The organism is Arthrobacter sp. P1_D12, assembly GCF_056406175.1.
On the sequence record NZ_JBFUAR010000026.1, the window covers coordinates 1 to 56,101 of the forward strand.

The window sequence follows — 56,101 nt, forward strand, 5'->3', positions numbered from 1 at the left end:
CCCTCGCACGCTCCGCCGCCGCTTCTTCAGCCTCCCTCGCACGCTCCGCCGCCGCTTCTTCAGCCTCCCTCGCACGCTCCGCCGCCGCTTCTTCAGCCTCCCTCGCACGCTCCGCCGCCGCCTCGGCTTCTTCTCGGGCCCGTCTTTCGACGTTCGCAGGAACTGAATCGATAAGGATCCGGGAGTGGCCGTTCCGCGGCTTGACGTCCCCGTAAATGGTGTACGTAAAAAGCGCCACGCCAGCAGCCTGCGCGAAGGCGACCGCCTGCTGCGTGAAACCGGAAAGCGCGAAGAAGAGAACGGCATCGTGGCTGTGTCCGGCACCCTTGAGTTGCTGAATCTCCGGGGCGCCAACGGGACCCGAATAGTGCTTGACCTGAGCGACAGCGTCACGGGATACGACGTCAATACCACCGTCAGTTCCACTGCCCGTAAGCCTGACCTCAGCGAGCTGAAGGATCTCACGCATGTACCAGGCCGCCAACTCCTCGGCATCCCGCCAGTCAGCGAGCAGGACCTCGCGGCCATGGCGCGACGGTTTGAATGGGACAAGCATGGGCACTACATTACTGACGATCTCGGGCTCTCCAGCGTAGCCGAACTGCTAGAGCTCGACGCTATCCAAACGTGGGCCAAACGCAGCAAGGCAGACTGGACGCTCAACGCAGTGCCGGGCGGGTGGAAAAAAGACCCGGACGCGGTCGTCTGCGGGCATTAGGTTCTCGTGGCGGAAAGCAACATCGACAATTGGGTACACGCTTTTCCGAACATGTCCCATCGTGCGCGGAGTTGGCGTGGACGGTGCACATACCGGGAAGCCCGGAATTCAAGGCGATGAGCATGTCCAGGCTCTCGGCCTCCCTGACCTCACCGACCACCAGCCGGTCCGGTTGCTCCGCAGAGCCTCCTTCACGAGCCGCTGCAACGGAATCTCCCCGGCCCCTCCAGATTCGGCCGCCGGCACTGCAGCCCCACGACGTCCAGGAGCGGAAACTGCAGTCCGAAGAACTCCTCCACCGTGATGACCTGGCGCTCGGCACCGGCCGGCCGTCTCCTCGGTTCCCTTGCCGCGATGCTGGCTCCCGGTGGAGAACATGCCTCGGACCTGGACATCCTGCATCCTGACCGGAGGCCTTCGGCACGGTGCCCTCGAACGCGACGGCGTCCCGGTTCTTCGAAGGCACCGTGACCAACCCGGAACTGTTCGGCTACGGACTTGAAACCCTCCTCCGGTCCCTGCGGTCTCGGGCACGGCCCGCCGCCGGGGACCGGAACGCGGCCCTGACCGCGACAGCCGCGGACACGCTCATCATCGACATCGACGCGTCCCTGGTGACCTCGCACTCGGACGTGGTCTTCACGGTCCTTGGGTTGTAGGCAGGTGTTCCAGCTATCTTCGACTACCACCTGCCGCGGGTAACCGTCTCCGTCGTGCCCGAAACACGTCCTCGCCCTTAGTCCTCTGGGGAAGTCTGCTTCTGATGCTCCTCCCGGGCTCAACCGTTCAAACCGTGGCCCGGACGGGAAACGTTACTCATACTCAGTTCACCGTGGCCAATCTGACCTTCGAGCGGGTACCAATGAGGCGCTCCTTTGCCGCGGGCCGACTGCCGGAGAGCGAGGAACCAGTGCTGCCGGGAAGGATCTCACTCAACTTCGCGATTTCCAGGATGTGCTCAGAAGTGAAAATGATCTTTCCCTTTCCCCAACACACATGCGGGAAGCGTCCGCTGGCCGCGCCATCGCGCAGCCATGACTCTGTGCAGTGCATCAGCGCGGCAGCTTCAGCGGGCTCAAAAAATTCGATCTCCACGGGAACTCCAAAGGGAAGGCGTTGCTTTCCACCTTCATGGCCCCGTGGAGACAAGCCGACATGACGGGGAGCGCGGGACAGTCACAGGCTCCCCGAGGCCCACATCCGCACGCCGCCACGCAGGGCAGCATAGCCATCACCGCAGAAAGGCTGTCACAGAGCGCTCAGTAGCGTCAGCACCGGCTTGCAGCGCCTCGGGCATCAAGTGCCCGTAGACCTGCTCGGTAGTCCGTGTAGAGGCGTGCCCCAGCCGGCGCGAGATGGTGAACAAGGGCACGCCGTCCTGGATCAACCAGGATGCGTGAGTATGGCGAAGGTCATGGATCCGTGGGTTCTTGGTAAGGCCGATAGCCTGGGCCGTGTGAACCGCAGGAACCCAGTAGTGCTGCCAGTAGAGCTTGTGAATGATTCGCCCGCCCCTGGGCGTCGTGAACACAAGTTCTTTTCCCGGCCTGCTGGCAACCAGCGGGATCAACAATTCAACAAGCGCCGGGTTCAGGCCGATAGTCCGTTTGCCCGCACCGGTCTTTGTGGCCCCGACATAAAACTTCGACTGTCCGTCGCGTTTCCAGGCTTTGTTAATCCGGGCTGTGGGCGGTTTGGAGAGCAGATCCACATCCGCCACAGTCAGTGCGGTTGCTTCCCCGAATCGGGTGCCGGTCATGACCAGGAAGTTAGTGAAGGCCTTGTAGCGCTCCCCCATCCCCTCCATGATGAGGCTGAACTCAGCATGGGTGAGGAACATGGCCTCGTCCTCAGCCTTCTCAATGGGCGGCAACTGCACGCCCCGGCAAGGGTTCCGCGGAATGTACCCCAGCATCTCTGCAGTATTCATTGCGGCGGAGATGAGGCCATGAACGTTATGGACTGTCTTGGGCGCAAGCCCCTTTGCCATCATCGATTTCACCCAGTGCGCGAGCAACCGATAGTCGAGCTTGTCCGCCGGAACATGACCGATGACATTGCGGACATGGAGATCCAACATGGTTTGGTACGTCTTGATGGTTCCGCTCGATGGCCGAATCAAGAGATCAATGTGCTCTTGGATGACTTCAGCGATGGTGGGTGTGCGTTTGGCGTTGGAAAGGATGGCGTGCTGCGCAATCTCGAAGGATTGTCCGTTGGCGTCCAGAAGCCTTTTCAGGGTCTCAGCTTCGACGTGAGTGGCGACGGTCAGGCCCTGCTGCTCGCGGCTCTTCGGGTCCCGCCACAACACCATATAGGACGATGTGCCGTCCTTTTTGGCGCGTTTTCGAATGCTTGCCACACAAAAAACGGTACGCCGCTGTCAACACTTTGGGCGGTTTTGTCAACACCCAAAGAGGAAACAGGCCGCTGACCTGCGGAAACACTGTGCCCGAGGTGGGACTCGAACCCACACACCTTTCGATACCGCATTTTGAGTGCGGCGCGTCTGCCAATTCCGCCACTCGGGCGCGGAGTACACCGGTGTAACAATCAGCCTGCCACAGTGCTGTGAGCAACGCGATCGCTTCCAGTGCGCGAAATTACTCTACATGCAGATAGGCTGAATTCCAGAATCGCGCCAGTGACGCCGCATCGAACCAAACCGGTCCAAGTACATCGGCGGACAAAACCTATGATGGTTGAGTTCCCGCCGTACCTTTCCAAGGAGTTCCCGTGTCAGAACAGACGGAGTCAACCCCCACTTCCCAGCCGGCGCGCCGCGTTGTCGTCGCCGAGGATGAGACCCTCATCCGCCTGGACATCATCGAGATCCTGCGGGGCGAAGGCTACGACGTCGTCGGCGAGGCGGACAACGGCGAAAAGGCCGTCCAGCTTGCCGAGGAGCTCAAGCCCGACCTGGTCCTGATGGACGTCAAGATGCCGGTCATGGACGGCATCTCGGCCGCGGAGAAGATCGTCAAGGCCCGGATCGCCCCCGTGGTCCTGCTCACCGCGTTCAGCCAGAAAGAGCTCGTGGAGCGCGCCCGCGACGCCGGCGCCATGGCGTACGTGGTCAAGCCGTTCACCCCGGCGGACCTCATCCCGGCTTTGGAGATCGCGCTGTCCCGCCACGAGGAAATCAAGGCCCTCGAGAGCGAGGTCACCGACCTGCAGGAGCAGTTCGCCACCCGCAAGCTCGTGGAGCGCGCCAAGAGCCTCCTGACCACCAAGATGGGCCTGACGGAACCGGAAGCCTTCCGCTGGATCCAGAAGACCTCGATGGACCGCCGCCTCAGCATGCGCGAGGTCGCCGAAACCATCATCAACCAGGTCAACTAGCGGCAAACGGCGCCGGCCACGCTCCGCGGCCGGAACCCGCGCACGCAAAGCACCAAGCACCAAAGCCCCAAGCACCAAAGCCCCAAGCACCAAGCACCAAAAAGGGAGGATCCCCGCCAGCCGGCGGGGATCCTCCCTTTTGCGTTCAAGCTATCAGAACTAGGCCTGGACCCGGTTCTTCTTCTTCTTTTCCGGCCACGGGCCAAGCTTGTCCTTGGCCACGGCGGCTTCGCCCTGGCCGCCGAAGTCGGCGAGGTCGCCCACCTTGTGGACCTTCAGCAGGTTCGTCGAACCGGCCTTTCCGGGAGGTGAACCGGCGGCGATGACCACCAGGTCACCGTCCTCGACGACGTCGAGCTCCAGCAGGCTGCGGTCAACCTGGGCCGTCATCTCGTCGGTGTGGCCCACCATCGGGACCAGGACCGGCTGGATGCCCCACGTCAGGGCGAGCTGGTTCCAGACGTGCTCCACCGGGGTGAAGGCGAAGACCGGCCTGATGGGGCGCAGACGCGACAGGCGGCGTGCCGAGTCACCGGACTGCGTGAAGGTGCAGATGTACTTCGCTTCCAGCTGATCGGCGATCTCGACGGCGGCGCGGGTGATGGCGCCGCCGCGGGTCTTGGGCTTGGTGCCCAGCGGGGGAACGCGCTCCAGGCCGTGCTCTTCGGTGGACTCGATGATCCGGGCCATGGTCTTGACCGTCTCGATCGGGTACTTGCCCACGCTGGTCTCGCCGGAGAGCATGACCGCGTCGGCACCGTCCAGCACCGCGTTGGCGCAGTCGGAGGCCTCGGCGCGCGTCGGGCGCGGGTTCTCGATCATGGACTCGAGGACCTGGGTGGCCACGATGACCGGCTTGGCCCAGCGGCGTGCCAGTTCGATGGCGCGCTTCTGCACGATCGGCACTTCCTCGAGGGGAAGTTCCACACCGAGGTCGCCACGAGCCACCATGATGGCGTCGAAGGCGTCGATGATCTCGTGCAGCTGCTCCACGGCCTGCGGCTTCTCGATCTTGGCGATGACCGGCACACGCCGGCCTTCCTCGTCCATGATCTCGTGCACGCGGACGATGTCCGAAGCATCCCGGACGAAGGACAGGGCAACCATGTCCACGCCGCGGCGCATGGCCCAGCGCAGATCGTCCTCGTCCTTTTCGCTCAGCGCCGGCACGTTGACGGCAACGCCGGGCAGGTTGATGCCCTTGTTGTTGGAAACCCAGCCGCCGACAATCACTTGGGCGACCACCTTGACGTCGTCGACGTCAATCGCGCGGAGGGCGACCTTGCCGTCGTCGATCAGCAGGGCATCGCCCGGGTTGACGTCCTCTGTCAGGCTCTTGAGGGTCGTGGAGCAGATGTCCTTGGTGCCCGGAACGTCCTCGGTGGTGATCGTGAACGTGTCACCGACCTCCAGGAGGTGGGGACCGTCGACGAAGCGTCCGAGGCGGATCTTCGGGCCCTGCAGGTCGGCCATGATGGCCACGGCCTTGCCGAGCTGTCCCGCAGCCTTGCGGACGTTCTCGTAGGTGTTGTCGTGCACGGAGTAATCGCCGTGGCTCATGTTCATGCGTGCCACGTCAACGCCGGCTTCCAGCACGGCCAGCGTGTTGTCAAAGCTTGCGATTGCCGGTCCGAAAGTGGCCACGATTTTAGCGCGTCTCATATACCTACCCTACTGGTGTGTTGCATGGATTAAGTTGAAGTGCGGATGAATCCCGGAGGTCCTGTGGGACTACAGAACAGCCATCGCACGGTCGGTCGGCGCCACGGGTGCCGGCAGAATGGTGCTGCCCATCAGGAACTTGTCCACCGCGGCCGCGCAGGCCCGCCCTTCGGCGATGGCCCAAACGATGAGCGACTGGCCGCGGCCGGCGTCGCCCGCGACGAAGATGCCTTCAGTGTTGGTCATGTAGTAGCCGTCGCGTGCCACGTTGCCGCGGCCGTCAAAGTCGGCCTGGACCTGGTCGGTGATCCCGGCCGGCTCGGCGCCGGTGAAGCCCAGGGACAAGAAGACGAGGTCCGCCGGAATGATCCGCTCGGTGCCGGCCTTCGGCAGGCGTTTGCCGTCGACGAATTCCGTCTCCGCAACCTTGACGCCCCTGAGTTTGCCGTTTTCCCCGACGAACTCCACGGTGGAGGCGAGGTAGGTGCGTTCGCCGCCTTCCTCGTGCGCGCTGGCGACCTCGAACAAGGTGGGGAACGTCGGCCAGGGCTGGTGGCCGGCCCGCTCGACGGGCGGCTGCTTGCCGATCGCCAGTGTGGTCACGGACGCGGCCTGGTGACGGTGCGCGGTGCCGAGGCAGTCGGCGCCGGTGTCGCCGCCGCCGAGGATGACCACGTGCTTGCCCGCGGCATTGATCTGGTTCTCCACGGTCTCCCCCGCCACCACCCGGTTGGCCGGCACGAGGTAATCCATGGCGTAGTGGACGCCGTCGAGGTCGCGGCCCGGGATCGGCAGGTCACGCGGGACGGTGGCCCCGGTGGCGATGACGACGGCGTCGTACCGGCGGCGCAGCTGCTCCCACGTCACGTCGGTGCCGACGGCCACCCCGGTGCGGAACCGGGTGCCTTCGGCCTTCATCTGCTCCAGCCGGCGGTCCACCTGCTCTTTTTCCATCTTGAAGTCGGGGATCCCGTAGCGCAGGAGGCCGCCGATCTTGTCGTCGCGCTCGTACACGGCCACAGTGTGGCCCACCCGGGTCAGCTGCTGGGCGACGGCGAGCCCGGCGGGGCCGGACCCGACGACGGCGACCGTCTTGCCGGTCAGTCGCGCGGGCGGCAGTGGGTTGACCCAGCCGTTCTCGAAGGCCTGGTCCACGATGGACACCTCGACCTGCTTGATGGTCACCGCGGGCTGGTTGATGCCGAGTACGCAGGACGCCTCGCAGGGGGCAGGGCACAGCCGGCCCGTGAATTCGGGGAAGTTGTTGGTGGCGTGCAGCCGCTCCATCGCTTCCTCGCCCTTGTCCCGCCAGACGAGGTCGTTCCATTCCGGAATGAGGTTGCCCAGCGGGCAGCCCTGGTGGCAGAACGGGACGCCGCAGTCCATGCAGCGGCCCGCCTGGCTCTTCAGGACACCCTTTTCCTGGGCCTCATAGACCTCTTTCCAGTCCATGATGCGGACCGGGACGGGACGGCGCGGCTGGGTTTCACGCTGACGTACTTTCAGAAATCCGCGTGGATCAGCCACCGGTCACCTCCAGGATTCGAGACCAAACTTCTTCGCCGTCGGGGTCCAGGCCCTCTTCGATGGCGTCAAGACGGGTTTGCAGGACGGCCGCGTAGTCGCGCGGCAGCACCTTGGTTATGCGGGCTGCGGTGTCATCGAAGTTCTCGAGGAGCCGTGCCGCGAGCAGCGACTCGGTTTCCTCGAGGTGCTTGACGAGCAGCCCGTGGACGATGTCACGGTCCTCGGCGTCGAGCTCGCGCAGCTGCAGCTCGCCTGACTCGAGGGCCTGCTTGTTGACGCGCTCGGTCTGCAGGTCCAGCACGTAGGCCGTGCCCCCGGACATGCCGGCGCCGAAGTTGCGTCCAGTGCGGCCGATGATGAGCGTCTGGCCGCCGGTCATGTACTCGCAGCCGTGGTCGCCGATGCCTTCGACCACAGCGGTGGCGCCGGAGTTGCGGACCAGGAAGCGTTCGCCCACCTGGCCACGCAGGAACAGCTCACCGCTTGTGGCGCCGTAACCGATCACGTTGCCGGCGATCACGTTGCGCTCGGCCGGGAACACGTTGGTGCGGTCCGGCCGGACAATGATGCGGCCGCCGGAGAGTCCCTTGCCGACGTAGTCGTTGGAGTCGCCGAACATGCGCAGCGTGATGCCGGCCGGCAGGAATGCTCCGAGCGACTGCCCCGCGGTGCCATTGAGCGTGATGTCAATGGTGTCCGTGGCCAGGACGTCGGTGCTGAAGGTCTTGGTCACGACGTGGCCGAGCATGGTGCCGACGGAGCGGTCCGTGTTGATGACGTTCACGGAGATCTTCACCGGCGTGCGGTCGCTCAGCGCTTCGGCCGCCATGGCGATCAGGCGCTGGTCGAAGTGCTTGTCGAGTTCGTGGTTCTGGCCGGTGAGGTTGCGCAGCGGCGCGTCGTTGTCGAACTCGAGCCCGTGCAGGATCGGATCCAGGTCCAGCCCTTCGGCCTTCCAGTGGTTGATCGCGTCGCGGGAGTCGAGCATCTCGGCATGGCCGATCGCCTCCTCGATGCTGCGGAAACCGAGCTCGGCGAGGATTTCGCGGACTTCCTCGGCAAGGAATTCGAAGAAGTTCACCACGAACTCGGGCTTGCCGTTGAACCGGGAGCGCAGCTCGGGGTTCTGGGTTGCGACGCCCACCGGGCACGTGTCCAGGTGGCAGACGCGCATCATGATGCAGCCGGAGACCACCAGCGGGGCGGTGGCGAAACCAAACTCCTCGCCGCCGAGCAGCGCGGCGATCACGACGTCGCGGCCGGTCTTGAGCTGGCCATCGACCTGAACCACCACACGGTCGCGCAGGCCGTTGAGCATGAGCGTCTGCTGGGTCTCGGCGAGGCCGAGTTCCCACGGGACACCGGCGTGCTTGAGCGAGTTCAGCGGCGAGGCGCCGGTACCGCCGTCGTGCCCGGAGACCAGCACGACGTCGGCCTTCGCCTTGGTGACGCCAGCCGCCACGGTGCCGATCCCGACCTCGGAGACGAGCTTGACGTGCACCCGGGCCGAGGGGTTGGCGCGCTTGGCGTCATAGATCAGCTGCGCGAGGTCCTCGATCGAGTAGATGTCGTGGTGCGGGGGCGGCGAAATGAGGCCGACGCCGGGCGTCGAGTGCCGCGTGCGGGCCACCCAGGGGTAGACCTTCTGCGCCATCAGCTGGCCGCCTTCGCCGGGCTTGGCACCCTGGGCCATCTTGATCTGGATGTCGTCCGCGTTGGACAGGTACAGGCTGGTGACGCCGAAGCGGCCGGAGGCGATCTGCTTGACCGCGGAACGGCGGATGGGATCGAGCAGCCGGTCCACATCCTCGCCGCCTTCACCGGTGTTGGACTTGCCGCCCAGCCGGTTCATGGCGATCGCGAGGGTCTCGTGGGCTTCCTTGGAGATGGAGCCGTAGCTCATGGCGCCGGTGGAGAACCGCTTGACGATGCTGGAAACCGGTTCCACTTCCTCAAGCGGCACCGCGGGACGCGAACCGGCCTTGAACTTCAGCAGACCGCGCAGGGTCATGAGGTTCTCGGACTGGTCGTCAACGCCGCGGGTGTAGGCCTTGAAGATGTCGTAGCGGCGTTCACGCGTGGCGTGCTGGAGCCGGAAGACGGTCTCGGGGTTGAACAGGTGGGGTTCGCCGTCGCGGCGCCACTGGTATTCGCCGCCGCCGAGCAGGGGCTGGTGCGGCAGTTCGATGCCGTTCTCGGGGTAGGCCATGCGGTGCCGGGCCAGGACTTCGGCGGCAATGACGTCGAGGCCGACGCCGCCGAGCTGGGAATGCGTGCCGGAGAAGTACTCGTCCACGAGGTCCTGGCCGAGGCCGAGGGCTTCGAAGGTCTGTGCACCGGTGTAGGAGGCCACGGTGGAGATGCCCATCTTGGACATGATCTTCAGGACGCCCTTGCCCAGGCCCTTGATCAGGTTGTAGACGCCGTCCTGCGGGGTGACCCCCACGACGTCGCCGGAGGCGATGAGCTGCTCCACGGATTCCATGGCCAGGTACGGGTTCACGGCGGAGGCGCCGTAGCCGATGAGCACGGCGACGTGGTGGGTCTCGCGGACGTCGCCGGCTTCCACCACGAGCGCGGTCTTGGTGCGGTTGGCGCTGCGCAGCAGGTGGTGGTGCACGGCGCTGACCAGCAGCAGGGACGGGATCGGGGCCCACTGGGCGTTCGAGTCTCGGTCTGAAAGCACCACATACTGGACGCCGCGGTTGATGGCGCCGGAGACCTGCTCACAGATTTCGGTGAGCCGGGCCCGGAGGGAGTTCTCGCCGCCTTCGGGGCGGTAGAGTCCGCGGACCTTCATGGCGACCTTGCCGCCGTCGGCGCTCTCGATGTTCGCGATCTTGGCGAGCTGGTCGTTGTTGATCACGGGGAACGGCAGCGAGACCTGCGGCTGCCGGACCTGTTTGGTGTCCAGCAGGTTGCCGTTCGGGCCGATTGCGCACGTCAGGGACGTGACGAGCTCTTCACGGATGGCGTCCAGCGGCGGGTTGGTGACCTGCGCGAAGGACTGCACAAAGTAGTCGAAGAGCAGCCGCGGGCGCTTGGACAGCACGGCCACCGGGGTGTCCGAGCCCATGGCACCGAGCGGTTCGGCGCCGGTGCGGGCCATCGGGCCCAGCAGGATCTTCAGTTCCTCGGTGGTGTAGCCGAACGTGCGCTGGCGGATGTTGACCGAGGCGGCCGTGTGCACGACGTGCTCGCGTTCGGGCAGGTTCTTGAGGTCGATCAGGTTGTCCTTGACCCATTCGGCCCAGGGGTTCGCTGCGGCAACCTCGGCCTTGACCTCGGCGTCGTCGATGATCCGTCCGGCCCCGGTGTCCACCAGGAACATCTTGCCCGGCGAGACGCGGCCCTTCTTGACCACCTTGGAGGGTTCGACGTCGATCACGCCGACTTCGGAGGCGAAGACGATCAGGCCGTCCTCGGTGATCCAGTACCGGCCCGGGCGCAGGCCGTTGCGGTCCAGCGTGGCGCCGACCAGGTTGCCGTCCGTGAAGGAGACGGCCGCAGGGCCGTCCCACGGCTCCATGAGCATCGAGTGGTATTCGTAGAAGGCGCGGCGGGCCGGATCCATGGTGGCGTGGTTTTCCCACGCCTCCGGGATCATCATCATGATCGAGTGCGTGATGGGCCGGCCGGAGAGCCAGAGCAGTTCGGCGACCTCGTCGAAGGAGGCCGAGTCCGAGGCGCCCGGGGTGCAGATCGGGAACAGTTCTTCGGGTGAGTCCCCCAGCAGCGGGCTGGCGAGCTGCGACTGCCGGGCCCGCATCCAGTTGCGGTTGCCCTTGACGGTGTTGATCTCCCCGTTGTGCGCGATGGTGCGGAACGGCTGGGCCAGCGGCCAGGACGGGAACGTGTTGGTGGAGAAGCGCGAGTGGACAATCGCGAGCTTGGTCTTGAAGCGCTTGTCCGACAGGTCCGGGTAGAACGGCTCGAGCTGCGCGGTGGTGAGCATGCCCTTGTAGACGATGGTCCGGGAGGAGAGCGACGGGAAGTACACGCCGAACTTGTTCTGGGCGCGCTTGCGGATCCGCCAGGCGCGGGAATCGAGCTCATTGCGTTCGAGGGTTTCCCCGGTGCTGGAGGCGAAGAACGGCTGCGAGAAGTACGGCATGCAGGCCCGGGCCATGGCCCCGACCAGGTCGGCCACGATCGGGACTTCACGCCAGCCCAGGACGGTCAGGCCCTCGTCCGCGGCGAGGCCTTCGATGCCGGCGCGGGCGGCGTCGGATTCGCGCTGCTCGGCGGGCAGGAACGCGGTTCCCACGATGTACTGGCCGGGGGCCGGAAGTTCGAAGTCCGTGACTGCGCGGAAGAATTCGTCCGGCACCTGCATCAGGAGGCCGGCGCCGTCGCCGGTACCTTCATCGGCGCCCACGGCACCGCGGTGCTCGAGGTTGCGCAGGGCGGTCAGGGCGGCGTCGACGATGTCGTAGCCAGGCTCACCGCGGAGCGTGGCGATGATGGCCAGGCCGCAGGCGTCCTTCTCGTTCTCCGGATTGTAGAGTCCGGCAGCGGCCGGAATCGCCGCGAAGCGGCTGAAGGGTGACGCGGCAGCCGAGGGCTGGTCCGGATCGGACCAGCTGGGGCTGTGAAGAGTTTGGGTCATTGGAGACGTCCTTCCTCCTGATCGTGCGTATGGGAGGGACAACATTGGCCCCACTCGGCACGCCGGTGTGTGACGGGCGCAACAGAGTGTTTTTCTAACTGGAATTGTAGGCCAGCCCGGCCTCCTGTACTAACAGTTACGCAGGTGCTGGCCCGGGCTTGCATGGACAGCTTCGATCTGCTGTCCACACCAAGCCCCCTTGCCACGACGCTGTGGAGTCGGGTCCGGTGAGCGGTGGCTCCGGTCAACCCGAGGTGCCGGCGCTGAGCTACTTGGTGCCCTCAGCCTCCGGCGCGGTTCCAGTTCCCTGGCGGCCGGAAACTCCGGCTGCCGGAGCCCCATTGGCGGGCGCGGTGCCGCCCGTGGAGTCCCTGTCCGCATCCTCGGATGCGCGAACTGGTCCGCTTTGGTTATTCCGGAGATTAGCACGGGATTCACTATCTGAGACAGCGGCGTCCGAATGGCGGATGGTTGCCGCGTCTGCGGGAACGGTAGCGTGGGCGGCGCTGTCGGCGCCGCTGGCGCGGTCAGCGCTGTCGGCGTCGGTCGCGTCAGCGTCCGGCTTTGACTCTGCCGACTTTTCCTCAGCCGGCACAGTCTCCGCCGGCTTTGTCTCTGCCGGCGCGCGGCTGGGGAGGAACGGGGTGTCCGGCTCGGAGCGCTTGCGCAGTCCGAGGAGGATGAAGGCGAGCAGGGCTCCGGCGAAGACGATGATGCTGGTCCAGACATTGAGCCTGGTGGTGAGCCCGAAGAGGGTGATCTGTTCGGCGTCGTCGATCCGCATGGCCTCGATCCAGACGCGGCCCAGGGTGTAGTACATGGCGTAGACGCAGAAGAGGCGGCCGCGGCGGAAGCTGAATTTGCGGTCCAGGGCCAGCAGGATCAGCACGCCGGCCAGGTTCCACAGCGACTCGTAGAGGAACGTCGGGTGGAAGAGCGTGTCCGTCGGCATGCCGGCGGGGAAGTTCGGGTTGTTGGGGTCGATCTGCAGCCCCCACGGAAGCGTGGTGGGGCCGCCGAAGAGTTCCTGGTTGAAGTAGTTGCCCCAACGGCCAATGGCCTGGGCCAGCAGCAGCCCGGGGGCCGCGGCGTCCATAAAGGCGCTCAGCTTCACCCCGGCACGCCGGCACCCGATCCAGGCGCCCACGGCGCCGAGCACGACGGCGCCCCAGATGCCCAGGCCGCCGCGCTGGATCTGCGGGATCAGGGACAGGTCCCCTGTGCCGTCGAATCCCGGGCCGAAGTAGGCGTCCGGAGAGGAGAACACGTGGTACAGCCGTCCGCCGATAATGCCGAACGGGATGGCCCAGATGGCGATGTCCCAGACGCTGCCCTCGGGGGCGCCGCGGCGTGCCCAGCGGACCGAGGTCAGCCACAGGCCGGCAATAATGCCGGCGAGGATGCACAGGGCGTAGGCGTGGATGCGCAGGGACCCCCACGGCAGCGGGATGTCGAATCCGGACCAGCTGGGGCTCGGAATGCTCGCGGGAATCATCGCCGCCGCGTGGAGGACTGACTGCATTGCTTAGGCTTCTTCCTTGGTAAGGCCGGTGCTGAGGTCTTTCGTCAAGGAGGCTACCGCATCCACGCCGCCGTCCCGGATGGCCGCGACGAGGGCGGTGCCGACAATCACGCCGTCGGCGTACTCGGCGATCTCGCGGACATGGCTGGCGGTGGAGACGCCGAGGCCCACGCAGACGCGCTCGGCGCCCGCGGCGTGCGCTGCGGCGACGACGTCCCTGGCCGCGGAGCTGACCGAGGTCCGGGCGCCGGTGACGCCCATGATGGAGACGGCGTAGACGAAGCCGCGGCTCGCGTCCACCGTGCGTTTCATGCGTTCGGGCGAGGACGAGGGAGCCACGAGGAACACCCGGTCCAGGCCGTACTTGTCCGAGGCCGCCATCCATTCGGCGGCCTCGTCCGGAATGAGGTCGGGCGTGATGAGCCCGGCTCCCCCGGCCTCGGCCAGACGGCGGGAGAACTCGTCCACGCCCATCCGGACCACGGGGTTCCAGTACGTCATGACCAGCACGGCGGCGTCGGTCTTGCTCGTAATGCCGCGGACGACGTCGAAGACCTCCCGGACGTGGAAGCCCTTCGCGAGGGCCTCCGTCGTGGCAGCCTGGATGACCTGGCCGTCCATGACCGGGTCCGAGTACGGGATGCCGATCTCGATGAGGTCGGCGCCGTTCTCGGCCAGGGCGATGCCGGCGGCAATGGTGTCTTTAACGCTCGGGTAGCCGGCGGGCAGGTAGCCGATCAGAGCCGCCCGGCCCTGGGCGCGGGCGCGGTCAATGGCCGCGGCCGACTTGCTGGCGTGCTGGGTGCCGTCCTGGCTGATGCTCACAGCTGTTCCCCCTCTTTGGCGATTTCGGCTTCAGGTGAGTCCTTGTCCAGCAGGTCGAACCATTCCGCGGCCGTGGCCACGTCCTTGTCGCCGCGGCCGGAGAGGTTCACGATCACGATTTTCTCTGAGGCGTCTGTTGCCTTGCCTGCCGCCGCGTCTGCGGCGAGCCGCTGGCCCACCTTGATGGCGCCGGCGAGGGCGTGGGCGGACTCGATGGCGGGGATGATGCCCTCGGTGCGGCACAGGAGGCGGAAGGCCTCCATGGCTTCGCTGTCCGTGATGGGCTCGTAGCTGACCCGGCCAATGTCGGCCAGGTAGGAGTGCTCGGGGCCGACGCCGGGGTAGTCCAGGCCGGCGGAGATCGAGTGCGACTCGATGGTCTGGCCGTCGTCGTCCTGCATGAGGTACGAGCGGGCGCCGTGCAGTACGCCGGGTTTGCCGAGGGTGATGGTGGCTGCGTGGCGTCCGGTTTCGACGCCCTCGCCGCCGGCTTCGAAGCCGTAGATCTTGACCGAAGGGTCATCGAGGAAGCCGTGGAAGATGCCGATTGCGTTGGAGCCGCCGCCGATGCAGGCACAGACGGCATCCGGCAGCCGGCCGGTCTGGTCCAGGATCTGGCCGCGGGCTTCCTCACCGATGACCTCGTGGAAGTAGCGGACCATCGCCGGGAACGGGTGTGCTCCGGCGGCGGTGCCCAGCAGGTAGTGCGTGTTGCCCACGTTGGCCACCCAGTCGCGCAGGGCCTCGTTGATGGCGTCCTTGAGCGTCTGGGATCCGTTGGTGACCGGGATGACCGTGGCGCCGAGGAGTTCCATGCGGGCCACGTTGAGGGACTGCCTGCGGCAGTCCTCGGCGCCCATGTAGACCACGCATTCCAGGCCCAGCAGGGCTGCGGCCGTGGCGCTGGCCACGCCGTGCTGGCCGGCGCCGGTTTCGGCGATGACGCGGGTTTTGCCCATTCGCTTGGCGAGCAGCGCCTGCCCCAGGACGTTGTTGATCTTGTGCGAGCCGGTGTGGTTGAGGTCTTCGCGCTTGAGGAAGATCCGCACCCCGCCGGCGTGCTCGGCGAAGCGCTTGGCCTCGGTCAGCAGCGATGGCCGGCCCGAGTAGTTCTTGTTCAGGTCGGCGATCTGGGCCGTGAACTCCGGATCGGCCTTGGCCTTCTCGAAGGTGTCCTCGAGCTCGTCCAGGGCCGCGATGAGCGACTCTGGCATCCACCGGCCGCCGTAGTTCCCGAAGTAGGGCCCCGGGGCGTGGCGCAGGGACGGTTCGCCCTGCGCGGGATGCTCCGCGGGGCGGCCGCCCTGCAGGAACGCGTCCACGGCACTTTCGTCAGAGCCGGCTGCTGGTGCATCGACCATCAGTCTCACCATCCTGTTCCACTGCTAGCTTTGGGGATCTGCTGATGAGATCCGCTCATTGGTCCGGGCAAAATCGCGGGCCCGGCACCGCTCACGGTCCGGACGGAGGCGCCAGGACCGGCCCGCCTCAGGCGCGCGCGGCGATTGCCGTCGCGCCGGCAGCCATGAATTCGGCGATCCGCTCGCGGGGCGTCGCGTCACTGACCAGCGCCTCGCCGACCAGGACCGCGTTGGCTCCGCGGGCCGCGTAGTGCTTGACGTCCTCGACGTCGCGCACACCGGATTCGGCGACCACGAGCGCACCGGCGGGAATGCCGCCGGTCAGCGCCGCGAAGACGGAACGGTCGACGTCGAGCGTCTTGAGGTTGCGTACGTTGACGCCGATGATCCGGGCTTCCGCGGCGACTGCGCGCTCGATTTCCTCCGCCGTATGGGTCTCGACCAGCACGTTCATGCCGAGCTCGCGGCTGAGGGCCGTGAACTCACGCAGCTGGGCGTCCGAGAGCGAGGCCACGATCAGCAGGATCAGGTCGGCGCCGTGCGCCCGGGCCTCCCAGATCTGGTACTCGTCAACCATGAAGTCCTTGCGCAGCAGCGGAATGTCCACGGCGGCCCGGACGGCGTCGAGATCGGCCAGGGAGCCGCCGAAGCGGCGCTCCTCGGTCAGGACGCTGATCACGGCGGCCCCGCCGTCGGCGTACTGTGCGGCGAGGGACGCGGGATCGGCGATGTCCGCGAGCTGGCCCTTGGACGGGCTGCGGCGCTTGACCTCGGCAATCACCTTGAGCTGTTCCCGGGTGCTTGAGGTCCCGCCGAGGGCGGCCCAGGCGTCACGGGCGGGCGCCGCCGCGGCGGCACGCTCCTTCAGCTCCGCGAGCGTAACCAGACGCTGGCGCGCCTGCATATCCTCCCTGACACCGGCATTGATGTCGTCGAGAACGCTCACGCTCAGTGGCCGGAGTTCTTCAGCTTGCTGCCGCCGACGCCGTAGCCGGCCTTGCGCATGGCCCAGCCGGCGAGCAGGCCAATCACCATAACTGCGGCACCTGCAACGAAGATCGGGGTGTTGGCGATGACGAAGGCGATGGACGCAATGAGGGCGCCGATCAGCATCACGATCACGCAGGTCCACGCGGCCGGGCTGTTGCCGTGGCCCGGCGCTTCGCTGTGATCGACGTCGTCGTAGACGCCCTTCGGCGCAGCGGACGTGGATGCGGAAACAGTGGCTTTGCTCATTGAAATCTCCTCAGGATGAATACTGCTTACATTCTGCCATTTTTTGACCGTATTTTTGGCCGCGTTGCTTTGGCAGCGTTACTGGCCGCGTTGCCGGTCGCGCCCGCGGCATCGGTTCAGGTGGGGTCGTCACCGCGGGACAACCGGTCCCAGCTGTCAATCTCGTCCGCGGGGGCGGCCGGCGCATGACCGCCAGCTGCAGTTCCGCCGGCGGGCCCGGCGGCGGCCGCGTCATATTTGGTGCGGGTCTTCCAGTAGCGGCCAGCCGGCACGATCGCCAGGGCGCTGAGGCCCAGCAGGGCTCCGGCGACGACGGCGAGGACTGGGAACACTGTTACGTCCACCTGCACGCTGCTGCCGCTGATTCCGGTGGCGGCCGCGATCGATCCCTGCGCCGCGGCCAGCGGGTCCGCCAGCACGACGGCCGCCGCGGCGACGATGCCCGCGGCCGCGAGGAGGATGATCGCCGTGATGACCCAGCGGGCCACGCGGCCGGCGATGGAGGCCGCGAGGCCGCCGGCGAGGGCCACAAGCGCCAGGGCCGTCACGGTGGTGGCAGCCTTGCTGCCCTGGACCTGCAGGCCGTCCTGGCTTGCCACGGCCGCGCCGAGCTGCGTGGGATCGAGGTGCACGGTGAGCCAGGTCTGGGTGGTGGTCCCGAACACGGCAAGGGCCAGGGCAGCGATCACCAGGACCAGGGTGGACTTGCGGGCCCAGCCCGGAACGGCGGCCCGCCCGGTGCTCTTCACAGTGCTCTTCACAGTGTTCTTGGCGGTGTTCTTGGCGGTGGCTTCCGGCTCCCCCATCAGGACTCGGCTCCTGCGTCGGGTGCTGCGTCAGTGATTGCGTCAACGGTGATGTTGTGCAGCGACCTGGCCGTGTGCACGGCGCGCAGCGGGGCGGCGGCCTTGTTCACGGTTTCCTGGGCCTCGGTCGGGTTCACCGAATCTGCGACGATTCCGCCGCCGGCCTGGACGTACGCGCGTCCTTCCCGGAGCAGGGCCGACCGGATGGCGATCGCCATGTCCATGTCCCCGGCGAAGTCCAGGTACCCCACCACGCCGCCATAGATGCCGCGCCGGTGCGGTTCAAGTTCGTCCAGCAGGCGCAGGGCCCGCGGCTTCGGGGCGCCGGAGAGGGTGCCGGCCGGGAACGTGGCCTTGAGCACGTCGTAGGCCTTGGCGGCCGGGGCGAGCTCTCCGACCACGGTGGACACCAGGTGCATGATGTGGCTGAAGCGCTCGACTTCCATGAATTGCGTGACGTCGACGGATCCAGCCACGCAGACCTTCGAGAGGTCGTTGCGGGACAGGTCGACCAGCATCAGGTGCTCGGCGCGTTCTTTCTCGTCCGCCAGCAGTTCCTCGGCCAGGGCCTTGTCCGCCTCGACCGTCTTGCCGCGCGGGCGTGAGCCGGCGATGGGGTGGGTGATGACTTCGTCCCCGGTCACGGTGACGAGGGCCTCCGGCGAGGAGCCGACGATCGTGTATTCGCGGCCGGCGGCGTCCTCGAAGCTGAAGAGGTACATGTAGGGGCTGGGGTTGGTGTTCCGCAGGACCCGGTAGACGTCGAGGGGGTCGGCGCCGCACTCCATTTCGAAGCGGCGGGAGATCACCACCTGGAAGACCTCACCGTCCACGATCGCCTCCTTGCCGCGGTCCAGGGCGGCCAGGTACTCGGTTTCGTCCCAGCGCTCCTGCACACTGGACGCGAAATCCAGGGCGGCCGTCTCCAGCACGGAGACCGGCTGCTCCACGGGGCGGCTGATCTTTTCGAGCAGGGCTTTGACGCGGGCGACGGCGTCATGCCAGGCGTCGTCGACCCGTTCGGTGCTGTTGTCGAAGTTGATGGCGTTGGCGATCAGCAGGACGGTGCCGTCCATGTTGTCGTGGACCGCCATGTCGGTGACCAGGTTGAGGGCCATTTCCGGCAGTTGGAGGTCGTCCTCCGGCGGGCTGGTCAGTTTCTCCCAGTGCCGGACGGTTTCCCAGCCCAGGAACCCGACCAGGCCCGAGGTGAACGGCGGGAGGCCGTCGAAGCGCTCGGTGCGCAGCGCGGCGACGGTGTCGCGGATGGCGTCCACGGGGTTGCCGTCCAGGGGCACACCGACCGGGGGCTCGCCCAGCCAGTGCGCGCTGCCGTCCTTGGTGGTCAGGGTGGCCCGGGAGCGGGAGCCGATGAAGGAATAGCGCGACCAGGCGCCGCCGACCGCCGCCGATTCCATCAGGAACGTTCCGGGCTGGCCATGGGCGAGCTTGCGGTAGAGCCCGATCGGGGTTTCGGCGTCAGCCAGCACCTTGAGCCGGACGGGGATGACGCGGCTGTGGCCTGCGAGTTCGCGGAACTCTTCGAGGCCGGGGCTGATGATTCCTAGGTCCTGCATGGCTGTGCTTTCCGCCTGTTCTTTAGGTGGACCTGCGACCGGATCCGGTCATGGGATCCTGCCTGGGGTCCGGTTCGTGAAGCTGTGGAAGCGCCGGGGCGCTCTGCCGGTGTGCCGGGCACCTAGCCTCCGTGGCCAACGACGGCGTCGAGCTCGCGGCCGTCGAAGCACGTCCGGGTTCCGGTGTGGCAGGCCGCGCCGACCTGGTCGACCCGCACCAGCAGCGCATCGCCGTCGCAGTCCATGGCGAGCGACTTGACCCACTGCACGTGCCCGGAGGTGTCTCCCTTGCGCCAGTACTCCTGGCGGGAGCGCGAAAAGAACGTCACGCGCCCGCTGGTCAGGGTGCGGTGCAGCGCTTCGTCGTCCATCCAGCCCAGCATCAGCACCTCGTGGGTGTCGAATTGCTGGACGATGGCGGCCACCAGCCCGGCGCTGTCGCGCTTGAGCGCGTCCGCCAGTCCGGCCGGAAGGGGGCTGCCGCTGACGGAACTGCGATCGACGGCGCTGCCGTTAATGGCGCTGCCGTTGATGGGGCTGGGGGCGGAGGCGGGCTGCTCAGACATCAGATCAAGTCTAGTGCCTCCGGGCCGGTCGCCGGCCTGCGGACAGGTCCCGCCGCTTAACACTGGCGCGCCAACCGGCCCGGCGCCGCGGTCCGGCCCTGCATCATGCGGCCGGCCGCGGTTGCGGCGGCGATTCCTGTGCCCACGCACGGCCGTCTCGTGCTAGTTTCACAAGTGATGCATTTCGTCGAACCGTCCCGAGAAGTCCTGGCCGAAACCCTGCTGGCGGCCGGCCCTGATGCCGCCACGCTCTGCACAGGTTGGCTCACCCGCGATCTTGCCGCGCACCTGTACCTGCGCGAGCGGAAAATCGCCGTCGGACTGGGCCTGCTCATCAAGCGCCTGTCCAAGGCCTCGGACCAGGCGACGGCCGAACTGGCGGGCACCCTGAAGACCACCGAGGACTACGCCAAGCTGGTCAACGACTTCCGGGCCGGTCCCCCGGCGCTGTCCCCGCTGCGGATCAAGGCGCTGGACGAAAGCTCCAACCTGATCGAGTACTTTGTGCACACCGAGGACGTCCGCCGCGCCGTCGACCGCTGGGCCCCGCGCGCCCTGGACCAGGCCTACTCGGACGCGCTGTGGGATGAGCTCGTCAAGCGGGCCGCGATCCTGTACCGCGGCGTGGATCTGGGCATCGTGCTGGTGAGCCCCTCGGGTCCGCGGCATGTCGCCAAACGCGCCCCCGTATCCGTGGCCATCGTCGGCGAACCGGGCGAGCTGCTCATGCACGCCCACGGCCGCACCCGCCACGCCCTCGTGACCTTTGAAGGCCAGCCGGACGCCGTCGCGCTCCTGCAGTCCGCCGAAGTCGGCCTCTAATCCCCACCCGGCGGGTGGGGACTAGCGGACTTCGAAGCCTGCGTCGCGGATCGCGGCCTTGACCTGCGCAATCATGTCCAGCGGGCCGAAGTGGAAGACCGAGGCCGCCAGGACGGCGTCGGCGCCCGCTGCCACGGCCGGCGGGAAGTGCTCCGGCTTGCCGGCGCCGCCGGAGGCGATGAGCGGGACCTTGACCCCCGCCCGCGCCAGGCGGATCAGTTCCAGATCGAAGCCGTCCTTGGTGCCGTCGGCGTCGATCGAGTTCAGCAGGATTTCACCCACCCCGCGGTCGGCCGCTTCCCGCGCCCAGGCGATCGCGTCGATGCCTGTCCCCTGCCGTCCGCCGTGCGTGGTGACCTCGAAGCCGGACGGGGTGGGCTGCGAGCCCGGACGGGTCCGGCGCGCGTCGAGGGAGAGCACCAGGACCTGGGAGCCGAAGTGCCGGGTGATCTCGTCGATCACGTCCGGCCGGGCCACGGCTGCGGTGTTGATGGCGGCCTTGTCCGCGCCGCAGCGCAGGAGTTTGTCCACCTCGGCCACGCCACGGACCCCGCCGCCGACCGTCAGCGGGATGAAGACTTCCTCGGCGGTGCGGCGGACGACGTCGAACGTGGTCTCCCGGTTGCCGGAGGACGCTGTGACGTCAAGGAAGGTCAGCTCGTCGGCGCCGCTGTTGTCGTAGCGATGCGCCAGTTCCACCGGGTCCCCGGCGTCGCGGAGGCCCTCAAAGTTGATGCCCTTGACCACGCGGCCGGCGTCGACGTCGAGGCACGGGATGACGCGCACGGCAACAGTCATGGCTTCTCCTGGTACTTGCAGGCGGGTAATTGCTGCAGGGTGGTTGCTGAAGGTTTTCCTGGCGGGACCCGGCGGGGCGGGGAGCCTAGATGCGGCAGGCGTGGATGCTGCTGACCAGGATGGCGCGGGCGCCGAGGTCGTAGAGCTCGTCCATGATCCGGTTGGTTTCCCGCTTGGGCACCATCGAGCGGACGGCCACCCAGTCCGAATCGCGCAGCGGCGACACGGTGGGCGACTCCAGGCCGGGGGTGAGCCCGGCGGCCTGCTCGACGAGTTCCTTGCGGATGTCGTAGTCCATCAGCACGTACTGCCGGGCCACGAGGACGCCCTGGAGCCGGCGGATCAGGACCTCCGTGGCAGGGTTCTGCTCGCCCTTGCGGCCAATCAGCACGGACTCCGAATTCAGGATCGGCTCGCCGAAGATCTCCATGCCGGCAGCCTTGAGCGTGGTGCCGGTCTCGACGACGTCGGCAATCGCGTCGGCGACGCCGAGTCGGACGGAGGATTCCACGGCGCCGTCAAGGCGGACCACCTTGGCGTTGATGCCGCGTGCGGCCAGGTAGCCGCGCAGCAGTCCGTCGTAGCTCGTGGCCAGGCGCTTGCCCTCGAGCTCGGCGACCGTGGTGAAGTCGCCGACCGGGCCGGCGAAGCGGAACGTGGAAGCGGCGAAGCCCAGCGGCAGCAGCTCCTCAGCCTCGACCTCCGCGTCGAGCAGCAGGTCGCGGCCGGTGATGCCGACGTCGAGCGTTCCCTGGCCCACGTACACAGCAATGTCACGCGGGCGGAGGAAGAAAAACTCAATGTCGTTGTCCGGGTCCACCATGACAAGCTCGCGGGTATCGCGGCGCTGGCGGTAGCCTGCCTCGGCCAGCATGGCCGCGGCAGCTTCGGACAGGGATCCCTTGTTCGGGACGGCAACTCTAAGCATGGGAAAAGTCTCTCTTGGGTGTGGAAGTCTCTGTTGGGGCACATCGGCCACGCGGTGCACGGGATCCGCCAGCGAAGTCATGGCGGTGTCCGGTGCGGGCGCGGCTACAGATGCTTGTAGACGTCTTCCAGGGTGAGTCCTTTGGCGAGCATCAGAACCTGCAGGTGGTAGAGCAGCTGGGAAATTTCCTCGGCGGCGGCCTCATCGGATTCATACTCCGCAGCCATCCAAACCTCGGCTGCTTCCTCCACGACCTTCTTGCCGATGCCATGGACTCCGGAATCCAGTTCGGCGACGGTGCGGGAGCCCTCCGGGCGGACGGCTGCCTTTTCACTCAGTTCTGCGAACAGCGACTCGAAATTCTTCACGCCCCCAAGCCTACTTGCTCCCGGCGCGGGAACGCCCGCCGGGGCGTTGCATGACGGCGGAGATGTGAGGCACTACATATCCAGCACGGCCGGCGCGGCCGGCACACTCAGCCGGCGCGGGCGGCCAGGGAGGCGCCCGCACCGGCAAAAAGCTGCAGCTTGGCGGCTCAGCCGAACTGCTTGAGCGTCACTGCCGTGGCCAGGGCAGCGGTAACGGCCTCGTGACCCTTGTCCTCGGTGGATCCGGGCAGGCCTGCCCGGTCGAGCCCCTGCTGCTCGGTATCGCACGTCAGCACGCCAAAGCCCACGGGAACCCCGGTGCGGACGCTGACCTCGGTCAGGCCCAGGGTGGCCGCCTCGCAGACATATTCGAAGTGCGGGGTGCCGCCCCGGATGACGACGCCGAGCGCCACGACGGCGTCGAAGTGCGGTGCCAGCCGGGCCGCCGCGACCGGAAGCTCAAACGTGCCGGGCACGCGCAGGACCGTCGGCTCACTGATCCCGGCGTCCTTCGCGGCGCGCAGGGCGCCGTCGAGCAGTCCGTCCATGATCTGGGTGTGCCAGCTCGCGGCCACAATGGCGAGCTTGAGCCGTGAGGTTTCTTCGGGCTTGAAGGTGCTGAGGTCGATCTGGGGGGCGCCGTGGCCGCTCATAGGGTATTCCTTGCTGTTGAGTCTGGTGGTCGTGTTGCTGCCGGGTCAGTCCTGGTCGTGCTCGAATCCGGACAGGCCGGCGGCCGGAGCCGGTTCAACGTCCAGGACCAGGCGGTGGTCCATCCGGTCCTTCTTCGTCTGCAGGTAGCGGATGTTCTGCTCCCGGGAGGGGACCTCCGTGGGGACCATCTCCACCACCTTGACGCCTGCCTGCGCGAGCCGGTCCTGCTTGTCCGGGTTGTTGCTCAGCAGCCGGATCTCGTGAAGACCCATCTCCGCGAGGATCTGGGCCGCGGCCTTGTAGCAGCGCGCGTCGACCGGCAGCCCGAGCTGTTCGTTGGCCTCCACGGTGTCAAAACCGGCCTCCTGCAGGGCGTAGGCCTTCATCTTGTTCGCCAGGCCGATTCCCCGTCCCTCCTGGCCGCGCAGGTACAGCAGGGTGCCGCCGAGTTCGTTGATCAGCTCGAGGGCATAGGCCAACTGCTCGCCGCAGTCGCAGCGGTAGGAGCCAAACACATCGCCGGTGAGGCACTCCGAATGGAGGCGGACCAGCGGTGGCTGGCCGTCAACCGGCGCCATCGGTGAACTGACGGCCAGGTGCTCCGCGCCGGTGGCGAGGTCGGTCCAGGCCTGTGCCACGAAGTCACCGAAAGCGGTGGGCAACTGGACGATGGGTCCTGCGCTGACCGGATGCGGTTGACGGGCCATGGCCGTCTCTTCTCGGGTCTCCGAAGTCGTCACTATTTCTCCTCCATCAGACAGGGTCCGCTGCGTGGCTGCCGTGCTGTTCCGCTTCAAGATACGCCACCAGATCCGCAATCGAAATCAGGGGGCAGCCATGCTCGATGGCGAAACCGCGCAATCCGTCCAGCCGCATCATTTCTCCGTTGTCGTACACAAGCTCTGCTATCACGCCCACGGGCTCCAAGCCCGCGAGCCGGCACAGGTCCACGGCCGCTTCGGTGTGGCCGGGACGTTCCCGCACTCCCCCCTTAACGGCGCGGAGGGGAAAAACATGCCCGGGACGGGTCAAGGAATTTGGCCGGCTTTGCGGGTCGGCCAGGATCCGGGCCGTCAGGGCGCGGTCCGTGGCGGAAATTCCGGTGCTGACACCCACGGCGGCGTCGCAGGACACGGTGTAGGCGGTGCCCTTGGCGTCTTCGTTGATTGCCACCATTGGCGGCAGCCCGAGGGCGTCTGCCCGGTCGGCGGCGAGCGGTACGCAGATCACTCCGGAGCTGTAGCGGACTGTCCAGCCCATCAGCGCGGGGGTGGCGTGCTCGGCGGCGAAAATGATGTCGCCTTCGTTCTCGCGGTCCTCGTTGTCCACCACCAGGACGGGGCGCCCGGCTGCCATGGCGCTGGTGGCGTCCTCGATCGGATCGAGGCCTGCACGCCCGGTGCCGGCAGCGGTGGCGCGGAGCACCCCGGCCACGTCATGGCCGGGCTGGTCCGTGACCCGGCTCATTTCGCGGCCCCGTCCGTGAGGGCGGCTTCTCCGGCGGAACCTTCGGCTGCCCTGTGCGCGGCGGGCGATGAACCGCCGGCAAAGGACAGCAGGCGTTCTGTGTACTTCGCCAGGACATCGACTTCGAGGTTTACATGGCCGCCGGGTGTCTTCTGGCCCAGGCCGGTCTCGGCCAGGGTGGTCGGGATGAGCCCTACTTCAAACCAGGGCGCCGGATCGTTGGCCGGACTGACTGCCGTGACGGTGAGGGAGACGCCGTCGACGGCGATTGATCCCTTTTCGGCGATGTACCGGGCCAGCCCGGCCGGCACCGCGAACCGCAGCCGGTCCCAGTTGCCAAGCCCCTCGCGCTCCACGAGCTGGCCGACGCCGTCGACGTGGCCCTGGACCACGTGGCCGTCCAACCGTCCCCCGGCGGGGACGCAGCGTTCCAGGTTGACGGGATCGCCCGCAGTGAGTTCTCCGATCGTGCTGCGGACCAAGGTCTCGCCCATAACGTCAACGCTGAAGTCCCTGCCGTCGATCTGCGTGGCGGTGAGGCAGACGCCGTTGACCGCTATGGAACCGCCCAGGGCGAGCCCGTCCGTGGTGCCGGGCGCATGGAGCCGTACGGTGGCGCTGCTGTCCCCGTTGCGCTCAACGGAGAGCACCTTTCCCTGCTCGGCGATAATTCCGGTAAACATCAATTGCCTCCTGCGGCGGTGTCCGCGCCGGTGCGGTGCGGGGTGGTATCGGATGAAGTAGGGGTGGCGGCCGGGCGGGCCGGGTCAGCATCATCGGCGGTGGCGGCCGGGCGAAGATGGAGCCGGAGGTCGCGGCCGAGGACCTGGACGGCGCCGCCGGATGCCCGGTCCCATTCCCACCGCTGGGCATCGGCCAGGGTGGTGATGCCGAGGTCGTCCAGGGCGGCGGTGCCGGAGCCAAGCAGTGTGGGCGCCAGGTAGACGATGAGTTCGTCGACCAGGCCGGCGGCCAGGAACGCGCTCAGGATCCGGGAGCCGCCCTCCACCATGAGGTGCCGGACGCCGTGTGCGAACAGCTGGTCCAGGGCCTCGCGCGGGTCGCGGGTGGCCAGGTGCAGGACGTTGCCGTCGGCTCCGTGGATGGCGGCGTCGTCGGGAATGCCCCGGTACCCCATCACGGCGCGCAACGGCTGTTTGCCCTCTGCTTCGCCGCCGGCGTTCCGGGCGGTAAGCCGGGGGTTGTCGATCAGGACCGTCTGGGTGCCCACCAGGATGGCGTCTATCCGGCCGCGCAGGGCGTGGTTGTCGGCGAGCGATTCCGGGCTGGAGATCCACTGGCTGGTGCCGTCGCTGGCGGCGATGCGGCTGTCGAGGGTCTGGGCGATATGCAGGGTGACGAAGGGCCGTTTGGCGGAGACGGCGTCGAACCAGCGCCGGTTCAAATCCAGCGCCGCCTCGGCCGCCAGCCCGGAGCGGACGCGGACGCCCGCGGCCCGGAGCGTCACGGCGCCGCCGGCGGCCGGGTCGTGGGGATCGTCGACGGCGTAGATGACGTCGGTGATGCCGGCGTCGATGATCGCCTGCGCGCAGGGCCCGGTGCGTCCACAGTGGTTGCAGGGCTCCAGCGTCACCACGATCGCCGCGCCGCGGAGGTCCCGGCCCGCCGCCTTCGCCTGGCCGATGGCGTCGGCTTCGGCGTGGGCAGTCCCGGCTCCGCGGTGGTAACCGGTGGCGAGGTGCGTCCCGTCGGCCCCGACGACGACGGCGCCGACGAGCGGGTTGGCGCCCCGCGGGCCCTGCGCCGCGGCGGCCAGGGCAGCCTGCATCGCAGCATTCTCGGCAGCGTTAAACGCGGCAGTGCCGGACGGGGCAGTGCCGGACGGGGCGGCGCTGAATCCGGCGCTCACGCCGGCGGTGTTGAGGGCACTCACTTGGCCACCACGGGGTCGGGGAAGACGGTTTCGACCGTGACCGGCCGGTTCGCCAGCCTGGAGGCACGCCACCAGACAAAGAACCCGGCCAGGGTGAAGAAGCCGTAGAAGAGGTACATGACGGCGCTGGCGTAGTAGCCGGCGCTGAACAGCAGTGGCACACCGACGATGTCCACCGCCACCCAGATGAGCCAGAACTCCGTCCAGCCCCGCGCCATGCCGTATGTCGCGAGCAGCGAGCCCATGAACGTCCACGCGTCGGCCCAGACCGGCGGGTAGGAGCCGAGGGAGTCGAAGACCGGGGTAAGCGCCATGGTGCCGGCCACGAGGCTGAGGGCAAGAATCACCCGGGTCTGGTTGCCGGCCCAGCGCGGCGCGACGGCAGTGCCGCCGCTGCCGGACTTCCTGCCCTGCTGCCAGCGGTACCAGCCGTAGAGGGCTACGCCGATGAACATGACTTGGCGTCCGGCCTGGCCCCACAGCGTGGCCGGCGTGGCGGAACCGAAGACGTTGCCCAGGAAGACCGTCAGGAGCAGCAAGTTGCCGGCGATGCCGACGGGCCATGCCCAGACCCGGCGGCGCATGCCACCGACGGCGCTGGCGAGGCCAAAGATGTTGCCTAGCACTTCACGAAGAATCAGGACAGATCCGCCTACGGGGATCTGCGCTTCGAAGAGCCATCGCAAGGGGTCCATGTGTGTGTCGTTCCTTCCCTCAAGAACCGCGATGGCTCCGGGGTATACGACAGCGCAATTATGCGGCGCCGTTGGGGCGCCGCAGTAACAGCTGTACGTGCTTCTCTCATCCAGACTTTAACTGTCGGTACCGGAATTTCACCGGTTCAACCGTTTGCCGGCTTCCTTCCCGAGGGAGGGCGCTGGCGCGCGGGTCGCGGACTGTCACCGCCGGTTCGGACTTACACCGACCCCGGAGCACGTATGTGTGTTGTTATTCTGACACAACTGCGGCCCTGCCCGGGGTATTCCCCGGATGCCGATGTTACGCCCGGCGTCATCTTCGCAGCAGTTCCCTGCCGGGACCGCGCGTCAGCGGGACCCCGCCGCCCGGAGCCTTTCGACAGCCGCCGCCGGATCCGCGGCGCCGTAGACGGCTGACCCCGCAACAAAGACGTTCGCCCCCGCCTCTGCCGCGCGCACGATCGTCTCCTCGGTGATGCCGCCATCCACCTGCAGTGCCACCGCGACCCCGGAGCCGTCAATGGCAGCGCGGGCCCGCCGGATCTTGGGCAGCGTCAGGTCCAGGAAAGACTGCCCGCCGAAGCCTGGCTCCACCGTCATGATCAACAGCAGGTCCAGTTCCGGGAGCATGTCCAGATAGGGCTCCACGGGGGTGCCCGGACGCAGCGCCATGCCGGCTTTGGCCCCGCGGGCGCGCAGTTCCCGCGCGAGTTTGATCGGCGCGATCGAGGCTTCGGCGTGGAACGTCACCGAGGCAATCCCGGCGTCGGCGAAGCCCGGCGCCCAGCGGTCCGCGTCGGCGATCATCAGGTGGGCGTCCAGCGGCACCGGGCTGACGGCCTGGATGCGCTGCACCACAGGCAGCCCGATGGTCAGGTTGGGCACGAAATGATTGTCCATGACGTCCACATGCACCGCATCGGCATTGCTGATACGGCGCAGTTCGGCCTCAAGGTTGACGAAGTCAGCCGAAAGGATGCTCGGGTTGATGCAGCACTGGGCCATGGATTTCCTTCACGTTCGTACTTTGCTGGTTCGTTCTTGGTGGCAGTGCCCCAGTATCAGCGAAACTCAGGCCAACTTGCGAATCAGCGCCAGGAACATGGCGTCCGTCTGGTGCACGTGCGGCCAGAGCTGGGCGGTGAGCTCGTGCCCGGCCTCGAGGTGGCCGGTGAGGCTGACGCCGTCCAGCACGGCGCCGGCGTCGAGGAGCTCGAGGTCCTCGCGCTTGCGCAGGGCATCACTGACGACGGCGGTGGTCTCTGCCGGGTGCGGCGAACATGTCACGTACGCCACCACGCCGCCGGGCTTGACCGCGTCGATCGCGGAGTTGAGCAGCTGGCGCTGCAGCGGGCCAAGGTCCACGAGGTCCTTGGGCGTGCGCCGCCAGCGCGACTCCGGACGCCGGCGCAGGGCGCCCAGGCCGGTGCACGGGACATCCACCAGGACGCGGTCGAACGACTCCGGCTGCTCGGCGCCAATGTCGCGGCCGTCCCCGGTCCTTACCTCCCAGGCCTCCCGCGGGACCGCGGACAGGGCCTGCCGCACGAGTTTGGCACGGTGCGGGGCGGACTCGTTGGCCAGCAGGTGGGCGCCCCGCTGCCGGGCGAGGGCTCCGAGCAAGGCGGCTTTGCCGCCGGGACCGGCACAGAGATCCAGCCAGCGCTCCCCCGCGCCCCCGCTGTCCGTCTCCGCTTCGCCGCCAGAATTTGTGCCGGGGTCTGCGCTGATGTTGTTTTCGGGCCGGGCGCCGGGGGTTGTGCCGAGATCGACGGCGGCCATGGCGCGGGCCACGAGCTGCGAACCGACGTCCTGGACACGGGTGCTTCCGTCACGGACCGAGGCGAGCCGGCCGAGGTCCCCGCCGCTGGAGAGCGCGGATCCCTCGACGAGCTCGCCCGGGGTGGCCCCGCCTTCCAGGGCCTCGTCGAGGCTGCCGACGCCGGGCAGCGCCACAAGGTTCACCACGGGTGCGGCGTTGTCGGCTTCGAGGAGCGCGTCAATCTCAGAAACCGCCCGGCCGTGGGCCACGAGCGACTGGCGGAGCGCGCGGACGATCCATTCCGGGTGGGCGTAGCGGATGGACGCGATCGTGGTGGCATCGGTCTCGGTGCTGAGCAGCAGGTCGAGCCACTCGTCGAGGGTGCGGGCGGAGACTTTGCGCAGGACGGCGTTGATCAGTGCGGAGGGCCCGGCCCCGATCACGGCGCGGGCCAGCCCCACCGTCTGGTCCAAGGCGGCGTGAGCGGGCACGCGCATGGCGAGCAGCTGGTGCACCCCGATCCGCAGGGCATCCAGGATCGCGGGATCCAGCTCCTCAAGCGGACGGTCCACGCACCGGGCCAGGATGGCGTCGTACGTGCCCTGGCCGCGGAGGGCGCCATAGCTGAGCTCGGTGGCGAAACCGGCGTCGCGCTTGTCCAGCCCGTGGTGCCGGATCCGGGCCGGGAGCACCAGGTTCGCGTAGGCGTCCTCGGCGGCCACGGCGCGGAGCACTTCAAAGGCAACCAGCCGGGCCGGATCGGCACGGCGGGTCCGCTGGGACGGGGCGCTCTCGGTGAAGCCGCGCTGCGGGCCGCGGTTGCGTTCCCGGCCCTGGGCGTTCCGCCTGCTGCCGCCCCCGGCGCCCTGGCCACTGCCTCGGCTGTTGCCGCTGGTCCCGGAACCGCTCATTCGAATACCACGCTTTCAAGTGTTGCCTGCCCACGCGCCCAATCAGCGGCGGCCATCATTTTCTTGCCCGCGGGTTGCACCCGCGTCAATTCCACCGGGTGCGATCCCGTACCGACGAGAACCCGTTTCCCGTCCATGGCCAGCTGTCCGGGCCGAAGCGCCGCCGAGTCCGCTGCCGGCAGCACTGGCTCCAGTTTGATCCGCTGGCCCTCCAGAAGTGTCCAGGCGCCCGGCTCCGGCGTGACGCCGCGGGCACGGCGGCCGATCGCCAGGGCGGGCTGCTGCCAGTCGAGCCGGCCGTCTTCGAGACTGAGTTTGGGTGCCAGGCTGACGTCGCCCTGCTGCGGGAGCGCGACGGCCTTGCCGGCGTCGATGGCGGACAGCGTTTGGGCCAGCAGGACCGCGCCGCTGTGGGAGAGGCGTTCGAGCAGGGCCCCGGCGGTATCGGCGGCGTGCACGGTCTCCGTGAGGGTCCCGAAGACCGGACCGGTGTCCAGCCCCTCCTCCAGGCGGAAGGTGACGGCACCTGTGACGTCGTCGCCGGCGATGACGGCGCGCTGCACGGGGGCTGCGCCGCGCCAGGCCGGCAGTAAGGAGAAGTGCAGGTTTACCCAGCCGTGGCGGGGGACAGCGAGGGCCGCGGGGGGAATCAGCCCGCCATAGGCCACGATCGCCGCAACGTCCGGTGCTGCGGCGGCAATGCGGGCGGTGACCCCGGCATCGACTTTGGCGGCGTGGATGATCTCAATGCCGAGCTCGGCGGCCCTGGCGGCCACGGGCGACGGCGTCAGGACGCGTTTGCGTCCCAGCGGTGCGTCCGGGCGGGTGAGGACAGCGACGACGTCGAACCCGGCGTCGACAAGGGCGTCGAGCGACGGCACGGCGACAGCGGGGGTTCCGGCGAAGAGAACCCTCACGGGGTGATTCCGAAGCTGGACCCGCCAAAGCTCGTCCCGACGCTCTTCGCGCGCTTGGTGGTTGTCTGTTCCGTGATGGCGTCGTAGTTGGCATTGCGGATGGCGCGCAGGGCGGCCTTACGGTCTTCGCCCTCGAGCCGGTCGGTGTAGAGAATGCCGTCCAGGTGGTCGGTCTCGTGCTGGAAGCAGCGCGCCAGCATGTCCTCGCCCTCCACGGTGACGGGGTTGCCGTGCAGGTCCACGCCGGTCACCCGGGTGTGGCGGTACCGGCGGACGCGGAAGCCCAGACCCGGGATGGACAGGCATCCCTCAACCTGGTCCGGCTGGAAGTCCTCGCTGCTTTCCAGCACGGGGTTGACGATGTGACCCTCGACGCCGCCGATCCGGTAGGTGAAGACGCGCAGGCTCACACCGACCTGGGGCGCGGCCAGGCCGGCGCCCTCGACATCCTCCATGGTTTCGGTCATGTCGGCGACGAGCTTTGCCAGTTCAGGCCCGAATTCCGTCACGGGATCGGCGACTGTGCGCAGCACAGGATCTCCGATGATGCGGATATTCAAAATGGCCATGTGCAGTCTGTCCTCACGGTGGGCGGCTAGGGGTCCAGTCCAGTTTAGTTGCAGCTGCCCGTGCTTCTGTTGGTTGCTTCTGGTCAGCGCTTCACGGGCGGCGCCAGCGGGAGCAGTGCTGCTCCGGCGGTTGCCGTGTCGGCGGACATCTCCCACACGCGGCGCAGCGCACAGAATTTCCACCAGTGATGCTTCAGGACCTCGGGGTTGGCCCGCTGCGGACGGACCTCGGTCTCGCCGACCGCCACGGCCAGGAGGATCGGGGACTCGCCGTGCTGCCAGGCCTCCCACTCCCCCGCGACGGGATCCACGAGGCTTTCCTCAGCCTTCATGCCCGCCACGAGCTGCATGACCACCTTGTCATCAAGCGGTTTGACGGTACCGTCCCGGCTGGTGCCCTTGGTCTTGTAGTCGATAAGACAGGTCCGGCCATTGATCCGTGCCACGAGGTCCAGGGTGCCGGCATAGCCGACCGTCTTGTTCCACACCGTAATTTCCGGAGCGATGGGTTCAACCTGGAAGAGCTCCCACCATTCGTCGAAGCGTGCCGCGAAGGCTTCCTCGCCGTTGGCGGCCAGCGCCTCCCGTGTTTCCTTCATCTGGTGCGGCCGGCCGAGCGCACGAAGCGCAACCTGCTCGCAATAGTTGTGGACCCGGTCGCCGCGTTTGGCGGCATCGTCCCGGTACGACTCCGCCGCCTTGGCGGCCCGGCTGACCGCCTGCCGCAGTTTGGCCGGGCTCCCCAGGATGCCGGGGAGCTCGGGATCCTGGGCCAGGCTGTTGGCGCCCATGTACCCGAACCAGCCATCCAGGCCGTGCGGCTGCTGGCCGATCACCGTGGTGATGGAAGGGACGGAGAACTGTGCCGACGTGGAGCGGGCGTACATGCGGCCATAGTCCGTGGCGTGGGCGAGGAGTGGAGCGGTCATATGAAGACTCTTTCACGGGGGTCAGACAACGATGAAAAGCAAAATGGCCCGCCCCGCTGAGTCAGCGGAACAGACCATTTCGTTAGTGGGCGATACTGGGTTCGAACCAGTGACCTCTTCGGTGTGAACGAAGCGCGCTACCACTGCGCCAATCGCCCTAACGACATTGAATGCTAGCCCACCCGGGCGGATTTTAGAAATCGGCCCGGGGGAACCTGGCCGCGGCGGGAATGCGGGCCCAATACTCCCCCGCAACGGGCTTGTGCACGGGCAGTGTCCACCAGCCCCCCGACCCGTTCCAGTCGTGCCACTCAGAAGGCCCGGTCAGTAGTCCCGGCGCCCCTTAGGACCACGGCTGGACACCGACGCTAATTACAGCGCTGTAATTAGCAAAATCCCCTAGAACTCGGGGAAGTAAGGCCATGGAACGCGGGCCAATGGGTCTCGATTTGTAGATTCCCAGAACCTCCTATAGAGTTCTTACTCGTTGGAACGCGAGGAAATGCCGAATGCGGCAAGGAAATGCACACCAACAATGCGGACGTAGCTCAGCTGGTAGAGCACCACCTTGCCAAGGTGGATGTCGCGAGTTCGAATCTCGTCGTCCGCTCGCAGGACACTGTCACGGCAAAGGTTCTTCGGAATCCTGTCTACACGGTGGGTTGGCCGAGAGGCGAGGCAGCGGCCTGCAAAGCCGTATACACGGGTTCGAATCCCGTACCCACCTCGGTGAAAACCCTGGTTTCCGGTTTCGATCGGATGCAAGGGGCGATTGGCGCAGCGGTAGCGCGCTTCCCTGACACGGAAGAGGTCACTGGTTCGATCCCAGTATCGCCCACCAGAGCAAGGCAACTTGCTTGATGCAGTACCACCGGCCCAGCCGGCATGGACTAAATGCGGACGTAGCTCAGCTGGTAGAGCACCACCTTGCCAAGGTGGATGTCGCGAGTTCGAATCTCGTCGTCCGCTCTCTTCATTACAACTCCACTCCGGATCCTTCCGGTTGCGGGCGATTGGCGCAGCGGTAGCGCGCTTCCCTGACACGGAAGAGGTCACTGGTTCGATCCCAGTATCGCCCACCACAAGAGCAGCTCCCCCGGAGCTGCTCTTTTTTGTGTGCGCCGTTTGTGAACTGCGGGTTTGTGCACTCCGGGCCCTTCTACCCTGTGCACCTGGCCTTCCATCTTTTATCCTCTGGGCGGACACCCTTGGCACCCCCGCCACCTCCCGCTAGGGTAGAAAACGCAAGGAGCGATCTGGCTCCGCGACCGAAGGGAGGTGCCCGTGGGTTTACTTGACGATCTAAAGGGCAAGGCTCAGCAAGTTATTGGTGGCAACGAAGAAGCCATCAAGGACGGCATCGAAAAGGCAGGCGACTTCGTCGACTCCAAGACCGGCGGTAAGCACGCCGGCACGATCGATGCCGTGCAGCGTGGCGCTTCCGACTTCGTGGACAAGGCGAACGACCGGCCGAATTCGGCCCCGGTCGCCGATCAGACTCCCGCAGCCGGTGAGCCCCCCGTAACCGGGGAACCCCGCCAGCCAGGCCTCTGACCCAGATCCGTCAGCGAGGCGCCGGTCCCGCCGAGAGGCGGCGCCGGCACCTCCGGCATTTAACGGCGACTTCAACCAGGCAACGCGGGGTCACTTCGCGCCCATCCGGTGCATCCGGATGGGCCGTAACTGAGCCCGCGTTGGATTTGGCGTTGTACTTGGTGGGAACCGGCGCTAGGACGGTTCGTGGTTTTGGCCCTCGCGGGCCAGCGCGGTCAGCCTGGAGACGGCGCGGAAGTACTTCTTCATGTACCCGCCGGTCATCATTTCCTCGGTGAAGAGCTGGTCGAACGGCACACCACTGGCAAGGATGGGCACGTCCTTGTCGTACAGCCGGTCAGCCAGCACCACGAAGCGCAGCGCAACGGCCTGCTCGGTAATCGTGTGCACGTTCTTCCAGACCACGCCCTCGATCCCCTCCAGCAGCTGGCGGTAACGGCTCGGGTGCACGCCGGCCAGGTGGTTGATCAAGGTGCTGAACTCATCGCGGGCCACGGTCTTGCCGTCGAACTCGGCATGCATGTGGTGGGTCAGGTCATCATTGCGCAGCGGCGACGGCGCGGCCGGCAGGCCACGGTGGCGGAAGTCCTCGCCGTCGATCCGCACGACGTCGAACTGGTCCGCCAGCACCTGGATTTCCCGGGCGAAGTCGACGGCGGCGAAGCGCCCGTCCCCGAGGGACCCCGGCAGCGTGTTCGATGTGGCGGCAAGCTTCACGCCGGCGTCGGCGAGTTCGCGCATGAGCCGGGACATGAGCACAGTGTCGCCCGGATCATCGAGCTCAAATTCATCGATGCAGACCAGCTTGTAGTGGCTCAGGGCCTCAACGGTCTTGCGGAAGGACAGCGCACCGACGAGGTTGGTGTATTCGACGAACGTGCCGAAGGCCTTGGGCCCGGGGGCGGCGTGCCACAGCGATGCCAGCAGGTGGGTTTTGCCCACACCGAATCCGCCGTCGAGGTAGATCCCGGCCCGGGAAGTGTCCTTCTTGCCGAAGAGCCGCTTGAACAGCCCGTCGCCGTCGCGTGCGCCCACGCCGGCCGCAAAATGCTGCAGGGCATGGACCGCATGGGCCTGGCTGGGCTGGGCGGGATCGGGCCGGTAGCTGGAAAACGACACCTCACCGAACCGCGGCGATGGATAGAACCCATTGAGGAGTTCATCCACGGAAACTGCCGGTGTGCGGGCGGCGAGCTGTTCGATCTGTACCAAGGTGGTCCGTTCTGCTGGTCTCTTGTCCCCAGCAAGAATACCGGCAAAGCCTGGCCGGCCCGCGTGCGCGGCTGTGGACCCGCGGCCGGCGTGAGGAAGACCACATTTCCCCGTGTGAACCCGGTGGAGCATTCCCACCGGCCCGTGACTAGTGTTGTAACAGGCCTGGCGCGGCGCACGCTTTCCGCGCCCGGCCTCCTGACCGTTCAAGTGAAAGGCCATCGCAATGACCTACCCCGTTGAGCAGAACGAGAAATTCGCCGCCTACGCCCACCCTGACCGCCTGGTGTCCACGGAATGGCTGGCCACCGCGATCGAGGAGGGGGCCCTCGACGGCGGCAATCTCGTGGTGGTCGAATCCGACGAAGACGTCCTGCTGTACGAGACCGGACACATCCCCGGCGCGGTGAAAATCGACTGGCACACGGACCTGAACGACGAGGTGACCCGCGACTACGTCGACGGCGAAGCCTTCGCCGCGCTGGTCGCGTCCAAGGGCATTTCCCGGGACAGCACGGTGGTCATTTACGGCGACAAGTCGAACTGGTGGGCCGCGTACGCCCTGTGGGTGTTCACGCTCTTCGGCCACGAGGACGTCCGGCTCCTGGACGGCGGCCGGGACAAGTGGATCGCGGAAGGCCGGGCGCTCTCCACCGTCACGACCGTCGCCACCCCCGCCGACTACCCCGTCGTGGAGCGGGACGACGCCCCGATCCGCGCCTTCAAGGATGACGTCCTGGCGCACTTCGGCAAGCCGCTGATCGACGTCCGCTCGACCGAGGAGTACACCGGCCAGCGCACCCACATGCCCGCCTACCCGGAAGAGGGCGCGCTGCGCGGCGGCCACATCCCCACGGCGGCCTCCATCCCCTGGGCCCGTGCGGCGGCCGGCGACGGCACGTACCGGAACCGCGGCGAGCTCGAGGCCCTCTACCTCGGCGAGGCCGGGTTGAACGAAGGCGACGACGTCGTGGCGTACTGCCGGATCGGCGAGCGGTCCAGCCACACCTGGTTTGCGCTGAAGTACCTGCTGGGCTTTGAGACCGTGCGGAACTACGACGGCTCCTGGACCGAATGGGGCAACGCCGTGCGCGTCCCGATCGTCAAGGGTGCCGAACGCGGCGCGGTTCCGGCCGGCCGTTAGCCGCGGTGACCGTGGAGCGGGACCGGTCCCGACAGGGACACAATCGGCGCGCCTGCGTAAGCTGGGAGTGATGAATACTTCAGCCCTCCCCGCCGCACTGGCGGACATTGTCGACGATTTCCAGGCCCTGACCGAAGCAGAGCGGCTGCAGCTGCTCCTTGAGTTCTCGCAGGGGCTTCCGGAACTTCCGGAGCGGCTCCGGGACCATCCGGAGCTGCTCGAGCAGGTAGTGGAGTGCCAGACGCCGCTGTTCCTCACCGTCGAGACGGAACAGGCCGACGGCGACGCGCCTGAGCGCGTCCGGCTCTACTTCAAGGCACCCAAGGAGGCCCCGACCACCCGCGGGTTTGCCGGAGTCCTCCACGAAGGACTCGACGGGCTCAGCGCCGCGGAAATCCTGGCCGTCCCGGACGACATGCCCGAACTGTTGGGCCTCACCCGGGCCATCACTCCCCTGCGCATGCGCGGAATGACCGCCATGCTGGGCCGGATCAAGCGCAAGGTCGTCGCGTCCGGAGACCGCCAGCCGTCGGCGCAGTCCTGACCCTCAGCGCCCGGACAGCCAAAGAACATGGCCCGCAAGCACGCGTCGCAGGGAACTCCGGCCACCGCGGCACTCGCGGCCGCCGGGGTTCCTTTTGTGGCCCACCCCTACACGCATGACCCCGCGGCGGCCAGTTATGGCCTGGAAGCGGCGGAAGTGCTCGGCGTCGACCCTGACCGGGTGTTCAAGACCCTGATGGTCGACGTCGACGGCCGGCTCGCCGTCGGCGTCGTGCCGGTCAGCGGCAGCCTGGACCTCAAGGCGATGGCCGCGGCTTTAGGCGGCAAGAAAGCAGAGATGGCCGATCCGGCCGCGGCGCAGCGGCGGACCGGATACGTTCTCGGCGGCATCTCACCGCTCGGCCAGCGCCAGTCCTCCCCCACGGTGGTGGATGAGAGCGCACTGGCGCTGGAGACCATCCTCGTTTCGGGCGGACGGCGCGGCCTGGACATCGAGCTGGATCCGGCCGAGCTCATTCGGCTCACGGCTGCCCGCACCGCCAGGATCGGGACCCGGCGCGGCTGACCCGGCCCCAGATGTCGAGACGGCGGATCACGGCAATGGTCGCGCACAACACTGCCGTGATCTGTCAGCGAACCGTCAATGATCTGTCAGTGATCTGTCAGCGAACTGTCAATTGAATGCGGCATTGCCGGCCGGAGGCTCCTGGTCGCCGGGGTTGGCGCGGGGCGCCAGCTGCTGCCGGAGCCAGGCCGAGACCTGCCGCTCCCAGCGTTCCGGGTCCACGTTCCATTCCTTGGTATGCAGGGCCTTGTCGAAGGGCTCGAAGGTGACTATCTCGGGGTTTTTCTCGGCCAGCGCCGCGGAGGGCCCGTAAGGTACGTACTCGTCGTCCACGCTGTGCACAATGAGGGTCGGCGTCCTCAGCTCCACGGCCCGCGAGACCCAGTCCATTGCTTTGAGGTCGACGGGCGCGGCGAGCCCGGTCAGCCGCCGGCCCAGGCGGTGGCTGAGCATCAGTTGTCCGTAGCGGCCCACGGACGACGGAATCCGGTTCAGTTCCGCGTGGTGGGCCAGCACGTTGACCCAGTTGATCACCGGCGCATCCAGGACCATGGCCCGGATCAGGTTGCGGTGCCGGGAAAGGTCAGCGGTCTGGAGGCAGATCGCGCCGCCCATCGACCAGCCGAACAAAACCACCTCGCGGGCGCCCTGCTGCACGGCGTAGCCGATGGCGGCCTCGACGTCGCGCCATTCGGTGGAGCCCAGGCCATACCGCCCGTCGCTGGCTGACGGGGCCAGGCCGTCGTTCCGGTAGGAGATCAGCAGGCTGGACATGCCCAGTTCCCTGGCGGTCCGGACAGCCCGCAACCCTTCCTGCCGGGTGGCCCCGCGTCCGTGCACCATGATCGCCCACACGTCGGGGGCTACATCCTCCGCCACGGCCGGCGCGGCGCGGACGAGCCAGGCCGGCGCGGTCCCGGCGTCGACGTCGATCAGCACGTCCTCCACCGGAAACCCCAGGGCGGCCGGATCCGGATAGGCCGCACCGCTCCACCAGCCGCGCCGGGCCTTGGCCATGTCCCCGCTGTAGACGTGCTCGACCTCGCGCAGCACGGTGCGTTCGGCCGGGGAGTAGGACAGGATCCGGCCGATCCGCGCATGCCCGCGGCCGCCGTCGAAGAAGAATCCGTACACCCCGTCCACCGTGGCGTCGGGGGTGGCGGCGAAAATGACCCGCAGCGCCCGTCCCTCGCGGATGACGGCCAGCACTTCCTGGTCCTCTGCCCGGAACCGGGCCGGGGTGATGACGCGGCGGGCGAAGTAGAGGGCGAGGGCCGAGGAGCCGGCGGCGAGCACGCCGGCAGCGGCGCTGCCGCCGATGATGCCCCCCACCGCCCACTTGGCGCTCCCGGACGTCACGCCGCCGGGGGCTGGCGCGACGGGGAGTGCTGTTCTGCGGGCAGCGGCCTTGCGGGCAGCGGCCTGGCGGGCAGCGGCCTGGCGGGCAGCGGCCTGGCGGAGGTCCGGGCGGAGGCGCAGGGAGGATGCCATGGCACCATTCTTACTGAAGCGCAGCCCAACCACGGCATCGGCGGGGTTTCAGGCGCACGGACGGGCCGGTACAGACACGCCAGGGTCCCCCGGGACACAACGATGCAGGTCAACACGAGCGCGACTAGGCTGGGGTCATGAGTGATCCAATCGTCATTTTGACAGAAGAGCCCCTCGGTGCGGATGACCGCGTCAATATTGAAACCCTGATTGCCGGCGGTGATGCGCCCCTGCTGATCCTGGTGCCGGCCAACACCGAGCGGCACCTGGTGGTGGATTTCCTGGAAAACCTTTCCATGCTTGAAATCGCCAAGGCCTTCCGTGAACTGACAGCACACTCGGATCCCGCCGGGGAGCGGGCCGAAGCAGCCGACACCCTGGCCGCCTCACTGGCCGCGCTGGCCGGTCTGGGCGGCGGCGTCTCGGGCGAAGTCGTCGAGGGCAAGGCCGTTGACGGCCTGGTTGCCAAGGTCAAGGAACTCAGCGCCGGACAGGCGGTGGTCATCACCCGCCCGCACGCCGTGGCCGACACGTTCCACACCGACTGGGCCACCAAGGCACAGGACAAGCTGGGGCTGCCCGTCCTGCATCTGTACGCCGGTTCGGGATTTATCGGGGACTCCTGAGCGTTATTGAGGCTATGAGTATCTTTAACAGGCCTAAATCCATGCCCTCGGCAGTGCCCGCCACCGAGCCCGCGACCGAACCAGCAGCCGACCCCGCCGCCACGGCCTTTGACCAGACTCCGGCCGGAACGCCCGTCGAAAAGACGGACGCCCAGTGGCGCGAGGAACTGACGCCTGAGGAGTACCGCGTGCTCCGCCAGGCAGGCACCGAGCGGCCGTACACCGGCGAATACTGGGACACCCACACCCGGGGTGTCTACAAGTGCCGGGCCTGCGGCACCGAACTCTTCACCAGCAACGAAAAGTTCGACTCGCACTGCGGCTGGCCGTCCTTCTGGGCGCCGCTCGCCGAGGGCACCGTCCGCTACATCCATGACCGCACCATGGGCATGGACCGGGTGGAAGTCCGCTGCAGCACATGTGATTCCCACCTGGGGCACGTGTTCGACGGCGAGGGCTACGGCACCCCCACGGACCGGCGCTTTTGCATCAACTCGGTTTCCCTGAAGCTGGTTCCCGCGGACGACGCCGGGCAGTAGCCCTCAGCCCTGCCTCTCCTTCCGCTGGAACGGCTTTTCAGAATCACTTGCCACAGACTTTCTTATGCTCGAGGCAATTTTGCATTAGAGTCTCTGCTTGCTTGCTACGCTCGATTTCAGATCCAGCGACACGCTCCACAGCAAACAGAAAGGCGACCGTCGACGATGACCACGACCGCTCTTACCGCCCCCGCCCCGATCACCGCCGGCAACCAGGAATGGCTGCGGCTCAAGGCTGCCGCCACCGCCCTGCGCGCTCTCCAGGTCCAGGACGGCTCCGTGCCGGATGCCGAAGCCCACGAGGCCGCGGCCGGCCACGTCGCAACCATCACCACGGCGGTCGCGGCCCTGGCCCCGTCCTTCCCGCACGACGCGAACTACCTGGAACTGCTGGTCACCGACTTTGACCGCTGGGCCGATGGCGGCTTTGGGGTCCCGGACTTCCTGGACTCCCTGCAGGCGTTCCAGCCGCAGCAGCACCGGGTCAACGGACTCCAGCACCTGGTCGTGTTCCCGATGTACACCCAGAACGGCAGCAGCAGCCGCCTCGTCGAGGCCGTGCTGATCGAGGTCATCTGGCCGGAATTCATCGGCGGCCTGGAAACCGGCGAATACTCCAACAAGCTCTTCGTCCCGATCCGGTTCCTCGACTTCACCGCAGGCTACGACACCAACTCCGCAGTCCTGTTCCCCGAGACCGTCGCGGTCCGCGAGACCCCGACGTTTACGTGGGGCGCGATCTTCGCCGACCGCGAGGCCGCACGCTTCCGCCGCGTCCTGCGCGCCGCCGCCGAGATCACCTCCCTGCAGCTGCCCGAGGACGCCGCCGGGCTCCTGGAGGACCAGCAGCTGACGCAGGAAACCTTTGTCATGTGGGACCTGATCCACGACCGCACCCACATGCGCGGCGACCTGCCCTTCGACCCGTTCATGATCAAGCAGCGCATGCCGTTCTTCCTCTATTCACTGGAGGAGCTGCGCTGCGACCTCACCGCCTTCCGCGAATCCGTGAAGATCGAGAAGGACGAGGACGCTGACCCGGAGGCCCGCCGGCACGCCAAGCTGGTCCAGTACGCCGTGATCTTCGACCGCATCTTCCGCTTCGCCATTACCGGCACTCGCGTGCGGAACTACGACGGCCTTGGCGGCCAGCTGCTCTTCGCCTGGATGCACCAGCACCACGTCCTGCACTGGACCGACAGCAAACTCAGCATCGACTGGGACGAGGCTGCCGACGTCGTGGTTGAACTCGGCGCGAAGATCGAGGAACTTTACTGGCGCTCGATCGACCGCCCCAAGATGGCCCACTGGCTCGCCGCCTACGAGCTCATCTCCGGCACGGTCACGCCCAACCCGGCCTCGGTCTGGGCCAAGGGTCCGGACGCCCTCCCCCTGGACGGTCCGCCCCGCGGCCTCACGGACCAGGTCCTCGACGACGAGTTCCCGCTCTCCATGTTCTACGAGGCGCTGGAGAAGAAGATGCGTCCCGTCATCGAATCCACTGCCGGCATCACAGGGTCCTCAGACACGGGATCAAAGTCCGGCGACACCCAGGCCCTGAACGCCGGATGAGCGCCGGACGCACTTTGAACGTGCTGGTCACGGGGGGCAGCGGGCCGTCGGGAATCGCGACGGCCCGCGCCCTGCGCGGCGCCGGCCACAGGGTCTTCACGGTCGGATCGGATGCCGCGCGCATCGAGGCAGCCGCCGCCGAGGCCGGCGACGGCGTCACGCCGCTCGCCTGCGACCTCGCCAGCCTGGCCGACGTCCGCGCCCTGCGGGAAAGCATTGCAGGCATGGCCGGACGCGTCGACGGCGTTATCCACCTGGTGGGCGGCTGGCGCGGCGCGAAAGGCATCACGGACCAGAGCGACGACGACTGGGACTTCCTGGAACGCAACGCCGTCACGACCCTGCGGAACGTCACACGCGTCTTCTTCGACGACCTCGCTGCCTCGGAGGCCGGACGATTCGCCATGGTGTCCTCGACAGCGGTAAGCGCCCCGACGGCGGCGGGGGCGAGCTACGCCGCGGCCAAGGCGGCCGCCGAGGCCTGGACGCTGGCGGTCGCTGACGGCTTCCGCCGGGCCCACGCCGCGGGCAACGCCACCGGCACTCCCGGGCAGGACAGCTCGCAACAGGACAACGCCGGGCAGGACAGCGCCGCGTTGCGCAGCGCCGCCGTCATTTTCGTGGTGAAAGCCCTCGTTGACGCGCAAATGCGGGCCAAGGCCCCGGACCGCAAATTCCCGGGCTTCACGGACGTGGCTGACCTGGCGGCTGCCGCAGCGGGACTCTTCAACGCTCCTGCCGGCGACCTGAACGGCCAGCGGCTGCTGCTCAGCCGCTGAAACATCCCTGATTCCGCGGCACGGATCCACAGCCCCAGCGTCTGTGGCACAGGGTCTGGGGCCCCGATCCAGGGCCCCGGGCTTAGCCCGGGCGGCCCGACCTCTTAGACTGAAAGCGTGAGCAAAACGATGACCAGCACAGTTGACACTGTCCCTGCCGGCACTGCGGTGCGGCTCCACGATCCCTCCGTCCGCGGCTTCGCCTCGGACAACTATTCCGGCGTGCACCCGGAAGTTCTCGCGGCTCTGGCCGCCGCCAACGAAGGCCACCAGGTCTCCTACGGTGAGGACGATTACACCGCGCGCCTGCAGCAGCTGATGGAAGAGCACTTCGGCGAAGGCATCGAGTGCTTCCCGGTGTTCAACGGCACCGGAGCCAACGTCCTGTCCCTGCAGTCGCTCCTCCCGCGCTGGGGTGCGGTCATTTGCGCTTCCACCGCCCACATCAACATGGACGAAAACGGTGCACCGGAGCGGATCGGCGGCATCAAGCTGCTGCAGGTCCCCACCACCGACGGCAAGCTCACCCCCGCACTGATCGACCAGGAAGCCTGGGGCTGGGGCGACGAGCACCGCGCCCAGCCGCTGGCCGTGTCCATCACCCAGACCACCGAGCTCGGCACCTGCTACACCCCGGACGAGGTCCGGGCCATCGCTGAGCATGTCCACGCAAAGGGCATGAAGCTGCACATGGACGGAGCCCGGCTGGCCAACGCCGCCGCCCACCTGGGGGTCCCGCTGCGGGCCTTTACCCGTGACGCCGGCGTGGACATCCTCTCCTTCGGCGGCACGAAGAACGGCCTGCTGTTCGGCGAGGTTGTGGTCGCCCTGAACCCGGAGGCCGCACACGGCCTGGTCTACCTGCGCAAGATGAACATGCAGCTGGCCTCCAAGATGCGGTTCATGTCCGCCCAGTTCATTGCCCTCCTCGAGGGTGAGCTGTGGTTGCGCTCGGCCTCGCACGCCAATGCCATGGCCTCCCGGCTGCGCGCCGGCGTCGAGGCGATCCCCGGCGTCGAACTGACCCAGAAGACCGAGTCCAACGGCGTCTTCGCCGTCCTGCCTGCCGGTGTCGCGGACCGGCTGCGCAAGTCCTTCCGCTTCTACGACTGGAACGAGGCGGCCCGCGAGGTCCGCTGGATGTGCTCCTTCGACACCACCGAGGATGACGTTGATTCCTTCATTGCGGCCATCAAGCGCGAGCTCGCCGCTGCCTGAACCGTGCACCGCTTCCCCTGCCCGGCGGCGAGCCTGCCGGGCAGGGCTCCGGCCGTTGCATAACCTTCCAAGGTGAGCTCCCTCGATCAGGTTCCGGCAGATTTCCTCTTCGCCTTGGGGACCCTTCGGCAGGCACGGTGCCGCAGCGAGCTGCACCTGGACGAAATTCCGGCCCCGTCCCGTCTGGCGCCGTTCGCGGTGGCCCTGGGCGCGGAAGTGATCGGCCCGGGCGACTCCCCCGCCGGCGGACCGGTCCACGGCCCGGCCGCCGCTGCCCTGGCACGGGCGTCCGGCAGCGACGACGTCGAGCTGGCCACTGGCCGCTTCATTCTGCTCCACGATCCCGACGGCTCTGCCGTGTGGGACGGGGAATTCCGGATCGTCACCTACATCCGCGCCCAGCTGGAACCCGAGATGGGCAACGACGAACTCCTGGGGTCCGTGGCGTGGACCTGGCTGGTCGAAGCGCTGGAGAACCATCAGGCCCCTTACCGCTCCGCCGGCGGCACCGCCACCCGGGTGCTCTCGGAGAGCTTTGGAACATTGTCGGACCGGCCGAATTCAATCGACATTGAGCTCCGCGCCTCCTGGACCCCGGCCACCCCGGACATCACCTCGCACCTGGAGGCGTGGTCGGACATGGTCTGCACCTTCGCCGGACTGCCGCCCCTGCCCGAGGGCGTCACGGCCCTTCCCCGCCGCCCCCGCGGACACGCATGAGGCGCCTGTTCGGCCGCGGTCACGGTCCTATACGCCATGTTGTCGGTAAACTGTAGAGACCATGACCCCTCAGAATCCGGAAATCAGCACGGCCGGCGCCAGTCGCACCACGGCCGAGGCTGCTGACACCACAGCCCACATCACCGTGGAAGGCTTCGACAGCCTGGTCCCTGAAGTGATCGACCTCGACATTCCCCGCGACGGCGTGCCGCTGGTCATTGAAACCCAGTCCGGACTCGAACGCTGCGCCGCGGCTCTCGCCGCCGGCCACGGCCCTGCGGGCGTGGACGCGGAGCGCGCCTCGGGATTCCGCTACGGCCAGCGCGCCTTCCTGGTCCAGATCCGGCGCGAAGGCTCCGGAACCTGGCTGATCGATCCCGAACCTTTCGGTGACCTCAGCATCATCAATGACGCTTTGCGCGGCGTCGAATGGATCCTGCACGCCGCCAGCCAGGACCTGCCCTGCCTGTCCGAACTCGGCATGTGGCCGGACAAACTCTTCGACACCGAGCTCGCCGCCCGCCTGGCCGGACTGCCCCGGGTGGGCCTCGCCGCCGTCATCGAACAGCTCCTGGGCTTCGGCTTGGCCAAGGAACACTCCGCCGCCGACTGGTCCACCCGGCCCCTGCCGGAACCGTGGCTGCGCTACGCCGCGCTCGACGTCGAAGTCCTGACCGAGCTGCGCGAGGAACTGATTGAGCTGCTCGTGGCGGACGAGAAACTGGAATACGCCGAGCAGGAATTCGCCGCCATCCTCGAAGCCGGACAGGCCCCGCCGCGCGTTGATCCGTGGCGCAAGACCTCCGGACTGCACCAGATCCGGGACCGCCGCCAACTGGCCGCAGTCCGGGAGCTGTGGCTGGAACGCGATTCCCTGGCCCAGAAGCGTGACGTCGCCCCCGGCCGGCTGATCCCCGACTCCGCGCTCGTCGCCGCGGCCAAGGCGATGCCCTCCACGGTTCCCCAGCTCCTGGGCACCAAGGGCTTCCACGGCCGCGCCGCGCAGCGGGAAGCCCCCCGCTGGCTGCGCTGCATCGGCGTGGCCCGGGCCCTGGAGGACCTGCCGCCGCTGCACCTGCCCACCAACGCTCCCCCGCCCCCGCGCGTCTGGGCGGACCGGGACCCGGAGGCGGCCGCCAGGCTCGCCACCGCCCGTCCGAAACTCCAGGGCAGGGCCGAGGAACTGAACCTGCCGGTGGAGAACCTGCTGACCCCGGACTATCTTCGGCGGGTCGCCTGGCGTCCACCGGCAGAATGCAGCGAGGAAGGCGTGGCCGAGGAACTGGCGAACCTCGGGGCGCGCCAGTGGCAGATCGAAATCACGGCTCCGCTCATTGCCGAGGCCTTCCTGCACCCCGAGCCGCTGCCCGCAAAGGAACCCAAGGCCGCCGCGGAGGCGCCGTCGGGTTCCACCGTCTAGCAGCTCCTTCCCGGGACGCTCGTCTCCTCCTTGCCAGCTATGTTACTGGCGAGTAACATGATGCATGATGTCGTTCGGAACTTTCCTGCCTGTGGCAACCCCTGCCACCGGCACGGTTCCGGCACCATGTCTCAATGAGGAGTACGCCGTGAGCCAAGCCCGCACCAACGGAAAACCCAGCAGCGCAAACCCGAGCATCGGAAGAAACAGGACCGTGCGCGACGTCGTCTTTGTCGACGGCGTCCGCACCCCGTTCGGCCGCGCCGGCGACAAGGGCATCTACGCCGGCACCCGCGCCGACGACCTCGTGGTCAAGTGCATCCGCGAACTGATGCGCCGCAACCCCTCGCTTCCCGCGGACCGGATCGACGAGGTCGCGATCGCCGCCACCACCCAGACGGGCGACCAGGGCCTGACCATCGGCCGCACCGCCGCCCTGCTGGCCGGGCTCCCCCGCACCGTGCCCGGCTTCGCGATCGACCGCATGTGCGCCGGCGCCATGACCGCCGTCACCACGACGGCGAGCGGCATCGGCTTCGGCGCGTACGACGTCGTAATCGCCGGCGGCGTGGAACACATGGGCAACCACCCGATGGGCGCCGGCGCCGACCCCAACCCGCGCTTCATGTCCGAACGGATCGTGGACCCCGCCGCGCTGAACATGGGCAACACGGCCGAGAACCTGCACGACCGTTTCCCGGCCATCACCAAGGACCGCACCGACGCCTACGCCGTCGCCTCGCAGGACAAACTCGCCGCAGCCTACGCCAACGGCCAGATCCAGCCCGACCTCGTACCCGTCGCCACGATGAAGCCGGGCCAGGGCTGGACCGTCAACACCGTGGACGAACCCCCGCGCCCCGGTACCTCGCTCGGAGACCTGGCCACGCTTAAGACGCCGTTCCGCGCCCACGGCCGGGTCACGGCGGGCAACGCCGCGGGCCTGAACGACGGCGCCACCGCAGCCCTGCTGGCCTCCGCGGATGCCGCCGAGGAACTCGGGCTGCCGGTCAGGATGCGCCTGGTGAGCTATGCCTTCGCCGGTGTGGAACCCGAGGTCATGGGCATCGGCCCGGTCCCGGCCACCGAGAAGGCGCTCAAGAACGCCGGGCTCGGCATCGGGGACATCGGGCTCTTCGAAATCAATGAGGCCTTCGCCGTCCAGGTCCTGAGCTTCCTGGACCATTTCGGGATCGCCGACGACGACCCGCGCGTCAACCGGTATGGCGGCGCGATCGCCGTGGGGCACCCGCTGGCGTCCTCGGGGGTCCGGCTGATGAACCAGCTGGCCCGGCAGTTCGAGGAGGACCCCTCGGTCCGCTTTGGCATGACTACGATGTGCATCGGCCTGGGCATGGGCGCCACCGTAATCTGGGAGAACCCGCATCACGCGGATTACGGCACCGAAGCACCGGGCATAGAAATGCACAACACCGAAGCACAGCACGCAGCGACCACGACCACCGAGACTGGAGCCACAGCATGAGCGCCGCTGATTTCCGCAAGCTTGCAGACCTCTTCCCGAACGAGACGGTCACCCACTCCTACGTCCAGGACATCGAACTGCCGCCCGTCGACGATGGGGAGACGACTGACGGCAAAAGCCCCGGCATCTTCGCGCTGGTCACCCTCGACAACGGCCTGGACCACTCCAAGCCCACCACCCTCGGACCCAACACGCTGATCGAACTCGGCACGGTCCTGGAAGGGCTGAAGGAACGCGCGGCCCGGGGCGAGATTGCCGGTGTCGGCGTCACCGGCAAGCCGTACTTCCTCGTGGCCGGCGCCGACCTCTCCACGGTCAAGTCCGTCAGCGGACGCGAACAGGGCCTGTGGATGGCCCAGCTCGGCCACGACGTCTACGCCACCCTGGCGAACCTCGGCGTGCCGAGCTTTGCGTTCATCAACGGCCTGGCCCTGGGCGGCGGCCTGGAGATCGCGCTGCAGTCCACCTACCGCACGGTCTCCACCGGCGCCGGCGCTCTGGCCCTTCCCGAGGCGTTTATCGGACTCATCCCTGGCTGGGGCGGGGTCCACATCCTGCCGCGGCTGATCGGGCCGGAGAACGCCCTCAAGGTCATGATCGAAAACCCGCTGAGCAACAACCGCATGCTCACCGGGCCGCAGGCCTACCAGCTGGGCATGGCGGACGCGATGTTCGAGCCGGCCAACTTTGTGGAACAATCCCTGGCGTGGGCCGCGAAAGTCATTGCCGGTGCCGTGGCGCCGGAGCGGGCGAACGCCGTGGACCCGTCTGCTCCGGAGGTCGCCGCCCGCTGGGCGGCCGCCGTCGCCAAGGGGCGGGCCTTCGTGGAGGCCAAGATCTCCAACGCTTCCCCGGCGCCCGCCAAGGTCCTGGATGTCATGGAGGCCAACCGCACCCTGACCCAGGCGCAGTCCGCTGAACTCGAATGCGAGACGCTCGCCGACCTTATGCAGACCGACGAGTTCCGCTCCACTGTGTACGCCTTCCTGGACCTCGTGCAGCGCCGCTCCAAGCGTCCCGCCGGCGCCCCGGACCGCAAGCTCGCCCGCCCGGTGACGAAGATCGGCGTCGTCGGTGCCGGCCTGATGGCCAGCCAGCTCGCCCTGCTCTTCGCCCGCCAGCTCAAGGTGCCCGTGGTGCTCACGGACATCGACCAGGCCCGCGTGGACAAGGGCGTGGGGTACGTCCATGCCGAGGTGGACAAGCTGCTGGCGAAGGGCCGGATCAGCGCCGACGCCGCCAACCGCACCCGTGCGCTCGTCACGGGATCAGTTTCGAAGGAGGCCTTCGCCGACGCCGACTTCGTCATTGAGGCCGTCTTCGAGGAACTCAACGTCAAGAAGCAGGTCTTCAAGGAAGTCGAGGCGATCGTCTCGGAAGAGTGCATCCTCGCGACCAACACGTCCTCGCTTTCCGTCACCGCGATGGCGGAGGACCTTGAGCACCCCGAGCGCCTGGTCGGCTTCCACTTCTTCAACCCGGTGGCTGTGATGCCGCTGCTGGAGATCGTGCGGGCACCGAAGACCGACGACGCCGTGCTGGCCACCGCGTTCGAGCTCGCCAAGGGGCTCAAGAAGTCGGCGGTGCTGGTCAGGGATGCCGCCGCGTTTGTGGTCAACCGCGTCCTGCTGCGCCTCATGGGTGAAGTCACCGCGGCCTTCGACGAGGGCACGCCCGCCGACGTGGCCGATAACGCGCTGCGGCCGATGGGCCTGCCCATGACGCCGTTTGTGCTCGGCGCCATGGTGGGCCTGCCCGTGGCGCAGCATGTCCAGGAATCGCTGCACACGGCGTTCGGGGACCGCTTCAGGGTCTCGGCGAACCTGCAGGCGCTGATCGACAACGGTGTGACGTCCATTTGGGCCGTGCAGAACGGGGCACCGGTGCCGGGCCCGGACGGCAAGCCGTTCATTCCGGCCGAAACCCTGGCGCTGATGTCATTTGGCAGCACCCCGTCCACCGGCGAGGAGGTGCTGCGCCGGACGCAGGACGCACTGGCGGAGGAAATCGGACTGATGCTCGAGGAAGGCGTTGTGGCCGGTCCCGAGGACATTGACCTCTGCATGATCCTCGGCGCGGGCTGGCCGATGTTCCTGGGCGGGATCACCCCGTATCTGGACCGGGTGGGCGCCTCGGAACGGGTCAACGGCAAGAAGTTCCTGGCCCCGGGCGTGGCGTCAGAACCGGCCTAAAGCCAGGCTTTACCACTCCCGCTTTTGTTGGCGCCGCCGCCCGGACTCTCCGAGCCCATGGCCCGCAGATGGACGTGGGCAGCCTCGATGTCTGCGGTGTTGAGATGGAAGCCTGGAACGCGAAAGACCGCGTCCGCGGAATAGATCCTGCCGTCCAGGACCAGGCCCGCGGAAACTCCAAGCAATATACATTGCGCGTCATCCATTGCGCGTTGGATTCCGTGCCTACCCCGCGGCCCCAGTCAGATTTCCCGCAGGCTCCCGCCGCTGAGTTCCAGGACGCGGTGCGCGTTCCTCCGTGCGTAGTCCAGGTCGTGGGTGACCATGACGACGGCGGCGCCCCGCGCGGCGGCGCGGTCGACGGCGCCCTGCAGCGCCTCGAGACCGTGCCGGTCCAGCCCGACGGTCGGTTCGTCCAGGGCCAACACCGCCGGTTCGCGGGCCAGGACCGTGGCCAGGGCGAGCAGCCGCTGCCGGGAGGCGGACAGCTCGGCCGGGTGTGCCGCCTCGGTACCGGACAGGCCCACCGCGGCCAGCGCGGCCCGGGCCTTGCCCTCGGCGCCGGCCTTTCCGGACAGTTGCCGGAGTCCGAACGCGGCTTCCCGCAGGACGGTCCGTTCGAAGAGCTGGTCCCGGGGGTGCTGGAACAACAGGCCCACGGAGGCCGCGACCTTTCCCACCGGCACGTCGGCAATGCTGCACCCGCAGACCAGCACGTCCCCGGCCGAGGGCCGGAGCAGTCCATTGAAGTGGCGCAGCAGTGTCGACTTGCCGGCGCCATTGGGCCCGGTCACGGCGATGATCTCGCCAGGGCGCACGGCGCAATCCACGTCCCGGAGGACCCGGTCCTCCGCCCCGGTGCCGTGCCGCCGCGGGTCCCGGGCGTAGCCGAACCCAACCCCGCGCAGTTCCAGCGATGCCGGGCCGGGACCGGGCGCCGCGGCAGGCACCGGCCCGGGACGGCGGGCGCCGGCGGCGACTCCTGACCCACTGGACCCCAGGACGCCGGACCCCACGACGCCGGACCCAATACCGCTGGGCCCAAGACCGCCGGGCCCGCCTGCGCCAATCACTCCGGCGCGCTCCAGTTCGGCCGAGCCGGCCAGCTGCGCCGGCGTCCCGGCAGCGGTGACCGTCCTGCCATCGTGCGCCGTCCGAGCGTCGAGAATCGTCCAGTGCGTGGCTTCCCCGGCGAGCCGGTCCGCCGCCTGGCTCAGGAGGACGACGCCGGTCCCGGCGCCGCAGAGGCTGCGGACCAGGGCCTCGACTTGCGCGGCTCCGGCGGCGTCCAGCGATGCCAGCGGTTCGTCCAGGATGAGCACGTCCGGTTCCGTGATGACGGCGCAGCCCACGGCGAGCCGGCGCAGCTCCCCGCCGGAGAGCGTGGCCGGGTCCCGGTCCAGCAGGTGAGAGAGTCCGGTGCGGGCGGCGGTGCGCTCCACCGCGCGGAGCATGTCCTCCCGGGCCGTCGCGCGGTTTTCCAGGCCGAAGGCCAGCTCCTCCGCGACCGTGGCGCGCACCGAGGAGAGCATCGCCGCGGCGTCCTCCGGAACGAAGGCCACGCGGCGGGACCACTCGGCGGGGTTGATCCGGGGGTCCTCGGGCACGCCGCGGAATTCCAGCACCGTGCCGCCGAGCTCCAGGCTGCCGCGGAATTGTCCGGCGTGACCGGCCCGGAGCCAGCCGGCCATAAGTTTGCCCAGCGTGGATTTTCCGCTCCCGGACCCGCCCAGGACGGCGGTCAGGGAACCCGGCGTGACCGAGAGTGCGGCATCCCTCAGCACCGGGGCGTCATCGCCGTGGAACGTGAACGCCTCGATCCGGATCTGAAGCGCCGTGCGGGTGGCGGCCGTCATGACGCCGCCCCGGCAGGCCAGGAGGCCACAATCCGCCCGGCGACGGCGGCCGCCGCGAACACCAGTGCGGCTGCCCGGAAGAGCCGCTGGGCGGGCGGGTCGGCGACTTCGCGGTAGCTGGTCCGGGGCCCCGGGCTGCCGAAGCCGCGGGCGTCGAGCGCCTGGGCGCGGCTTCCGGCGTCGTCAATCAGGGCCAGGACCAGCGGCACCATCTGCAGACGGAGGGTGCCGAGGCGGGACAGCAGGCCGCGTCCGACCACCATCCCGCGGGTTTCCTGGGCCTGCCGGATCCGGTCCAGGCGGCCCGCGACGGCGGGCAGGAGGGTGAGCGTGGAGGCCAGGACGAAGCCGAACTGCGGTGGTATCCTGCGCCCGGCGAGGGCGGAGACGAGGTCGGGGACGCTCACGGTGAAGGAAAAGAGCAGGAATACCAGCACGCAGGCCGTGGTCCGGGTTCCCAGCTCCAGCGCGAAGCCCAGACCCTCGGCCGTGACCCTCGCCGGGCCCCACTGGGCCAGCACGGTCTGGCCCTCAGGGAAGAAGAGGCCGTGCAGCACCAGCAGGGACAGGCACAGGGGCGTCAGGATCACCGCTCCTGCGGTCAGGACGCGCCCCGCAATGCCATGGCGCGCGGCAAGGATCACCGCGGCGAGGGCCACGGCGACAGACAGCGGCCAATACGCGGCCGCCGTGGTGACGACGGCTGCGCATACGGCGACGGTCAGCGTGGTGAAGGGGTGCAGTCGCGGTGTCATGGTCGCTGTGTCAGTGTCGCTGTGTCAGTGTCGCTGTGTCAGTGTCGCTGTGTCAGTGTCGCAGGTTCGGGCTGTCCCGGCCGCCGCGGTGCTCAGGCGTCCGGTGCTGCCGGGGCCTTGCCGGCGAGCACCCGGTAGCGCCGCACGAAGGGGAACTGGAAGGTGGTGCGGCGGGGCAGTGCGTAGGCGAGCAGCGCCGCGATGGTGAAGACGATCGCCTTGTCCATGGGGTCGGAAATCAGTGCCTGCTTGGTGATGGCGGCCAGGAGGGTGTCACCCATGGCGCGGAAGGCGCTGACGATCGCCCCGGTACCCAGCCCTGATGTGCCGCCAAAGACGAACGCGGCGATCGGGGCGGAGACGACGCCGGCCAGGATGCCGGTGACGAACCCGGCGACGGGGGCGAGGTAGAAGCGGCGGAACAGCCCGCCGCGGGCGGCCATGCCGGCGAGGAAGCCGATGAGGGCGGCGCCGGCGGCGAACGGCAGGACGGTGGGGTTGAAGAAGGACCAGATTATGCTGCTCAGCGCGCCCGTGGCGGCACCCGCTGCGGGTCCGGCGAGGACGGCGATCAGGACGGTGCCGATCGCGTCGATGTAGAACGGCAGGCCCGTGCTGCCCATCAGCTGTCCGAGGACCACGTTCAGGACCAGCGCCACCGGGATCAGGACCACGGTGGAGGTGGGCAGCGCCGGCAGGACGGCCACAATCAGCAGCACAGCGCCGAGCAGGAAGCCGCCGAGGGCAACGAGGGCCGAGAAGCTGGCCGGACCGTTGGCAATGTCAGCGGGCTGGGTCAGCACCAGGAAGATGTAAGTGGCGGCGATGGCGGCGGCGCCGGCGATTTCGAGCAGGCGGCGCCTGCGGCCGGCCGCCTGTCCAGGGGCAATGATGGTGAGGGCTGGCTGTGACATGAGGGGTGTTCCTTCGGCTGGGTGCAACAAGATCCGCCTCATGTCACCTCGGCGCAGCTACTATCCTAGCGAGCGGCGGCCATTCTAGCGATCTGCAGACCCGTCCGGGCACTCCCCGCATTGGCCCGGCAATGATGTCCGGTTTCAGCCCGTCGGCGTCCGGCGTCCCACGTCCCGGGCAAGGGCGCCGATCGAGGAAATCAGTTCGTCGAAGCAGTGCCCGGGGTTGTTGTCGGAGACGATCCTGGCGTTCGGCGCCAACCCCCACAGCCCGCGGAAATCAGCCACCGTGGTGCCGATCAGCAGGGGCGAATCCGTTTCGACGTCGACCGTGGCCGGCCGGGTGGCGAACGGTGTGCGCCCCGCGGCAGCGCAGGCCGCGAAGGCGTCGTGCACGTGCGCCACATAGCCTTGGTCATAGAGCCGGTGAAATTCCATGTAGAAGCGGAGGGCGTCGGACAGGCACGCGACGAGGGGGTTCCCGGACCGGCTGCGCTGGCCTTCGGGCTGCTCCGGGAGGACGAGTTCGGGCTCCGGTGCACCGGCGGCCTCGCCAAGTCGGCGCAGGTGCTCCGGGTGCATCTCGATCCGCTCGGTCATTTCCAGGGCACACAGGATCGGCAGTTTGTCCTCGGGCAGGCCCCGGTAGGCGGCAAACACCTCCTTGGCGGCATGCGGATCCACCGACGTGTTCCATTCGGCCGTCGGGGTGGTGTTGCCCTGGTAGTAGAAGCTGCCGCCCATGATCACAAGTCCCCTGAGCAGCCGCGGAAGTTCCGGTTCCCGGCGCAGGGCAAGGGCGAAGTTGGTCAGCGGTCCGGTGATCAGGCCGGTGAGCTCCCCCGGGTGCGCCCGCACCTCCTCGACCCAGACGTCGACGGCGTGCCGGGCCGAGATCTGCTGGCGCGGCGGCGGCAGCTCGGCGTAGCCGATGCCCTGCGGCCCGTGGGTCTCCTCGGTGGTGACCAGCGGGATCTCCAGCGGGACCTCGGCGCCGATGGCCACCTCGATGCCCTCGCGGCCGCACAGCTCCAGCAGGGCCAGGTTGTTCAGCGCCACCTGCCGGGCCCCGACGTTCCCGGCGGTGCACGTGATCGCCTGGACGTGGACCTCGGGCCGGGACAGCAGGTAGACCAGGGCCAGGGCGTCGTCGATCCCGGTGTCGACGTCCATCAGGATTGAATGCGTCACGGCAGGGTCCGCCGTCCCGGCGCTTGCGGCAGTGTTCAGACGATCGCTGTTCAGACCTGGACCGTTCAGACCTGGACCGTTCAGAACAGCGCCACCTTGGGCGTGCGCGGGAAGAGGTCGTCCAGCTCGGCGAGGTCGGCATGGCTGGGTTTCCAGGCCACGGCGGCGGCGTTCTGGCGTACCTGCTCCGGGGTGGTGGCGCCGGCGATGACGCTGCTGACGGACGGCTGGGCGGCCAGCCAGGAGAAGGCCACCTGGACTTCGTTGAGCCCGCGGTCGGCGGCGAACTTGCCGAAGGCACCCAGCTGTTCCCAGTCGGCGTCGTGGACCAGGTTGGTGCGGGTGTGGCTGAGCCGGCTTCCCTCGGGGGCCTGGCCGGCGGAGTATTTGCCGGTCAGCAGGCCGTTGGCGAGCGGGAAGTACGGCAGGACGCCCAGGCCGTAGGCCTCGGCTGCAGGGGTGACCTCGAGTTCGGCGCGCCGGTCCAGCAGGTTGTAGTGGTTCTGGCTGGAGATGAAGCGGGCTCCCCCGCGGGCGCGTGCCACGTACTCGGCCTCGGCGATCTGCCAGCCGGCCCGATTGGAGTGGCCGATGTAGCGGACCTTGCCGCTGGTGACGAGGTCGTCGAGGGCCGAGAGCGTCTCGTCGATGGGCGTGAGCGGGTCCGGGGTGTGGAACTGGTAGAGGTCGATCCAGTCCGTACCGAGCCGGCGCAGCGAGGCCTCCGCCGCCTTGATGATGTAGCGGCGGGATCCGCGCGCACCGAAGTCCTCGCCGTTGGCGCCGCGCATGTCCATGCCGAACTTCGTGCCGATGACCGCATCGTCGCGGCGGGAACCGAGGGCCTTGCCGAGCATTGACTCGCTGAGGCCGGGCTCGCGGCCGTAGGCGTCCGCGACGTCAAAGAAGGTGATCCCGGCGTCGAGCGCCGCGTGCACGACGGCGTCGGTGCCTTCCTGCGATTCAGTCACGGTCCCGGACCGGCCCAGGTTGTTGCAGCCAAGTCCCACGACAGAGACGGACAGTCCGGAAGTTCCAACGCGGCGGTATTCAGTCATGGTTTTAGCCTATATCGCCCCGGCGGGTGTCCCGGCCAGGCCGCCGCGGGCGGCGGAGGAGCGGACCCCCGCTACCCTGCCGGCAGCTTCAGCCCGTGCTCGTCCATGGCGTCCTGGAGCTGCGCGAGGGTCCGGGGGCAGACGCCCGGCATCCCGGCAAGCCGGCGCCGGCCAAGCTGCACGAGGTTTTCGAGGGTCTCGACCCCCGCGTGCGCGAGCGACTTTCGCGCCGGCGCCGCGAGTCCCGCGGGCAGCGGGGTGCAGCCTGGTTTCGAGGGTTTGCGCGTCATTGCGTTGCCTTTCAGTCCGTGCCCCCAAACTGGTGTGAGCCGTGCCCGGCTCCTTGCCCGTGCTGCCTAAAGTGTGAAGCTGTTTGCCGGCTTCGGCGAGTGCTTGAGCTTGAAAGTATCCTCGCCAAACGGCGCGGCGCCAATGCTCAGTTTGGTGAAGTCGAGGTCTTCGCCGCGGATGCAGACCTTGATGGCGTTGACCGTCTTATTCACGTCCGGGGTGAGGCAGAAGATGTTGAGCCGGGCGTCGGAAAATTCGCTGCGGTCCACGATCCCCAGGCCCCGCCAGGCCAGATGGCTGATCAGGGCGTCTTTGGCTTTTTCCTCGAGGTACCGGTCGCGGCTGGTCCCCTCTTTGGTCTTCAGCGCGTACTGGGCCACTACCCAGGACTGTTCCTCCGCCGGGATTTCGGCGTAGCCGTCCTCGGCGCACTGGGCCGCGAAGGCGTCCATGAGGCGCTCCGCGGCCTCGGCGTCCGCGACGTCGGTCTCGTCCGTCTTGCTCTGGTGTCCGACGACGCCGTGGTTCATCACGAACTGGCTGTAG

At 67.9% G+C, this 56,101-nt stretch carries 52 protein-coding genes, 7 tRNA genes, 2 pseudogenes and 1 riboswitch (1 of these 62 cut by a window edge); of the genes and pseudogenes, 21 read left to right on the forward strand and 40 right to left on the reverse strand.

The genetic code is table 11. From position 1 onward, the window contains the following. Positions 1-556, reverse strand: a 556-nt coding sequence (locus AC1DZV_RS17890) for a restriction endonuclease (protein ID WP_476954286.1), incomplete at its 3' end; no start/stop codon positions are given. 220 nt (positions 557-776) lie between these two features. After that, positions 777-1,041: pseudogene (locus tag AC1DZV_RS17895) on the reverse strand (ATPase, T2SS/T4P/T4SS family); the annotation flags it as partial. A 4-nt stretch (positions 1,042-1,045) separates the two neighbouring features. Here AC1DZV_RS17895 and AC1DZV_RS17900 point away from each other — a divergent pair. Then, positions 1,046-1,350 (forward strand): annotated as a pseudogene (locus AC1DZV_RS17900) (IS1380 family transposase); the annotation flags it as partial. Between the two features lie 190 nt (positions 1,351-1,540). On the opposite strand, the gene AC1DZV_RS17905 reads toward AC1DZV_RS17900, so the two are convergent. The 3 genes from AC1DZV_RS17905 to AC1DZV_RS17915 form a co-directional block, all read right to left on the reverse strand. Continuing rightward, entirely contained in the window at positions 1,541-1,813 is a 273-nt protein-coding gene (locus AC1DZV_RS17905; RefSeq protein ID WP_476954287.1) for a hypothetical protein, read from the reverse strand. Positions 1,814-1,949: 136 nt separating this feature from the next. Continuing rightward, entirely contained in the window at positions 1,950-3,080 is a 1,131-nt protein-coding gene (locus AC1DZV_RS17910; RefSeq protein ID WP_476954288.1) for a tyrosine-type recombinase/integrase, read from the reverse strand. 87 nt (positions 3,081-3,167) lie between these two features. Beyond that, positions 3,168-3,249 (reverse strand) — tRNA-Leu (locus AC1DZV_RS17915). Between the two features lie 205 nt (positions 3,250-3,454). On the opposite strand from AC1DZV_RS17915, the gene AC1DZV_RS17920 reads away from it, so the two are divergent. Beyond that, the gene (locus AC1DZV_RS17920) at positions 3,455-4,060 is read left to right on the forward strand and encodes an ANTAR domain-containing response regulator (protein ID WP_018772478.1); all 606 of its coding nucleotides are present in this window, start codon (positions 3,455-3,457) and stop codon (positions 4,058-4,060) included. 159 nt (positions 4,061-4,219) lie between these two features. On the opposite strand, the gene pyk is transcribed toward AC1DZV_RS17920, so the two are convergent. From pyk to hisI, 11 genes are all read right to left on the reverse strand, one after another. Continuing rightward, the gene (gene pyk / locus AC1DZV_RS17925) at positions 4,220-5,722 is read right to left on the reverse strand and encodes a pyruvate kinase (RefSeq protein ID WP_243179062.1); all 1,503 of its coding nucleotides are present in this window, start codon (positions 5,720-5,722) and stop codon (positions 4,220-4,222) included. 69 nt (positions 5,723-5,791) lie between these two features. Next, positions 5,792-7,249: a glutamate synthase subunit beta gene (locus AC1DZV_RS17930; protein WP_476945567.1), complete on the reverse strand. Its 1,458-nt coding sequence runs from the start codon at positions 7,247-7,249 to the stop codon at positions 5,792-5,794. Next, positions 7,242-11,858 carry a glutamate synthase large subunit gene (gene gltB, locus AC1DZV_RS17935; protein WP_476954289.1) on the reverse strand — a complete coding sequence of 1,539 codons (4,617 nt, stop codon included), beginning with the start codon at positions 11,856-11,858 and terminating at the stop codon, positions 7,242-7,244. Before gltB ends, AC1DZV_RS17930 begins: the two co-directional genes overlap by 8 nt. Positions 11,859-12,126: 268 nt before the next feature. Continuing rightward, positions 12,127-13,380 carry a prolipoprotein diacylglyceryl transferase gene (gene lgt, locus AC1DZV_RS17940; protein WP_476954290.1) on the reverse strand — a complete coding sequence of 418 codons (1,254 nt, stop codon included), beginning with the start codon at positions 13,378-13,380 and terminating at the stop codon, positions 12,127-12,129. 3 nt (positions 13,381-13,383) lie between these two features. After that, positions 13,384-14,205 (reverse strand): tryptophan synthase subunit alpha, encoded by an 822-nt coding sequence (trpA, locus tag AC1DZV_RS17945; protein ID WP_476950214.1) that lies wholly within the window; start codon positions 14,203-14,205, stop codon positions 13,384-13,386. Then, positions 14,202-15,566 (reverse strand): tryptophan synthase subunit beta, encoded by a 1,365-nt coding sequence (gene trpB / locus AC1DZV_RS17950; protein ID WP_476950213.1) that lies wholly within the window; start codon positions 15,564-15,566, stop codon positions 14,202-14,204. The genes trpA and trpB overlap by 4 nt, the downstream gene beginning before the upstream one ends. A 127-nt stretch (positions 15,567-15,693) precedes the next feature. Next, positions 15,694-16,512, reverse strand: coding sequence for an indole-3-glycerol phosphate synthase TrpC (gene trpC, locus AC1DZV_RS17955; protein ID WP_476954291.1), 819 nt, complete (start codon positions 16,510-16,512; stop codon positions 15,694-15,696). 2 nt (positions 16,513-16,514) lie between these two features. After that, positions 16,515-16,802 (reverse strand): HGxxPAAW family protein, encoded by a 288-nt coding sequence (locus tag AC1DZV_RS17960; RefSeq protein WP_018772470.1) that lies wholly within the window; start codon positions 16,800-16,802, stop codon positions 16,515-16,517. 116 nt (positions 16,803-16,918) lie between these two features. Further along, positions 16,919-17,608 (reverse strand): Trp biosynthesis-associated membrane protein, encoded by a 690-nt coding sequence (locus tag AC1DZV_RS17965; RefSeq protein ID WP_476954292.1) that lies wholly within the window; start codon positions 17,606-17,608, stop codon positions 16,919-16,921. Further along, entirely contained in the window at positions 17,608-19,185 is a 1,578-nt protein-coding gene (locus AC1DZV_RS17970; protein ID WP_459384448.1) for an anthranilate synthase component I, read from the reverse strand. The genes AC1DZV_RS17965 and AC1DZV_RS17970 overlap by 1 nt, the downstream gene beginning before the upstream one ends. A gap of 122 nt (positions 19,186-19,307) precedes the next feature. Beyond that, complete coding sequence (gene hisI / locus AC1DZV_RS17975; RefSeq protein WP_476954293.1) at positions 19,308-19,751, reverse strand: phosphoribosyl-AMP cyclohydrolase; 444 nt, start codon at positions 19,749-19,751, stop codon at positions 19,308-19,310. Positions 19,752-19,928: 177 nt separating this feature from the next. On the opposite strand from hisI, the gene AC1DZV_RS17980 reads away from it, so the two are divergent. Further along, positions 19,929-20,573: a TIGR03085 family metal-binding protein gene (locus AC1DZV_RS17980; RefSeq protein WP_028277041.1), complete on the forward strand. Its 645-nt coding sequence runs from the start codon at positions 19,929-19,931 to the stop codon at positions 20,571-20,573. Between the two features lie 21 nt (positions 20,574-20,594). On the opposite strand, the gene hisF is transcribed toward AC1DZV_RS17980, so the two are convergent. From hisF to AC1DZV_RS18055, 15 genes are all read right to left on the reverse strand, one after another. Next, positions 20,595-21,371 (reverse strand): imidazole glycerol phosphate synthase subunit HisF, encoded by a 777-nt coding sequence (gene hisF, locus AC1DZV_RS17985; protein ID WP_026536975.1) that lies wholly within the window; start codon positions 21,369-21,371, stop codon positions 20,595-20,597. Between the two features lie 85 nt (positions 21,372-21,456). Beyond that, positions 21,457-22,299 (reverse strand): ATP phosphoribosyltransferase, encoded by an 843-nt coding sequence (hisG, locus tag AC1DZV_RS17990; RefSeq protein ID WP_028277039.1) that lies wholly within the window; start codon positions 22,297-22,299, stop codon positions 21,457-21,459. A 104-nt stretch (positions 22,300-22,403) separates the two neighbouring features. Beyond that, a complete protein-coding gene (locus AC1DZV_RS17995; RefSeq protein WP_018772463.1) occupies positions 22,404-22,667 on the reverse strand; it encodes a phosphoribosyl-ATP diphosphatase in 264 nt (87 codons plus the stop codon). Positions 22,668-22,834: 167 nt separating this feature from the next. Beyond that, the gene (gene ribH / locus AC1DZV_RS18000) at positions 22,835-23,320 is read right to left on the reverse strand and encodes a 6,7-dimethyl-8-ribityllumazine synthase (protein WP_028277038.1); all 486 of its coding nucleotides are present in this window, start codon (positions 23,318-23,320) and stop codon (positions 22,835-22,837) included. A gap of 45 nt (positions 23,321-23,365) precedes the next feature. After that, a complete protein-coding gene (gene ribA, locus AC1DZV_RS18005; RefSeq protein ID WP_476873133.1) occupies positions 23,366-24,028 on the reverse strand; it encodes a GTP cyclohydrolase II in 663 nt (220 codons plus the stop codon). Between the two features lie 46 nt (positions 24,029-24,074). After that, positions 24,075-24,788: a 3,4-dihydroxy-2-butanone-4-phosphate synthase gene (gene ribB / locus AC1DZV_RS18010; protein ID WP_476954294.1), complete on the reverse strand. Its 714-nt coding sequence runs from the start codon at positions 24,786-24,788 to the stop codon at positions 24,075-24,077. Beyond that, positions 24,785-25,471: a riboflavin synthase gene (locus AC1DZV_RS18015; RefSeq protein WP_459384446.1), complete on the reverse strand. Its 687-nt coding sequence runs from the start codon at positions 25,469-25,471 to the stop codon at positions 24,785-24,787. Before AC1DZV_RS18015 ends, ribB begins: the two co-directional genes overlap by 4 nt. Then, positions 25,471-26,682, reverse strand: coding sequence for a bifunctional diaminohydroxyphosphoribosylaminopyrimidine deaminase/5-amino-6-(5-phosphoribosylamino)uracil reductase RibD (gene ribD, locus AC1DZV_RS18020; RefSeq protein WP_476950209.1), 1,212 nt, complete (start codon positions 26,680-26,682; stop codon positions 25,471-25,473). Before ribD ends, AC1DZV_RS18015 begins: the two co-directional genes overlap by 1 nt. Next, positions 26,679-27,377, reverse strand: a complete 699-nt coding sequence (pnuC, locus tag AC1DZV_RS18025; protein ID WP_028277033.1) for a nicotinamide riboside transporter PnuC — start codon at positions 27,375-27,377, stop codon at positions 26,679-26,681. The genes ribD and pnuC overlap by 4 nt, the downstream gene beginning before the upstream one ends. A gap of 93 nt (positions 27,378-27,470) precedes the next feature. Further along, a riboswitch (FMN riboswitch) is annotated at positions 27,471-27,622 on the reverse strand. A 106-nt stretch (positions 27,623-27,728) separates the two neighbouring features. Further along, the gene (rpe, locus tag AC1DZV_RS18030; RefSeq protein ID WP_028277032.1) at positions 27,729-28,385 is read right to left on the reverse strand and encodes a ribulose-phosphate 3-epimerase; all 657 of its coding nucleotides are present in this window, start codon (positions 28,383-28,385) and stop codon (positions 27,729-27,731) included. Positions 28,386-28,451: 66 nt separating this feature from the next. Continuing rightward, positions 28,452-30,053, reverse strand: a complete 1,602-nt coding sequence (locus AC1DZV_RS18035; protein ID WP_476950208.1) for an RsmB/NOP family class I SAM-dependent RNA methyltransferase — start codon at positions 30,051-30,053, stop codon at positions 28,452-28,454. After that, complete coding sequence (gene fmt, locus AC1DZV_RS18040) at positions 30,050-30,970, reverse strand: methionyl-tRNA formyltransferase (RefSeq protein WP_476943874.1); 921 nt, start codon at positions 30,968-30,970, stop codon at positions 30,050-30,052. Before fmt ends, AC1DZV_RS18035 begins: the two co-directional genes overlap by 4 nt. Beyond that, complete coding sequence (gene def, locus AC1DZV_RS18045) at positions 30,967-31,539, reverse strand: peptide deformylase (protein ID WP_476950207.1); 573 nt, start codon at positions 31,537-31,539, stop codon at positions 30,967-30,969. Before def ends, fmt begins: the two co-directional genes overlap by 4 nt. Positions 31,540-31,622: 83 nt before the next feature. After that, positions 31,623-32,468: a cytochrome gene (locus AC1DZV_RS18050; protein WP_243179171.1), complete on the reverse strand. Its 846-nt coding sequence runs from the start codon at positions 32,466-32,468 to the stop codon at positions 31,623-31,625. Positions 32,469-32,554: 86 nt separating this feature from the next. Continuing rightward, positions 32,555-32,626, reverse strand: a tRNA-Val gene (locus AC1DZV_RS18055). Positions 32,627-33,005: 379 nt separating this feature from the next. Here AC1DZV_RS18055 and AC1DZV_RS18060 point away from each other — a divergent pair. From AC1DZV_RS18060 to AC1DZV_RS18085, 6 genes are all read left to right on the forward strand, one after another. Next, a tRNA-Gly gene (locus AC1DZV_RS18060) sits at positions 33,006-33,078 on the forward strand. A 46-nt stretch (positions 33,079-33,124) separates the two neighbouring features. Continuing rightward, positions 33,125-33,195: transfer RNA gene (locus tag AC1DZV_RS18065), tRNA-Cys, on the forward strand. Between the two features lie 39 nt (positions 33,196-33,234). Further along, positions 33,235-33,309, forward strand: a tRNA-Val gene (locus AC1DZV_RS18070). A gap of 55 nt (positions 33,310-33,364) precedes the next feature. Continuing rightward, a tRNA-Gly gene (locus tag AC1DZV_RS18075) sits at positions 33,365-33,437 on the forward strand. Positions 33,438-33,475: 38 nt separating this feature from the next. Next, a tRNA-Val gene (locus AC1DZV_RS18080) sits at positions 33,476-33,550 on the forward strand. 202 nt (positions 33,551-33,752) lie between these two features. Continuing rightward, positions 33,753-34,022 carry an antitoxin gene (locus AC1DZV_RS18085; RefSeq protein ID WP_243179173.1) on the forward strand — a complete coding sequence of 90 codons (270 nt, stop codon included), beginning with the start codon at positions 33,753-33,755 and terminating at the stop codon, positions 34,020-34,022. Positions 34,023-34,196: 174 nt separating this feature from the next. On the opposite strand, the gene zapE is transcribed toward AC1DZV_RS18085, so the two are convergent. Then, positions 34,197-35,234: a cell division protein ZapE gene (zapE, locus tag AC1DZV_RS18090; RefSeq protein WP_028277027.1), complete on the reverse strand. Its 1,038-nt coding sequence runs from the start codon at positions 35,232-35,234 to the stop codon at positions 34,197-34,199. A gap of 226 nt (positions 35,235-35,460) precedes the next feature. Between zapE and AC1DZV_RS18095 the strand changes: the two genes are divergently transcribed. From AC1DZV_RS18095 to ybaK, 3 genes are all read left to right on the forward strand, one after another. Beyond that, positions 35,461-36,378: a sulfurtransferase gene (locus AC1DZV_RS18095; protein WP_476944202.1), complete on the forward strand. Its 918-nt coding sequence runs from the start codon at positions 35,461-35,463 to the stop codon at positions 36,376-36,378. Between the two features lie 70 nt (positions 36,379-36,448). Further along, the gene (locus AC1DZV_RS18100) at positions 36,449-36,922 is read left to right on the forward strand and encodes a SufE family protein (protein WP_243179191.1); all 474 of its coding nucleotides are present in this window, start codon (positions 36,449-36,451) and stop codon (positions 36,920-36,922) included. A gap of 27 nt (positions 36,923-36,949) precedes the next feature. Further along, positions 36,950-37,447, forward strand: coding sequence for a Cys-tRNA(Pro) deacylase (ybaK, locus tag AC1DZV_RS18105; protein WP_476950206.1), 498 nt, complete (start codon positions 36,950-36,952; stop codon positions 37,445-37,447). A 108-nt stretch (positions 37,448-37,555) separates the two neighbouring features. Here the strand turns inward: ybaK and AC1DZV_RS18110 are convergent, their stop codons facing one another. Then, complete coding sequence (locus AC1DZV_RS18110) at positions 37,556-38,938, reverse strand: alpha/beta hydrolase family protein (protein WP_476954295.1); 1,383 nt, start codon at positions 38,936-38,938, stop codon at positions 37,556-37,558. A gap of 137 nt (positions 38,939-39,075) precedes the next feature. Here AC1DZV_RS18110 and AC1DZV_RS18115 point away from each other — a divergent pair, with 137 nt between their 5' ends. The 9 genes from AC1DZV_RS18115 to AC1DZV_RS18155 all read left to right on the forward strand — a co-directional run bounded on the left by AC1DZV_RS18115 (position 39,076) and on the right by AC1DZV_RS18155 (position 49,490). Further along, positions 39,076-39,564: a hypothetical protein gene (locus AC1DZV_RS18115; protein ID WP_028277022.1), complete on the forward strand. Its 489-nt coding sequence runs from the start codon at positions 39,076-39,078 to the stop codon at positions 39,562-39,564. 14 nt (positions 39,565-39,578) lie between these two features. After that, the gene (msrB, locus tag AC1DZV_RS18120; RefSeq protein WP_476954296.1) at positions 39,579-40,103 is read left to right on the forward strand and encodes a peptide-methionine (R)-S-oxide reductase MsrB; all 525 of its coding nucleotides are present in this window, start codon (positions 39,579-39,581) and stop codon (positions 40,101-40,103) included. Positions 40,104-40,268: 165 nt separating this feature from the next. Continuing rightward, positions 40,269-41,675: a DUF6421 family protein gene (locus tag AC1DZV_RS18125; RefSeq protein WP_476950203.1), complete on the forward strand. Its 1,407-nt coding sequence runs from the start codon at positions 40,269-40,271 to the stop codon at positions 41,673-41,675. Continuing rightward, complete coding sequence (locus AC1DZV_RS18130) at positions 41,672-42,454, forward strand: SDR family oxidoreductase (protein ID WP_459384439.1); 783 nt, start codon at positions 41,672-41,674, stop codon at positions 42,452-42,454. Before AC1DZV_RS18125 ends, AC1DZV_RS18130 begins: the two co-directional genes overlap by 4 nt. 129 nt (positions 42,455-42,583) lie before the next feature. After that, positions 42,584-43,672 (forward strand): threonine aldolase family protein, encoded by a 1,089-nt coding sequence (locus tag AC1DZV_RS18135; RefSeq protein WP_476954316.1) that lies wholly within the window; start codon positions 42,584-42,586, stop codon positions 43,670-43,672. Positions 43,673-43,744: 72 nt separating this feature from the next. Further along, positions 43,745-44,392: a DUF3000 domain-containing protein gene (locus AC1DZV_RS18140; protein ID WP_018772438.1), complete on the forward strand. Its 648-nt coding sequence runs from the start codon at positions 43,745-43,747 to the stop codon at positions 44,390-44,392. A gap of 61 nt (positions 44,393-44,453) precedes the next feature. Beyond that, a complete protein-coding gene (locus AC1DZV_RS18145) occupies positions 44,454-45,812 on the forward strand; it encodes an HRDC domain-containing protein (RefSeq protein ID WP_476950201.1) in 1,359 nt (452 codons plus the stop codon). A 148-nt stretch (positions 45,813-45,960) separates the two neighbouring features. Further along, positions 45,961-47,298: a thiolase family protein gene (locus tag AC1DZV_RS18150; RefSeq protein ID WP_476954297.1), complete on the forward strand. Its 1,338-nt coding sequence runs from the start codon at positions 45,961-45,963 to the stop codon at positions 47,296-47,298. After that, on the forward strand, positions 47,295-49,490 hold the full coding sequence (locus AC1DZV_RS18155) for a 3-hydroxyacyl-CoA dehydrogenase NAD-binding domain-containing protein (protein WP_476954298.1): 2,196 nt from the start codon (positions 47,295-47,297) through the stop codon (positions 49,488-49,490). The genes AC1DZV_RS18150 and AC1DZV_RS18155 overlap by 4 nt, the downstream gene beginning before the upstream one ends. Positions 49,491-49,732: 242 nt before the next feature. Here AC1DZV_RS18155 and AC1DZV_RS18160 read toward each other — a convergent pair whose 3' ends face one another. From AC1DZV_RS18160 to AC1DZV_RS18190, 7 genes are all read right to left on the reverse strand, one after another. Beyond that, a complete protein-coding gene (locus AC1DZV_RS18160; RefSeq protein ID WP_476954299.1) occupies positions 49,733-51,346 on the reverse strand; it encodes an ABC transporter ATP-binding protein in 1,614 nt (537 codons plus the stop codon). Further along, entirely contained in the window at positions 51,343-52,101 is a 759-nt protein-coding gene (locus AC1DZV_RS18165) for an energy-coupling factor transporter transmembrane component T (RefSeq protein ID WP_476954300.1), read from the reverse strand. The genes AC1DZV_RS18160 and AC1DZV_RS18165 overlap by 4 nt, the downstream gene beginning before the upstream one ends. Before the next feature lie 92 nt (positions 52,102-52,193). Continuing rightward, positions 52,194-53,015 (reverse strand): ECF transporter S component, encoded by an 822-nt coding sequence (locus AC1DZV_RS18170; protein ID WP_476954301.1) that lies wholly within the window; start codon positions 53,013-53,015, stop codon positions 52,194-52,196. Positions 53,016-53,159: 144 nt separating this feature from the next. Further along, the gene (locus AC1DZV_RS18175) at positions 53,160-54,188 is read right to left on the reverse strand and encodes a nucleoside hydrolase (protein WP_476954317.1); all 1,029 of its coding nucleotides are present in this window, start codon (positions 54,186-54,188) and stop codon (positions 53,160-53,162) included. Positions 54,189-54,286: 98 nt separating this feature from the next. Further along, entirely contained in the window at positions 54,287-55,264 is a 978-nt protein-coding gene (locus AC1DZV_RS18180; RefSeq protein ID WP_243179303.1) for an aldo/keto reductase, read from the reverse strand. A 71-nt stretch (positions 55,265-55,335) separates the two neighbouring features. After that, the gene (locus AC1DZV_RS18185; RefSeq protein WP_476954302.1) at positions 55,336-55,554 is read right to left on the reverse strand and encodes a helix-hairpin-helix domain-containing protein; all 219 of its coding nucleotides are present in this window, start codon (positions 55,552-55,554) and stop codon (positions 55,336-55,338) included. A 66-nt stretch (positions 55,555-55,620) separates the two neighbouring features. Beyond that, positions 55,621-56,101, reverse strand: the 3' portion of a protein-coding gene (locus AC1DZV_RS18190) for a hypothetical protein (protein ID WP_028277007.1). The gene runs 77 nt beyond the window's last position; only the last 481 of its 558 coding nucleotides appear in the window; the start codon falls outside the window, past its right edge; it ends in the stop codon at positions 55,621-55,623.

Bases quoted from the DNA above. Each gene is read 5' to 3' on its own strand.
- AC1DZV_RS18035 (WP_476950208.1), bottom strand. From the start codon at position 30,053: ATGAGCGGTTCCGGGACCAGCGGCAACAGCCGAGGCAGTGGCCAGGGC.
- AC1DZV_RS18130 (WP_459384439.1), top strand. From the start codon at position 41,672: ATGAGCGCCGGACGCACTTTGAACGTGCTGGTCACGGGGGGCAGCGGG.
- AC1DZV_RS18115 (WP_028277022.1), top strand. From the start codon at position 39,076: ATGAGTGATCCAATCGTCATTTTGACAGAAGAGCCCCTCGGTGCGGAT.
- gltB (WP_476954289.1), bottom strand. From the start codon at position 11,858: ATGACCCAAACTCTTCACAGCCCCAGCTGGTCCGATCCGGACCAGCCC.
- AC1DZV_RS18110 (WP_476954295.1), bottom strand. From the start codon at position 38,938: ATGGCATCCTCCCTGCGCCTCCGCCCGGACCTCCGCCAGGCCGCTGCC.
- AC1DZV_RS17960 (WP_018772470.1), bottom strand. From the start codon at position 16,802: ATGAGCAAAGCCACTGTTTCCGCATCCACGTCCGCTGCGCCGAAGGGC.
- AC1DZV_RS18100 (WP_243179191.1), top strand. From the start codon at position 36,449: ATGAATACTTCAGCCCTCCCCGCCGCACTGGCGGACATTGTCGACGAT.
- hisI (WP_476954293.1), bottom strand. From the start codon at position 19,751: ATGTCTGAGCAGCCCGCCTCCGCCCCCAGCCCCATCAACGGCAGCGCC.
- AC1DZV_RS18175 (WP_476954317.1), bottom strand. From the start codon at position 54,188: ATGGACGTCGACACCGGGATCGACGACGCCCTGGCCCTGGTCTACCTG.
- AC1DZV_RS18015 (WP_459384446.1), bottom strand. From the start codon at position 25,471: ATGTTTACCGGAATTATCGCCGAGCAGGGAAAGGTGCTCTCCGTTGAG.
- pnuC (WP_028277033.1), bottom strand. From the start codon at position 27,377: ATGGACCCCTTGCGATGGCTCTTCGAAGCGCAGATCCCCGTAGGCGGA.
- msrB (WP_476954296.1), top strand. From the start codon at position 39,579: ATGAGTATCTTTAACAGGCCTAAATCCATGCCCTCGGCAGTGCCCGCC.
- ybaK (WP_476950206.1), top strand. From the start codon at position 36,950: ATGGCCCGCAAGCACGCGTCGCAGGGAACTCCGGCCACCGCGGCACTC.
- AC1DZV_RS18155 (WP_476954298.1), top strand. From the start codon at position 47,295: ATGAGCGCCGCTGATTTCCGCAAGCTTGCAGACCTCTTCCCGAACGAG.
- pyk (WP_243179062.1), bottom strand. From the start codon at position 5,722: ATGAGACGCGCTAAAATCGTGGCCACTTTCGGACCGGCAATCGCAAGC.
- lgt (WP_476954290.1), bottom strand. From the start codon at position 13,380: ATGCAGTCAGTCCTCCACGCGGCGGCGATGATTCCCGCGAGCATTCCG.
- AC1DZV_RS18165 (WP_476954300.1), bottom strand. From the start codon at position 52,101: ATGACACCGCGACTGCACCCCTTCACCACGCTGACCGTCGCCGTATGC.
- AC1DZV_RS18095 (WP_476944202.1), top strand. From the start codon at position 35,461: ATGACCTACCCCGTTGAGCAGAACGAGAAATTCGCCGCCTACGCCCAC.
- rpe (WP_028277032.1), bottom strand. From the start codon at position 28,385: ATGGCCCAGTGCTGCATCAACCCGAGCATCCTTTCGGCTGACTTCGTC.
- AC1DZV_RS18180 (WP_243179303.1), bottom strand. From the start codon at position 55,264: ATGACTGAATACCGCCGCGTTGGAACTTCCGGACTGTCCGTCTCTGTC.
- AC1DZV_RS18145 (WP_476950201.1), top strand. From the start codon at position 44,454: ATGACCCCTCAGAATCCGGAAATCAGCACGGCCGGCGCCAGTCGCACC.
- def (WP_476950207.1), bottom strand. From the start codon at position 31,539: ATGGCCATTTTGAATATCCGCATCATCGGAGATCCTGTGCTGCGCACA.
- AC1DZV_RS18125 (WP_476950203.1), top strand. From the start codon at position 40,269: ATGACCACGACCGCTCTTACCGCCCCCGCCCCGATCACCGCCGGCAAC.
- AC1DZV_RS17970 (WP_459384448.1), bottom strand. From the start codon at position 19,185: ATGCAGGACCTAGGAATCATCAGCCCCGGCCTCGAAGAGTTCCGCGAA.
- AC1DZV_RS18160 (WP_476954299.1), bottom strand. From the start codon at position 51,346: ATGACGGCCGCCACCCGCACGGCGCTTCAGATCCGGATCGAGGCGTTC.
- ribA (WP_476873133.1), bottom strand. From the start codon at position 24,028: ATGGCCCGTCAACCGCATCCGGTCAGCGCAGGACCCATCGTCCAGTTG.
- AC1DZV_RS18135 (WP_476954316.1), top strand. From the start codon at position 42,584: ATGACCAGCACAGTTGACACTGTCCCTGCCGGCACTGCGGTGCGGCTC.
- AC1DZV_RS17965 (WP_476954292.1), bottom strand. From the start codon at position 17,608: ATGGGGGAGCCGGAAGCCACCGCCAAGAACACCGCCAAGAACACTGTG.
- hisF (WP_026536975.1), bottom strand. From the start codon at position 21,371: ATGACTGTTGCCGTGCGCGTCATCCCGTGCCTCGACGTCGACGCCGGC.
- AC1DZV_RS17980 (WP_028277041.1), top strand. From the start codon at position 19,929: ATGCATTTCGTCGAACCGTCCCGAGAAGTCCTGGCCGAAACCCTGCTG.
- trpB (WP_476950213.1), bottom strand. From the start codon at position 15,566: ATGGTCGATGCACCAGCAGCCGGCTCTGACGAAAGTGCCGTGGACGCG.
- ribH (WP_028277038.1), bottom strand. From the start codon at position 23,320: ATGAGCGGCCACGGCGCCCCCCAGATCGACCTCAGCACCTTCAAGCCC.
- AC1DZV_RS18050 (WP_243179171.1), bottom strand. From the start codon at position 32,468: ATGACCGCTCCACTCCTCGCCCACGCCACGGACTATGGCCGCATGTAC.
- hisG (WP_028277039.1), bottom strand. From the start codon at position 22,299: ATGCTTAGAGTTGCCGTCCCGAACAAGGGATCCCTGTCCGAAGCTGCC.
- ribB (WP_476954294.1), bottom strand. From the start codon at position 24,788: ATGAGCCGGGTCACGGACCAGCCCGGCCATGACGTGGCCGGGGTGCTC.
- AC1DZV_RS18170 (WP_476954301.1), bottom strand. From the start codon at position 53,015: ATGTCACAGCCAGCCCTCACCATCATTGCCCCTGGACAGGCGGCCGGC.
- AC1DZV_RS18185 (WP_476954302.1), bottom strand. From the start codon at position 55,554: ATGACGCGCAAACCCTCGAAACCAGGCTGCACCCCGCTGCCCGCGGGA.